This is a genomic window from Neobacillus rhizosphaerae (assembly GCF_050477885.1).
Taxonomy (GTDB): domain Bacteria; phylum Bacillota; class Bacilli; order Bacillales; family Cytobacillaceae; genus Neobacillus; species Neobacillus rhizosphaerae_A.
In genome coordinates this window covers 1-49,506 of the sequence record NZ_JBCNAC010000151.1, presented here as the reverse complement: position 1 = coordinate 49,506, position 49,506 = coordinate 1, and the positions used below count along the sequence as shown (strand labels likewise).

The 49,506-nt window shown below is 39.2% G+C and carries 55 protein-coding genes, 1 pseudogene and 1 riboswitch; of the genes and pseudogenes, 46 read left to right on the top strand and 10 right to left on the bottom strand.

Going from position 1 to position 49,506, the window contains the following annotated elements; translation table 11 throughout:
- The first annotated feature begins 83 nt into the window (after positions 1-83).
- The 3 genes from ABES03_RS20900 to ABES03_RS20890 all read left to right on the top strand — a co-directional run bounded on the left by ABES03_RS20900 (position 84) and on the right by ABES03_RS20890 (position 1,407).
- The gene (locus tag ABES03_RS20900; RefSeq protein WP_430120303.1) at positions 84-524 is read left to right on the top strand and encodes a cell wall hydrolase; all 441 of its coding nucleotides are present in this window, start codon (positions 84-86) and stop codon (positions 522-524) included.
- A gap of 240 nt (positions 525-764) precedes the next feature.
- A complete protein-coding gene (locus tag ABES03_RS20895) occupies positions 765-950 on the top strand; it encodes a DUF4177 domain-containing protein (protein WP_430120301.1) in 186 nt (61 codons plus the stop codon).
- Between the two features lie 25 nt (positions 951-975).
- Positions 976-1,407 carry a hypothetical protein gene (locus ABES03_RS20890; RefSeq protein ID WP_430120299.1) on the top strand — a complete coding sequence of 144 codons (432 nt, stop codon included), beginning with the start codon at positions 976-978 and terminating at the stop codon, positions 1,405-1,407.
- Between the two features lie 33 nt (positions 1,408-1,440).
- Here the strand turns inward: ABES03_RS20890 and ABES03_RS20885 are convergent, their stop codons facing one another.
- Positions 1,441-1,599, bottom strand: coding sequence for a hypothetical protein (locus ABES03_RS20885; protein WP_430120297.1), 159 nt, complete (start codon positions 1,597-1,599; stop codon positions 1,441-1,443).
- A 259-nt stretch (positions 1,600-1,858) separates the two neighbouring features.
- Here ABES03_RS20885 and ABES03_RS20880 point away from each other — a divergent pair, with 259 nt between their 5' ends.
- Together ABES03_RS20880 and spoIIP are read left to right on the top strand one after the other, a co-directional pair.
- Positions 1,859-2,398, top strand: a complete 540-nt coding sequence (locus tag ABES03_RS20880) for an RNA polymerase sigma factor (RefSeq protein ID WP_430120295.1) — start codon at positions 1,859-1,861, stop codon at positions 2,396-2,398.
- Positions 2,388-3,302 carry a stage II sporulation protein P gene (spoIIP, locus tag ABES03_RS20875; protein ID WP_430120293.1) on the top strand — a complete coding sequence of 305 codons (915 nt, stop codon included), beginning with the start codon at positions 2,388-2,390 and terminating at the stop codon, positions 3,300-3,302. Before ABES03_RS20880 ends, spoIIP begins: the two co-directional genes overlap by 11 nt.
- A gap of 554 nt (positions 3,303-3,856) precedes the next feature.
- Here the strand turns inward: spoIIP and ABES03_RS20870 are convergent.
- Complete coding sequence (locus ABES03_RS20870; protein WP_430120291.1) at positions 3,857-4,207, bottom strand: hypothetical protein; 351 nt, start codon at positions 4,205-4,207, stop codon at positions 3,857-3,859.
- 88 nt (positions 4,208-4,295) lie between these two features.
- On the opposite strand from ABES03_RS20870, the pseudogene ABES03_RS20865 reads away from it, so the two are divergent.
- A pseudogene (locus ABES03_RS20865) lies at positions 4,296-4,502 on the top strand (DUF3888 domain-containing protein); the annotation flags it as partial.
- 90 nt (positions 4,503-4,592) lie between these two features.
- Here ABES03_RS20865 and ABES03_RS20860 read toward each other — a convergent pair.
- Positions 4,593-4,988, bottom strand: coding sequence for a cupin domain-containing protein (locus ABES03_RS20860; protein ID WP_430120289.1), 396 nt, complete (start codon positions 4,986-4,988; stop codon positions 4,593-4,595).
- A 261-nt stretch (positions 4,989-5,249) separates the two neighbouring features.
- On the opposite strand from ABES03_RS20860, the gene ABES03_RS20855 reads away from it, so the two are divergent.
- Complete coding sequence (locus tag ABES03_RS20855; RefSeq protein WP_430120287.1) at positions 5,250-5,795, top strand: TetR/AcrR family transcriptional regulator; 546 nt, start codon at positions 5,250-5,252, stop codon at positions 5,793-5,795.
- 60 nt (positions 5,796-5,855) lie between these two features.
- Here the strand turns inward: ABES03_RS20855 and ABES03_RS20850 are convergent, their stop codons facing one another.
- Positions 5,856-6,686 carry an STAS domain-containing protein gene (locus ABES03_RS20850; protein ID WP_430120285.1) on the bottom strand — a complete coding sequence of 277 codons (831 nt, stop codon included), beginning with the start codon at positions 6,684-6,686 and terminating at the stop codon, positions 5,856-5,858.
- 223 nt (positions 6,687-6,909) lie between these two features.
- Between ABES03_RS20850 and ABES03_RS20845 the strand changes: the two genes are divergently transcribed.
- From ABES03_RS20845 to ABES03_RS20835, 3 genes are all read left to right on the top strand, one after another.
- Positions 6,910-8,016, top strand: coding sequence for a glycosyl hydrolase family 18 protein (locus tag ABES03_RS20845; protein WP_430120283.1), 1,107 nt, complete (start codon positions 6,910-6,912; stop codon positions 8,014-8,016).
- Between the two features lie 153 nt (positions 8,017-8,169).
- On the top strand, positions 8,170-8,622 hold the full coding sequence (locus ABES03_RS20840; protein WP_430120281.1) for a MarR family winged helix-turn-helix transcriptional regulator: 453 nt from the start codon (positions 8,170-8,172) through the stop codon (positions 8,620-8,622).
- A 17-nt stretch (positions 8,623-8,639) separates the two neighbouring features.
- Positions 8,640-9,158 (top strand): GNAT family N-acetyltransferase, encoded by a 519-nt coding sequence (locus ABES03_RS20835; RefSeq protein WP_430120279.1) that lies wholly within the window; start codon positions 8,640-8,642, stop codon positions 9,156-9,158.
- A 111-nt stretch (positions 9,159-9,269) separates the two neighbouring features.
- Here ABES03_RS20835 and ABES03_RS20830 read toward each other — a convergent pair whose 3' ends face one another.
- A complete protein-coding gene (locus tag ABES03_RS20830) occupies positions 9,270-9,452 on the bottom strand; it encodes a hypothetical protein (RefSeq protein ID WP_430120277.1) in 183 nt (60 codons plus the stop codon).
- Positions 9,453-9,538: 86 nt separating this feature from the next.
- Between ABES03_RS20830 and ABES03_RS20825 the strand changes: the two genes are divergently transcribed.
- The 5 genes from ABES03_RS20825 to ABES03_RS20805 all read left to right on the top strand — a co-directional run bounded on the left by ABES03_RS20825 (position 9,539) and on the right by ABES03_RS20805 (position 13,659).
- Positions 9,539-9,718: a hypothetical protein gene (locus tag ABES03_RS20825; RefSeq protein WP_430120275.1), complete on the top strand. Its 180-nt coding sequence runs from the start codon at positions 9,539-9,541 to the stop codon at positions 9,716-9,718.
- A gap of 753 nt (positions 9,719-10,471) precedes the next feature.
- Positions 10,472-10,882, top strand: coding sequence for a VOC family protein (locus ABES03_RS20820; protein ID WP_430120273.1), 411 nt, complete (start codon positions 10,472-10,474; stop codon positions 10,880-10,882).
- A gap of 451 nt (positions 10,883-11,333) precedes the next feature.
- Positions 11,334-11,717, top strand: a complete 384-nt coding sequence (locus tag ABES03_RS20815) for a DUF1398 family protein (protein WP_430120271.1) — start codon at positions 11,334-11,336, stop codon at positions 11,715-11,717.
- Positions 11,718-12,002: 285 nt separating this feature from the next.
- Positions 12,003-12,806, top strand: coding sequence for a hypothetical protein (locus ABES03_RS20810; protein WP_430120269.1), 804 nt, complete (start codon positions 12,003-12,005; stop codon positions 12,804-12,806).
- Positions 12,807-13,380: 574 nt separating this feature from the next.
- Positions 13,381-13,659 (top strand): hypothetical protein, encoded by a 279-nt coding sequence (locus ABES03_RS20805; protein ID WP_430120267.1) that lies wholly within the window; start codon positions 13,381-13,383, stop codon positions 13,657-13,659.
- Positions 13,660-14,019: 360 nt separating this feature from the next.
- On the opposite strand, the gene ABES03_RS20800 is transcribed toward ABES03_RS20805, so the two are convergent.
- Positions 14,020-15,462 (bottom strand): flavin monoamine oxidase family protein, encoded by a 1,443-nt coding sequence (locus tag ABES03_RS20800; protein WP_430120265.1) that lies wholly within the window; start codon positions 15,460-15,462, stop codon positions 14,020-14,022.
- Between the two features lie 165 nt (positions 15,463-15,627).
- Between ABES03_RS20800 and ABES03_RS20795 the strand changes: the two genes are divergently transcribed.
- A complete protein-coding gene (locus ABES03_RS20795; RefSeq protein WP_430120263.1) occupies positions 15,628-16,830 on the top strand; it encodes a macrolide family glycosyltransferase in 1,203 nt (400 codons plus the stop codon).
- Positions 16,831-16,918: 88 nt separating this feature from the next.
- Complete coding sequence (locus ABES03_RS20790) at positions 16,919-17,974, top strand: DUF3231 family protein (protein WP_430120261.1); 1,056 nt, start codon at positions 16,919-16,921, stop codon at positions 17,972-17,974.
- A gap of 73 nt (positions 17,975-18,047) precedes the next feature.
- Here ABES03_RS20790 and ABES03_RS20785 read toward each other — a convergent pair whose 3' ends face one another.
- Positions 18,048-18,491, bottom strand: coding sequence for a GNAT family N-acetyltransferase (locus tag ABES03_RS20785; protein ID WP_430120259.1), 444 nt, complete (start codon positions 18,489-18,491; stop codon positions 18,048-18,050).
- Positions 18,492-18,608: 117 nt separating this feature from the next.
- On the opposite strand from ABES03_RS20785, the gene ABES03_RS20780 reads away from it, so the two are divergent.
- Both ABES03_RS20780 and ABES03_RS20775 read left to right on the top strand, forming a co-directional pair.
- The gene (locus ABES03_RS20780) at positions 18,609-20,009 is read left to right on the top strand and encodes a PLP-dependent aminotransferase family protein (protein ID WP_430120257.1); all 1,401 of its coding nucleotides are present in this window, start codon (positions 18,609-18,611) and stop codon (positions 20,007-20,009) included.
- A 71-nt stretch (positions 20,010-20,080) separates the two neighbouring features.
- Positions 20,081-20,647 (top strand): DUF4256 domain-containing protein, encoded by a 567-nt coding sequence (locus ABES03_RS20775; RefSeq protein ID WP_430120255.1) that lies wholly within the window; start codon positions 20,081-20,083, stop codon positions 20,645-20,647.
- 383 nt (positions 20,648-21,030) lie between these two features.
- Here ABES03_RS20775 and ABES03_RS20770 read toward each other — a convergent pair whose 3' ends face one another.
- Positions 21,031-21,369, bottom strand: a complete 339-nt coding sequence (locus ABES03_RS20770; RefSeq protein WP_430120253.1) for a YciI family protein — start codon at positions 21,367-21,369, stop codon at positions 21,031-21,033.
- Positions 21,370-21,608: 239 nt separating this feature from the next.
- On the opposite strand from ABES03_RS20770, the gene ABES03_RS20765 reads away from it, so the two are divergent.
- From ABES03_RS20765 to ABES03_RS20725, 9 genes are all read left to right on the top strand, one after another.
- Positions 21,609-21,854, top strand: a complete 246-nt coding sequence (locus tag ABES03_RS20765; RefSeq protein ID WP_430120251.1) for a hypothetical protein — start codon at positions 21,609-21,611, stop codon at positions 21,852-21,854.
- 45 nt (positions 21,855-21,899) lie between these two features.
- Positions 21,900-22,889: a hypothetical protein gene (locus ABES03_RS20760; protein WP_430120249.1), complete on the top strand. Its 990-nt coding sequence runs from the start codon at positions 21,900-21,902 to the stop codon at positions 22,887-22,889.
- Between the two features lie 89 nt (positions 22,890-22,978).
- On the top strand, positions 22,979-23,383 hold the full coding sequence (locus tag ABES03_RS20755; RefSeq protein ID WP_430120247.1) for a hypothetical protein: 405 nt from the start codon (positions 22,979-22,981) through the stop codon (positions 23,381-23,383).
- Positions 23,384-23,458: 75 nt separating this feature from the next.
- Positions 23,459-23,926 carry a UPF0158 family protein gene (locus ABES03_RS20750; RefSeq protein WP_430120245.1) on the top strand — a complete coding sequence of 156 codons (468 nt, stop codon included), beginning with the start codon at positions 23,459-23,461 and terminating at the stop codon, positions 23,924-23,926.
- Positions 23,927-24,144: 218 nt separating this feature from the next.
- Positions 24,145-24,720 carry a GNAT family N-acetyltransferase gene (locus tag ABES03_RS20745; RefSeq protein WP_430120243.1) on the top strand — a complete coding sequence of 192 codons (576 nt, stop codon included), beginning with the start codon at positions 24,145-24,147 and terminating at the stop codon, positions 24,718-24,720.
- 246 nt (positions 24,721-24,966) lie between these two features.
- Positions 24,967-25,515: an N-acetyltransferase family protein gene (locus tag ABES03_RS20740; RefSeq protein WP_430120241.1), complete on the top strand. Its 549-nt coding sequence runs from the start codon at positions 24,967-24,969 to the stop codon at positions 25,513-25,515.
- A 131-nt stretch (positions 25,516-25,646) separates the two neighbouring features.
- Positions 25,647-26,180 (top strand): RNA polymerase sigma factor, encoded by a 534-nt coding sequence (locus ABES03_RS20735; RefSeq protein ID WP_430120239.1) that lies wholly within the window; start codon positions 25,647-25,649, stop codon positions 26,178-26,180.
- Complete coding sequence (locus ABES03_RS20730; protein WP_430120237.1) at positions 26,158-26,916, top strand: hypothetical protein; 759 nt, start codon at positions 26,158-26,160, stop codon at positions 26,914-26,916. The genes ABES03_RS20735 and ABES03_RS20730 overlap by 23 nt, the downstream gene beginning before the upstream one ends.
- A gap of 22 nt (positions 26,917-26,938) precedes the next feature.
- Positions 26,939-27,574: a pentapeptide repeat-containing protein gene (locus ABES03_RS20725; protein WP_430120235.1), complete on the top strand. Its 636-nt coding sequence runs from the start codon at positions 26,939-26,941 to the stop codon at positions 27,572-27,574.
- 58 nt (positions 27,575-27,632) lie between these two features.
- On the opposite strand, the gene ABES03_RS20720 is transcribed toward ABES03_RS20725, so the two are convergent.
- On the bottom strand, positions 27,633-29,336 hold the full coding sequence (locus tag ABES03_RS20720) for an NAD-dependent malic enzyme (RefSeq protein ID WP_430120233.1): 1,704 nt from the start codon (positions 29,334-29,336) through the stop codon (positions 27,633-27,635).
- Between the two features lie 93 nt (positions 29,337-29,429).
- Positions 29,430-30,680 (bottom strand): dicarboxylate/amino acid:cation symporter, encoded by a 1,251-nt coding sequence (locus ABES03_RS20715; protein ID WP_430120231.1) that lies wholly within the window; start codon positions 30,678-30,680, stop codon positions 29,430-29,432.
- A 207-nt stretch (positions 30,681-30,887) separates the two neighbouring features.
- Here ABES03_RS20715 and dcuS point away from each other — a divergent pair, with 207 nt between their 5' ends.
- The 18 genes from dcuS to ABES03_RS20625 all read left to right on the top strand — a co-directional run bounded on the left by dcuS (position 30,888) and on the right by ABES03_RS20625 (position 49,371).
- The gene (gene dcuS / locus ABES03_RS20710) at positions 30,888-32,495 is read left to right on the top strand and encodes a DcuS/MalK family sensor histidine kinase (RefSeq protein ID WP_430120229.1); all 1,608 of its coding nucleotides are present in this window, start codon (positions 30,888-30,890) and stop codon (positions 32,493-32,495) included.
- Positions 32,492-33,205, top strand: coding sequence for a response regulator (locus ABES03_RS20705; protein ID WP_430120227.1), 714 nt, complete (start codon positions 32,492-32,494; stop codon positions 33,203-33,205). The genes dcuS and ABES03_RS20705 overlap by 4 nt, the downstream gene beginning before the upstream one ends.
- 148 nt (positions 33,206-33,353) lie before the next feature.
- Positions 33,354-33,457: riboswitch (purine riboswitch) on the top strand.
- A 173-nt stretch (positions 33,458-33,630) separates the two neighbouring features.
- Positions 33,631-34,506 carry a 5'-methylthioadenosine/S-adenosylhomocysteine nucleosidase gene (locus ABES03_RS20700; protein ID WP_430120225.1) on the top strand — a complete coding sequence of 292 codons (876 nt, stop codon included), beginning with the start codon at positions 33,631-33,633 and terminating at the stop codon, positions 34,504-34,506.
- A 155-nt stretch (positions 34,507-34,661) separates the two neighbouring features.
- Positions 34,662-35,090, top strand: coding sequence for a GNAT family N-acetyltransferase (locus tag ABES03_RS20695; RefSeq protein WP_430120223.1), 429 nt, complete (start codon positions 34,662-34,664; stop codon positions 35,088-35,090).
- 46 nt (positions 35,091-35,136) lie between these two features.
- Entirely contained in the window at positions 35,137-35,784 is a 648-nt protein-coding gene (locus tag ABES03_RS20690; RefSeq protein WP_430120221.1) for a hypothetical protein, read from the top strand.
- A gap of 31 nt (positions 35,785-35,815) precedes the next feature.
- A complete protein-coding gene (locus ABES03_RS20685; protein WP_430120219.1) occupies positions 35,816-36,283 on the top strand; it encodes a hypothetical protein in 468 nt (155 codons plus the stop codon).
- Between the two features lie 241 nt (positions 36,284-36,524).
- Positions 36,525-37,298, top strand: a complete 774-nt coding sequence (locus tag ABES03_RS20680; protein ID WP_430120217.1) for an IclR family transcriptional regulator — start codon at positions 36,525-36,527, stop codon at positions 37,296-37,298.
- Between the two features lie 16 nt (positions 37,299-37,314).
- Positions 37,315-38,088, top strand: a complete 774-nt coding sequence (locus ABES03_RS20675; protein ID WP_430120215.1) for an SDR family NAD(P)-dependent oxidoreductase — start codon at positions 37,315-37,317, stop codon at positions 38,086-38,088.
- A gap of 21 nt (positions 38,089-38,109) precedes the next feature.
- Positions 38,110-39,060 carry a fumarylacetoacetate hydrolase family protein gene (locus ABES03_RS20670; protein ID WP_430120213.1) on the top strand — a complete coding sequence of 317 codons (951 nt, stop codon included), beginning with the start codon at positions 38,110-38,112 and terminating at the stop codon, positions 39,058-39,060.
- Positions 39,061-39,123: 63 nt separating this feature from the next.
- Positions 39,124-40,137 (top strand): C4-dicarboxylate TRAP transporter substrate-binding protein, encoded by a 1,014-nt coding sequence (locus ABES03_RS20665; protein ID WP_430120211.1) that lies wholly within the window; start codon positions 39,124-39,126, stop codon positions 40,135-40,137.
- Between the two features lie 119 nt (positions 40,138-40,256).
- Positions 40,257-40,787, top strand: a complete 531-nt coding sequence (locus tag ABES03_RS20660) for a TRAP transporter small permease (protein WP_430120209.1) — start codon at positions 40,257-40,259, stop codon at positions 40,785-40,787.
- Complete coding sequence (locus ABES03_RS20655; protein WP_430120207.1) at positions 40,784-42,067, top strand: TRAP transporter large permease; 1,284 nt, start codon at positions 40,784-40,786, stop codon at positions 42,065-42,067. Before ABES03_RS20660 ends, ABES03_RS20655 begins: the two co-directional genes overlap by 4 nt.
- Positions 42,068-42,125: 58 nt before the next feature.
- The gene (locus tag ABES03_RS20650; protein ID WP_430120205.1) at positions 42,126-43,028 is read left to right on the top strand and encodes a fumarylacetoacetate hydrolase family protein; all 903 of its coding nucleotides are present in this window, start codon (positions 42,126-42,128) and stop codon (positions 43,026-43,028) included.
- A 26-nt stretch (positions 43,029-43,054) separates the two neighbouring features.
- Complete coding sequence (locus ABES03_RS20645; protein WP_430120203.1) at positions 43,055-43,360, top strand: UxaA family hydrolase; 306 nt, start codon at positions 43,055-43,057, stop codon at positions 43,358-43,360.
- Positions 43,347-44,519: a UxaA family hydrolase gene (locus ABES03_RS20640; RefSeq protein ID WP_430120201.1), complete on the top strand. Its 1,173-nt coding sequence runs from the start codon at positions 43,347-43,349 to the stop codon at positions 44,517-44,519. Before ABES03_RS20645 ends, ABES03_RS20640 begins: the two co-directional genes overlap by 14 nt.
- Positions 44,520-44,543: 24 nt before the next feature.
- The gene (gucD, locus tag ABES03_RS20635) at positions 44,544-46,010 is read left to right on the top strand and encodes an alpha-ketoglutaric semialdehyde dehydrogenase GucD (RefSeq protein WP_430120305.1); all 1,467 of its coding nucleotides are present in this window, start codon (positions 44,544-44,546) and stop codon (positions 46,008-46,010) included.
- Positions 46,011-46,589: 579 nt separating this feature from the next.
- Positions 46,590-47,600 carry a LysM peptidoglycan-binding domain-containing protein gene (locus tag ABES03_RS20630; protein ID WP_430120199.1) on the top strand — a complete coding sequence of 337 codons (1,011 nt, stop codon included), beginning with the start codon at positions 46,590-46,592 and terminating at the stop codon, positions 47,598-47,600.
- A 70-nt stretch (positions 47,601-47,670) separates the two neighbouring features.
- The gene (locus ABES03_RS20625) at positions 47,671-49,371 is read left to right on the top strand and encodes a pyruvate oxidase (protein ID WP_430120197.1); all 1,701 of its coding nucleotides are present in this window, start codon (positions 47,671-47,673) and stop codon (positions 49,369-49,371) included.
- Positions 49,372-49,506 lie beyond the last annotated feature (135 nt).

Below are 49,506 nucleotides of genomic sequence, written 5' to 3'. Positions count from 1 at the left end.
GCTTTAAAGCGGCGGGGGACTGTCCCCTAAATACAATGTCATGTTTGTAGGCTTTTTTTCATACTATATTTGGGGGTGGAAAAATGCCAAGAGTTAGTTACCGAAGTTCTGACGTCGACTTAATGGCAAGGATGATGAGAGCAGAGGCCGAAGGTGAAGGGAAACAGGGAATGCTATATGTTGGAAATGTCATCGTGAATCGTCTTGTAGCTAATTGTTTAGACTTTAAAGGTTTAAGAACAGTAAACCAAGTTATTTATCAAGTACAAGGTGGAAATTTTTCCTTTGAAGCCGTTCAAAAAGGGAATGTATTTTATCAAAGATCAAGAACTTCTGAAAGAAGATTAGCCAAACAGAATTTGGATTATTGGAGACAACACCCAGGGAAATATGCGCTTTGGTACTTTAATCCACATGCTCCATGCCCTCCAACATGGTACGGTCAACCTCATTCTGGTCAATTTAAAGAACATTGTTTTTATGAACCAAAAGCTGGAACATGTGACACTGTTTATAGCGGTTAAGCTTACTCTTTGAGTAAGCTTTTTTACATAATTAGAATATGTACACAAAAACCTTTTTTACCCAGAATGCAAGATTGTGAAAAATTGGATCTAAGATAGCGGGTGCTTCTGTTAGAGATCTAGCTGCCATTTTTGCGGCTTATTTTTTTATTAAGCTAACGTGCAGTTTAGCATTATAAGAAGTTGAAACATTTCTTAGGATAAAACGTATTAAAGATATGTGACTTGGAGGTGGAGTGTATGTATGAATATAAGTTTGTAGAAACTTCTCTGGGGGGATTTTTTACTTCTCCAAAACATAGAGAAACCATTCATGCCTATGCATCTGAGGGTTGGAAATTAGTACAGGTCTTGCCATTAGAATATAATGGACATGGGAAACCTATGTCCTATGAGATCATATTTGAAAGGCTTATTCGAGACTAGTTTTATCATTATAGGAAGTGAAAAAATGTTCTTTTATTATTTAATGCTCATACTTGGAGTCTTGTTTGTAATAGGCGCAGTATTTGCTTTTTTTGTTATATATAGTGATAGAGACTATTCATTTTTAAATGTAAGTAAAAGCCTTGGAAGCTTATTAGTTGGTGTTTTACTATTAGCGGTTACGCTCCCAAGCCTGAAATATGTTGTGCTAAAGGAATACGATGTCGTCAGTGGGAAATGTGTTATCGAAATGGTTTCATCAGGTCGTTCTGCTGAAGCGGACTTTGAAATGCTCGATACAGATGAAATATTTAGCTTCAGAGATATTCCTGAACTTGATGCGTATGGAAAGGCAATTCCTTATTATTGTAAGATAACAGTTACAAAAGACCATATGGTTGAAATTAGTTATAAAATTTATGATGTCAAAACACGAAAGTTAATAACAAGTAAATAGCAGAAAAATAAAAAACCACTCTGAGTGGTTTTTTTAATCGCGCATGGATCCTGCCTCACGGGAAGTCATTGCTCCTTGTCCTTCGCTGACATCTTTTTGAATGTCTCCTTTAACTTCTTGAGCATCTGTTCCTGCAAAGTTTGGTTTCATAATAGAGCCCAAACCTTCTTTAGGTTGTTGATTCTGTTGCATACAAGCCCTCCTTACGTGATTGTTTTACTACCTTACTATTTACAAAAAACACTCGGGATATCCCATGGCGTCGCTGCAACTATGAGCTGACTAGAAAGAAATTAGAGGTAAAATGACTTAAATTCGAGAACTTGTACTATGGAATCTTTTAGACCGCCTCGTTGACGGTCTATTTATATAGGTGGAAATTCAGAAACTTGTAACCTTTTCTTAGGCTCAAACGATTTATATATGTAAATCGAAATGAGGGGGGAACGATTTGTTTGATGATGAAAAATTGGAGGAAAAGATTGAAAAAATCTATCGTCACCATTATTTAGAAGTGTATAGATTCCTTGTATGTTTTTCAGGTAATCAAAACGACGCTGAGGATTTAACCCAAGAAGTGTTTATTCGAGTATTAAATAGTTTTACTAAAAAAAACAGTATTAGTAACGTAAAGACCTGGATTTTTACGATTGCGAAGCATGTTGCGATTGATCATTATCGTAAAAAGAGATTTTCATCTCTTTTCAAAGATGGATTTTTTAAACAAATAGCATCTACCGAAAAAGAACCCAATGAATTAGTTGAACAAAACGAATTGAAGAGGCTTGTTCACCTAGCCATTTCCAAGTTGAAACCAAACTATAGGGCAGTAGTGATACTAAGAGGTATAAACGAGTTTTCGATAAAAGAGACGTCTGAAATTCTTCAATGTAGTGAATCAAAGGTTAAGGTAGATTACCACAGAGCCTTAAAAGAACTGAAAAAGAGATTACACATGGATGTAGAGGAGGTTATCGGGAATGCAAACTGATAAAGAATTGTTTGACTTAATGAAAGTTGCCTATCCACTCAATCCAAGAGAGGAATTTGTATCAGCTACTTCTAATAAACTTAGACACTCGGCAAGGAAGCTAAATAGAGATAGAAGAATAAAGCAGTTTTCTTTTGCTTCTACCAGTATTGCACTATGTGCCATAGCTATTTCGTGGTTTTTCTTTTATGGCGGAATAGATGTAATTTCCAGCAATCCTAGCACCCTTCAAGAAGGTAACTCCTCAACAACAGTAAACAGCCAAGACCCTTTAGTTTATATTTATCACTCACACGACTCAGAGTCATTTTTCTCAGAGTTAGATACGAAAGTGCCTGCTGACCAAGCATTTCACGATACCAAAAATATTACATTAGTCGGTGAGAGGTTAAGCCAATCATTAAAAAAAGCAGGTATTCCATCCATCCATGATGAGACCCATGTCATGAAAATTTTAAAAGAAAAAAACTTGTCTTTCAGTGAATCGTATAAAGTCTCGAGAGAGCCACTGAAAGATGCGATAGAGAAAAATAGGTCAATTAAGATGGTGTTCGATCTACACAGAGATTCACAGAAAAGAAGTTTTACTACTACTAAAATAGACGGGATCGAGTACGCAAGGATTGCATTTATTGTTTCGGGTTCAAGTAGCAATTACGAAGAAAATGTAAAGTTCGCGACACTCCTTCACAATAAAATTCAAAAAGAGTACCCGTATAGTTTATCAAGAGGAGTTCTCGTTAAAAACAATCCACCAAACCAAAACACCTATAATCAAGATCTTACTAATAACTCAGTTTTGATAGAGATTGGCGGAGTGGAAAACACGTTGGAGGAAGAATATAGAACGGCAGATATCCTCGCAGAAATAATTAGAGAGGTTCTTTCGGATCAAACAAAATAGTCCCGGTTGTCATGTTTAAAAGTGGGTGCTGCGGCACCTGTATTTTTAAAAAAATAGAAATAACTTTTTAAAAATGCAGGAGAAATAGTATAGAAACGCAAAAAAAAAACGCCAATGACTGGGAGGTTGACGAGTTTTTCCTTATTTACACGCAATCACCCAGTATTCTAATGCTTTATTCATCTTGTTATGTAATTAACTATAAAAAAAGAGCTGATACAGCCAATACCTATAAGAAAAGAAATAAACGGCAAATCACGGTCAGATGACTTTTTAAATATAACGACCGCTAAAACAAACGAAAAAACGGTACCAATAAGTAAAACTCTTTTTACCCACATAAGTAAAATACTATCTAACCACTGCAAAAAAATGTCTCCTTTTTTGATTAGGATAAGTTATGGCTTACTAACAACATTATAAAAGACATTTTTAAAGCTCTGATGAATTTTATGTAAACATTTCTTATGGTTTACACCTATTGCAGGAGTTATTTTTAAGCACTTCCAATCTGGTGAAAAGCTATAATGGTTGATTGTTAAAAACGATGAAACTTATATCTCTTTTCCGTTTTCTATATAGATTGTGTTTGGTAATCCAGTTTGGATTACCAGATATTCAATTACATTTTTTGCTACTCTTCTGATCATCAGGCTCAGACTTAAGTTGTCAAACAGGCGTGCATAGCAGCGGATTATCAACGTATTATTTTCTCTTAGCAGATGATAATAGACGGTTTCTTTCTGTATTTTCGAAAAACAGTTGATAAATAGATATTCATCTGTTGGTACTATTCCTTTTATCAAAAATTCCTTTTGAACTATTTGTTTTATTTCCTCTATTTGTTTCTCTGATAAATCTATTCTCATACCAGCTTCACCACCATATTTTGATCGGTATTCCATCCATGTTCATTATACGAAAGTGCCAGTTCGCCTGTCACACAAATAGAATGTTTTTCATTACTCTTTACCATAGACCTCTTTAAATTAGCTTTATTTTACTATTTTACAAATGGAACAAGAGTGGGTTAATGAACCAAGATTATATATTAAAGGGGAAAAAGGATATGTCCTTCTTTGGAAAAAAGATGGTACGAATGTTCTTTACAGAGTGGGGAAACAGACAAGTGGTGCGTTAAAAGGCATGTGGAAAATTGTTGATGTGAAAAGAGAAAAAATTAACAGGATCCCCGTACCGAATTTAAAAAGACTTCTTACGATTGCTCTGCCTATTTTTTCAAATAAAAAAAGCCGACCTCCACACTTGGAAAATCGGCTGCATATCTAATTATAATATAGTATACCATTCGTCCTCGACCGGTTCTAACCAATCCGTTGGCCCTGGAGTATGGGCTAAATGGACAAACCAGCTGTCTTTTGTCGCACCATGCCAGTGTTTCACATTCGGCGGAATATTGACTACGTCTCCTGTCTTCAATAATTGAGCTGGTTTTCCTTCCTCTTGATACCAACCCTCACCGCCAGTCACTAACAAAACTTGACCAGCATGATGGGAGTGCCAGTTATTGCGCGCTCCTGGAGCAAAGGTTACATTCCCAATGGCTGTGTTTAGTGGTGTTGGATCGGTAAACACCATTTGTAAGTAGGCATCACCGATAAAGTATGTGTCTACTTTTTGTCCCAATGGAAAGATTGTGCTATTCTTTAAATTTTCATTCTTCATTTTACACTCCTACTTTCTTTTGTTATTTCATTTGATCTTGAATAGTAGATATAATCAATAACACCCTTCCTTCATATTTTTCCAAGTATAGTAAATCTAATGTCTGAATTCATTTGCATATTGTTGCATTACTGCACATCTGTGTAAAATTATAAACATAAAGAGAATGTCTTCAATGACCAATTGACCACGATTCGTGTATTAGCGCACAAATCGATACAAATTGTGCATTATTTATAAGAAAGTCTGGTGACTCTGACCATGTCTAAGGTAGATAGAAGAATAATCAAATCTCAAGAAGCAATAAAAAAGGCATTTATTGAACTGATGTCTGAAAAAAATTTAGATGAAATGACGATACAGGATATTGCCGACAGGGCAAATGTTGGCCGAAGGACGATTTATCTTCATTACTTGGATAAATATGATTTATTGGATAAGCTCATCAAAGAACATATTAACGAACTCAGGATTCTGTGCAAATCGGCAGCTGATTTGAGTTTTGCTGAGGGAAATCTGATTTGGTTTGAATACTTTGAACGTCATTCTTCCTTCTTTTCAACGATGTTAGCGAGTAAAGGAGGCTCTGCTTTTCGAAGTCACTTCCTTGAATTCGTCATCGAGGAGTTAGAGGGTGATGTAGATGTAACCGAAGGAATAAATCAAGGTTTAAATAAGGAGTTACTTCTTAAATTTTTTGGAGCAGCCATCGTAGAGATCGTAGAAGCGTGGATCACCAATGGACTATCAGAACAGACACAAGTCGTGGCAGAACAAGTTGGGATTTTGTTAGATAGGAATCTTTAAATTTTAGGGACAGTCCCCCGCCGCTTTACAGTAGTGGGGGACTGTCCCCGTTTTTTAGATTTAATCTAGCGAAAGTGCCTTTGAGAGGTTCGATTTGATGGTGACTCTGTTAAAATTGAGTCCAAGTTGTACGGCTGTTTGTGCGATTTCAGGGCGCAATCCTGAGAGTGTTGTTTCGACGCCAATTAGGTTCAAGGCATCAATTAACAAAAAGATTTGATGAGCGACCATGGTATCAATCATGATGACTCCAGATAAATCGATAAATAGGTGGTTCACATTTCTATCTCCGCATTGTTCAAGTGTATGTTCAAGTATTCGTTTCGCTCTAGCTGTATCGATGTCTCCGACTAAAGGAAGTAAGGCAGAGTCTTTTGATAGGGTGATTACCGGTGAACTTAATTCATTGATCAGCTCTTGTTGTGCGAAAAGCTGGGATGAGGAGGCATTGTGTGTTTCTTCTGCAAAACGCAGAATCACGGTATCAAACGTCTTGGTGACCAATCTATTCCACATTTTCACTTCTTGAGGTGTTACTTCTTCTTTGTAAAGTGAAACATATTCTTCTATAAAATCCAGATACTGTTCACGTGTCCTCATAAATTCTCTAATAATAAAATGAATGGGCGTTCTTTGATGTTCGGTATCACGTGCCACTTCCTCTATCCACGTTTGGAAATTGGTGAAAAACTCACATTCCTTAAGAATAAAGATTTCACATGCATGTAAATGAAACTCATAGTTTTGTCTTTTTAAGTTCTCAATCACCTTTGGGTCATTTGAGGAGTAAACACCCTTTGGGTCACTTTTGTCTAATGAGTTATACCAATCATCTGTTAATTCTTGGGCTTTGCCTAATAAAAATGAGTGTAGCTTCTCACTTCTGTGCATACTCTTCACTCCAATAATTCTAGATTCACATTCTATTAAAAGTAACTATTTCTATTTAACAATATTTGCATATAATCTCGCAACTTTGTGGGTTTGGGGACAGTCCCCCGTCGCTTTACAGCAGCGGGGGACTGTCCCCGTTTTTTGAACCCTTTCATTCCATGAATAAGTTACACCCTTTCTTACCAACTTAAGAACTATACATATAAGAAGAAGGTGTACTATGGCGAAAAATGGTTATCGATCTTTCACCATCATTTTTATAAGCATGGCATTATTACTTCTGTCATCCTGTAATCAGGTACAAAGAAAAGTGGAACATCCTAAGAAAAAAACGCCCCGTGAAGTGTTAGGCTTCTACACAGAGCAGGAAGGAACGTATCCAGGGTCACAACCAACAGTGGACTCGCAATCCGCCAATTTGAGCATCATTGCCCCCTTTTGGTATAAGCTTGATGATAAAACACCAGGGAATCTTATCGCTTCCGTTACAGCTGCACATAAGAAACAGGTGATTCAGAGTGCTCATGAAAAACACCTGAAGGTATATATGGTTGTACATAATCTCTTTTATGAAACCGTGGAGAAGGGCAAGCAAGTAGCGAGTACTGTCCTAGATAACGAAACAAACCGCAATGTGTTCATTCAGAACTTACGGAATGAAATAAATCAGTTTAACTATGATGGTATTAATATTGATATGGAAAATTTGAATTTGACTGACCGAGATTCTTTTAGTCTTATGATAAAAGAATTGTCTGATGCACTACATGGTGATGGAAAAGTCGTGACGGTTTCTGTACCGGCCAACACAGGTGATTCCCGTGCGAATCCGTGGTCCCCGTGGTTTGATTACGAAAAGCTTGGGCAATATTCAGATGGGTTAATGATCATGACCTACGATGAGCACAATCCAAGAACGAAGCCGGGGTCATCCGCATCCGTCGATTGGACAGAAGCAACGATTCGTTATGCGGTGAAACAGGGAGTGCCATCATCAAAAATTTTACTCGGTATCGCTGGTTATGGATGGGACTGGGATACAACCACAAACAAAGCTCTGTATAGCTCCTATCCACAGTTAATGGATCAGAAAACAAAATATAAAGCGAAAGTTAGTTGGGACTCCCAATCGCAAACACCTCATTTCAGTTATGTTGATGAAAAAAATCATAGCCACGAGGCCTGGTTTGAGAATAGCCATAGTCTACGGTTTAAATTAGACCTGGTAGAAAAATATAACTTAAGGGGAATCGGGATTTGGCGGCTCGGGTTAGAAGACCCCAAGTACTGGACGACTATACCCAAGAAAATAAAAGTTATAAAGTGATAAGAATACAAGCTGTAAAACAAATTAAATCCATCCCAGGGGTGTCCCCAGGATGGATTATTTTTTGTTGCAAATGCAACAAAGTTAGGTTAAATTTAATATGTTCCATTTTTATTGCATATGCAACAAAAAACATGTACAAGGGAGTTATTTATGAAAGAAATTCTTCGCGAAATCGGAATGATCGCAAGGGCATTAGATTCTATAAGTAATATAGAATTTAAAGAATTTGACCTTACAAAAGGGCAGTATTTGTACCTTGTGCGAATATGTGAAAACCCAGGAATCATTCAAGAAAAGTTAGCTGAGATGATTAAAGTAGACCGAACAACAGCAGCTCGTGCTATAAAAAAACTTGAAATGAATGGATTTATTGAAAAGAAAGATGATCAACATAACAAAAAAATTAAAAAACTTTTTCCAACAGAGAAAGGGAAAAATGTTTATCCTTTTATAAAAAGAGAAAATGATTATTCCAATACCGTTGCATTAGAGGGATTTTCCGAGGGAGAAGTCGAAATCATTTTCAATCTTCTTCAAAGAGTAAGAAAAAATGTAGAAAAAGACTGGGAATATGTAAAAAAAGGAAACAAGAGAGATTATTGAAGGAGCGGCATATAAAAATGACTATCATTATAAAAAAGTGCACTATTGAAGATTTACACACACTACAAGAAATTAGTTATGAAACATTTAATGACACATTTAAGCATCAGAATTCACCCGAAAATATGAATGCCTATTTGGAAAAGGCATTTAACTTAAAACAAGTAGAAAAAGAATTATCCATTATTTCATCGGAATTCTTTTTTGTTTATTTTAACAATGAAATCGCTGGATATTTAAAGGTCAATACCAATGATGCTCAGTCTGAAGAAATGGGTGATGAATCACTTGAAATCGAGAGGATTTATATAAAGACTCAATTTCAAAAACATGGGCTTGGTAAATATCTGCTAAATAAAGCTGTGGAAATGGCGATGGAACGTAATAAAAAGAAGATCTGGCTAGGCGTATGGGAAAAGAATGAAAATGCGATTGCTTTTTATAAGAAAATGGGATTTGTTCAAACTGGAGCCCACTCTTTTTATATGGGTGATGAAGAACAAACGGACTTTATCATGACTAAAATACTCAGATAACTTTTGCCTCTTACGGCGATTTTTTTGTTAAAGACTATGTGAACCGAACTCCAGTTGAAAGTAGGCTGGAGTTCTTTCTTTTTTTTAGTTTTTCTCCTATGCTTTGCGGTACTATCGCTTATCGTTGTCTGTTAAATTGTCAACTGCGTTTGCAGTTGCATCAACAGCATTCATTGCAGCATTCTCCGTGGCTTCTAGTCCTTTATGAATCGAATGAAACACGGCTCCAGCTCCATTTTTTATGTTGTCTGAAACATTATGGTTATTTTTTGCTTGATTAGACAATTTGTTCACCTCCTAAACGTCCTTATGTTATGTAAAACACAATAAGATATTCTGAGGATCGCCGTTTACCCCGTCCTTTTAATGGAGGTGGAGGAATGAAATTTAACAAAATAAACGTATTAGGTTGGGTAAGTATTCTCATGTTGAGTATTAGTGGGTTGTTTTTTAAAGAAGAACTGTCAATTATTATGACCGGGTTTGGTGGACTTATTTGTCTCCTTATTGGTTTAACGTTAACATTCTATAAAGGCAAAAAGGGGTCAGAGAAGCATTAGAAATACAGTAAATGCGGCATATCCGACAGTAATGGATAGCCATGTGACAGTAAAACGGCTTATCCGGCAGTAATGGAGAGAGATTTAACGTTATATGGAAATTAAAGTGCCTAATTTTCATTTTTAAAGCTTGAAATCGGCCTTCTATATTATAAAGGTCGTTTTTTATTAGCCGGTTTCGTGGAATTTTATATTTTTAAGTTTGGTTAGTAGATCATTCTAAATATTGATAGATGAATTCTACAAAAAAGAAGAGGAATTCTACAAAAAAGAAGAGGAATTCTACAAAAAAGAAGAGGAATTCTACAAAATTTTAATTAATTCTACAAAATCGGGTATTTATTCTACAAAAGTTGGAAGTTAAATTCCAATTACACCTCAAAAAGATAGATTGCCGGAGTTATTCTACAAAGTTAAGGACTTATTCTACAAAGTTTCAAGTTATTCTACAAATTCGAGAGGGAATTCTACAAAAACTGGAAAATAACTTCCAGCCAAACGAAGAGCTCTCTACCATGATATGTAAAAGGAATTTCAATAGAATGAACGAATAGATTATCGGAACCTACGATAAGGGGTTTCTAATTACATAACCGGGCACAAGCTGCCAGCTCTTTTAAAGTATTCTTCAACTAACGAAGCAGGATCGTGAATAAGGAATTTATTTACAAACAGGAAGGGAAGATTATAACAAGTATTGAATTTATTTAGGGGTGAGTAATCACTGCATCTTTATTTCAGGAGGTTGTTAGTATGTCGAGAGAATTATGGTTGAACCTGCCAGTGCGGGAACCAGAACGGGCAAAGGCGTTTTATACGCAGCTCGGTTTTCGGTTGAATGAGCGGTACCCGAGTCAAGACGGCTCTTCCTGCTTTATAGTCGGCGAAAATCAGGTTGTTTTGATGCTCTTCCCGGAATCCGCTTTTCGCGGTTTTGCTGGTAATACGGTTGCGGATTCGTGGCAAGGTACTGAAGTGTTATTCTCTCTGGGGGCGAACTCCATGGAAGAAGTTGATGAGCTCGCCATGAAAGCTGAACTTGCCGGCGGCACTGTATTCAGCAAGCCTGGCGAAAAGGGTGGCTGGATGTACGGCTACGGTTTTACGGATCCAGACGGTCATCGGTGGAACGCTTTGTATATGGATATGAGCAAAATGCCATAAGGCTAAAAATCTGATTCGCCATTTTGTGACGAGTGTTTAAAAAGATAGTAAAAGGTAGGTGAGAATATTTGTCAAAGTATATTAGTGTATTCTTCTTATCTATAATTGTAAGTATCATTCTTTTTTTCATATTTAGTTCCGTATTTTTTGGTGGGGGCAATCCAGCGGAGGAAGCAGTTTACACAATAGGAACAATAATTATTATTCTACTTTCGTTTTTAATTTCACAAATTTACTATGTAATAAATTTGATTAAGAAGAAAGTGTGATAGCTATTTTGACAAACGGGATGCGTTTCTGTAATAGATGGGAACGCTCTTTCTTTTTGAACTAAAGGAGCAGGATAGTTAAACGCTTAATGTCCCATTTTTACAAGAATAAGAAATATCTCCGAGGTTAGAATTATGAAGAAGTGATATTTAAGAATTTATTTTAGTTTGGAGGTAAATGTATGAAGGACAAAATAACAGAAAGTGAGTTTCAAGAGCTTATCCGCAGAAGAAGTAACGGCGATATAAGCTTTCCTCAATTTTTAGAAGAATTGTCCCAAAGAGGCATAAATGAATACGAAATAGAAGTTGCGACTGGTCAAGCCACATATAAAGGAGTCCATTCGGAGTTTAAAACAGATTCCCAAGTAAGTCTGGTTATCTCAGATAAATTTAATGAAAATAAGGTACTCAAGGCAATTGCTAACATCTCTCTACCCTTTATAGAATTCTTAAAAGAGATTGCTGAGGCTGGAATTGTAACCTATCGTGTGTACATACCTGAGAAAAATGTTAAATATATTGGTATTCGAAAAGAAATAATTGAAGAACAGCTTAAAGTTTAAAATAATTTCAAAACAGGCAGGCAAATAAATACACTCAATAAAAAGTTATGTTAAACAGTTGTGTTGCTGAGTCAACTCTTTATATTTATTAGCAAGCCTCCATTTTGATTATTTTTCCCACTTTTCAATTATACATTGTGTTTGTGATACATACTTAAACCTCAAAAACTGAACCGCTGGAGTGATCCTTTTTTTGTTCATTTAATGGGGCAGGGAAGCTTGAGCATAAGGAAATATCATGAGGAAAGAATAGGTATACATTGGAAAAATTGAAGGGTGAATTCATTGAAAGAATTTCTAATTAGTTTGCTTCTTTTGTTCGTTGTAATTTTTTTAGGGAAGATAGATGCTTGTGCAAAAGAATTAAGACTTAATCAACAGAATTCTTTTTGGGAACAATTCATGACCCACTCATTAAAGCATTATGAGGTTCAAGACATTAAAGTTGAAAATGATTCTGGACTTCAGCGTGTATTTAGTATCAACGATGGTTATCAAGAACGAGTCCTCAGGAAAGTGGTGCACTGGCTTAATAACGCTAGCCGAGTAAATGGAACAACCGAGATCCTTTTAGATAAACCCACCCACAAAATGACATTAAAAATGGCAAATGATGAAGTGATCACCATTGAACCCGCTTATATGTGTGTACTTGCCCATAACCTGAAGACTTGCACGGCTAAAGATGGAGAATTAATCGTTTCGGGGAAAAGTCAGAAAGTGAGATTGCAGTCACAATCATTGTTTGATTGGCTCGCAGTAGGCTGGAAAAAGGAATTGGATGGTCCTACTAAAGAAGAGTTGCTTGAAGAAGCATTGTTTACACGTTATTTATATATTTTGGGTCCATCTTATTCGGATTTTTTTATGTGTCCAAAAATTAACATTGAACCTATTGATGGGGATCCCAGGAGACATATCGTTTTCGCCAGTGCTTTAAACTATTCAGGTCACCACGGTGGAGACTATGATAAACTTACTTTTTCTGTAAGGGATTCAAACCTAGAGGGGTTGCAAGTGACCCATGTAAAAATAAAGAAACATATTTCTCAAGAAGAAAGCGAAATACAATGTCGAACGTTCGATTAAATATAGTTTTATACTGAAGGAGCGCTTCTTAAACGACGGGAACGCTTCTTTTTTATGTACAACTTCATGTCTTAAAATTGTTTATTTAATTGGTGAGATATGTTAATAGTTAGAGGATTACACCATATGTTTAAAAGGAATACACGTTTCGTGAAGGGAGTTATACAGTCGTGCAGCGGATAAAATTCTTTCTTAAACAATTCCTATTTGAGCCTTTGTGGTTTAAAATACTTATTCCTACAACCTTGCTTATTTCAGTCATTTTTAGCAGTTCATTCTTTACGAATACGGCTTATTATCAAAGCGGGTCCAAATTAGCAGCCGCTATCTTCTTTTGTGCTTACGGAATTAAATTTAGGAGAAACTTCAAAATAGCATTTCTCTTTTTTGCGTGCTCAGTTTTATGCATTTACCTATCCATAATGTCAATATTTTAGTTGGAGTCATATTTAGGGACAGTCCCCCGCTGCTTTAAAGCACCGGGGGACTGTCCCTAAATAAGGATATTAGTCGATATTTGATAGATATTGGAGGAAATGAGTAGTATAATCATATGAAAAGGAGGTGTGAACGAATGGAGCAGAAGCAACTTGATCGTATGGAAGACATGCTAACAAATCTCATCAAAATTGTAGGTACCTTGAGCAATGATTTTCAGATGATGAAAGAAGAAATGCGAGAGATGAAGGATGAATTGCAAGACGTAAAAAAAGATATAGAAGAAGTAAAAAAAGTACAGGAAGTAACAAATCGTATCCTTACCGATATGCGAGCTGACCAGGATCATATCTGGGAAAAGGCAGCTAAAAATGAGAGAGAGTTAGCTAAACTTAAAAGACATTTACAACTTTAAAGAAATCATTTACTACTTTGTTAATCCGCATAATTTACCTCTTCATACTAATGCCGAACAGTTGTCCAAATTCGCTGAATAGGCATACCAACATATAAAAATCTCTCTTTTTAAAGACAATTCTTCGACATTTTTCTGCTGCTTAGACGGCAAGTAATCTTTATTTACTCTAGTCTGGCCCGATACTAATTAAACGTTTGATTAGTATCGAATAATAGGAAATGCTAACGAAAAAAGTCATTTCCCAAGAAATTTCACTAATTTTGGAGAATTTTCAACTTCATCTTGCAGATATTGCTAAGGCAAGTTTTATAAATAGAAGAGAAATGATGACTATAGATGAGGAATTTAAAGATCATATTATCTTGGAAAGTCATTAACTTCATAGGCCACTCGTATTCCAGATTCAATGGCTCCTTGGATCCAACCATGGGTCAGAGACGTATGTTCCCCTGCAAAGTGCACTCTTCCCTCAGGTGTAGAAATATAAGGATATAGCTCTAAATCCTGCCCAGGTTCAAAAGATGTAAAAGCACCACATGAATAAGGATTCTTACTCCAGCTAAAAGAAGTTCCTGATACAAACTCTGAATAAACCTGAGGTCCATAAATTTCTGATAAGTTCATTAAAGCATATTGGATCTGCTCCTTTTCCGGCAGGCTTTCTAATGTTAATGCCTCATCTGCCCATATGTAGCTAGCTATAATTACTGCGGGACCAGGTGTACCAATGCCATGACTCGGGTAATATGTAAAGCGAATGGGCAGATCCGTTATCGATTTCCCACCCTTTTGACCTTCTTTTTCCCAAAATCTACTTTTAAACTCGATTCCTATTTTTGTTGATGCCATATAATTAAGTTCGCGTATCGCTGCCCTTTTATAATAAGAAATCGAATCGTATGGCTCAAATTTTACAAATCGTAAGGTTGAAAAAGGTATGGTCACGATTGCAAGATCAGCAGTTATCCTTAAATTCTCGGCAGTTAGTTGATGTTTACTATGAATGGTTACACTATTTTGATATTGAGATATTTTTATCATCTTTTGGTTGAATACAATATTCTCTGTTAATTGCGGTAAAAAGGCTAGAGGCAACCGGTCCATGCCACCTGTTATTTCATAGAAAGCCTTAGCAGAGGTTAGGATGATGAACTCTCGTAATACTTCAACAAAGGTCATCCCCATAAATGCTTGCAAATCAAGAAGGATACCAATCATATCAATAGCACCGATTGAAAAATATGAACTTAAGAAAGCACCGAACGAGAGACTTCTATATTGTTTTTCTATTAGCGGCCAATTCTTTTCCGGATCTTGATTAATAAAATTTATAATTGGTTGTATGACTGAAAGTAAAAGTTCTTCAGACGATTTTCCTCTTTCATGGGGAGCAACTGGGAATTTTAATACGCTTGGATTACTTTCAAAAACATTCAGACGAGTTTTGATGCCGTTTGCGTAGAGGAGGTCAGCTGGAGTCCGGTTAATAAATAGATTGGTAGGTAAATTGAATTTTTTAATATATTCAAAGGTTAAATAATGCATATCAGGTATTCGCATTGCTCCGGCATTGAAAAATAAGTTTTTACTAAAGGGAGCACGCAAAGTGTAAACACGCCCTCCAATTCGATTATTCGCTTCTAGAATGGTGACTTTATGTCCGGTTTTCTTTAATAAAGATGCAGCAACGAGTCCAGCCATGCCTGCACCGATAATAATTATATTTTTAGGATATTGGGATGTTTTAAGACCATTTCTAATGATTGTGAGCATTTGTGTATTCGTTAATTTAGAATTCATGGTATAAGGCATCCTCCCTTACTTTTCCATAATAATGCTTATTGCATTATATACAGTTAAAAGGATGCATATGAGATAATTTCCTGTAATGTCGAGAGTGGGTTCCTGTCTTCGGGTCGGCTGCAGTAACGTACAAAATTTAGAATTACTTAAGGAGTGGAAAAAATGGCCCGTGTTTTATTTATAAATGCCGGATCAGAAGGACATATCAATCCAACTATTGGAGTCGTGCAAGAGCTTATTTCGCGCGGCGAAGAGGTAGTGTACTTTACAATAGAAGCTTTCCGAGAGCGAATAGAAAAGACGGGAGCTACTGTACGAACCTTGGACGGTCAAAAAATTATAAAGGCCTTTATTTCTGGTGGAAGAACTTATTTACTTGAAAGAATTAACGGTCTATTACTTACGGCAGATATTGTCATACCTAGCGTGCTTGAACAGATTGAGGGAGAACATTTTGATTACATTATCCATGATTCTATGTTTGGTTGTGGACGTTTACTTGCCCAAATCCTTAAGCTTCCGGCCATCAATTCTTGTACTTCCTTTGCACAGACAAAGGAATCGTTCGATAACATGTTAGAACAGCTTTCTAATAACATACCTACCGAAGTGGGTAAACAAATAAACGATGAATATCAAAGCCTGACCGCAATGGTGAGGGAAAAATATAATGTCGATATCCATTCACCTTACGAAGTTTTTTGTAATCCTGCACCTCTTACCATCGTTTATACAACGAGGGAGTTTCAACCACTTGGTGAAACATTCGACCAAACTTACAAATTTATTGGTCCATCCGTCTCTACACGAGTAATTCAAGATAACTTTGACCTTGCAGCCATCAAGGGAAAAAGCCTCATTTACATTTCACTGGGTACTGTCTTTAACCAAGCCATTGATTTTTATAAGCTTTGTTTTGATGCATTTAGAAATAGCCATCACACGGTGGTCATGTCGATCGGAAACCAGACCCCACTAAATGATTTAGGAGAGATTCCCCAAAACTTTATCGTAGAAAAATATGTTCCACAAACGGAGGTACTAAAATACACTGAATTATTTATCACACATGGTGGAATGAACAGTACCAATGAAGGTCTCTACTATGGGGTTCCGCTCATTGTCATCCCACAAAGTGCGGATCAGCCGATTATTGCTGGGCAAGTTGCCAACATCGGAGCTGGTATGAAATTAAATATGCAAGGTTTGACTGCAAATCAACTACGTGAAGCTGTAGGTCATTTGTTAAACGACCCATCTTTCCATAAAGCAGTTTTAAATATAAGGGAATCTATGCAAAAATCGGGTGGGTATCAGCGAGCTGTTGATGAGATTTTTGAATTTAAAAGTCAGTTTGATATATAAATATTAACCGCCATTATATGGCGGCGTTTGAATTAAATCTTTTTACATTGGTTATCCTAAGCGAAAGTGCGGGAAAAGGAGAATAGGTATGACCACCGATAAAAATTTAAATCCAATGAATGTGATGAAACCACTAAACATAAATCCAAAAATATTAGATGAGACCCAACCTTTAACCGCGTTTGAAATGGGTAAACTTTGGGCTACCTATATGGGAAATAGTATGTCTATACAACTGTTAAGTTATTTTCTTCAGCATTGCGAGGATGAAAATATTAAGATGTTAGTGGAAAATGGTTTAGCATTATCAAAGGATTTCATCCAGAGGATAGAAGAATTTTTTAATAATGAAAATTTTCCTATCCCAATTGGATTTACTAAAGAGGATGTCAATCTTGGTGCCCCCCGTTTATACGAGGATGAATTTTACGTTCACTACTTAAAATATGCTGCTAAAGCAGGAATGAGTCTTTACGCAGTAGCAGTTCCATTGGTCATGCGGGAGGATATAAGGGAGTTTTTTATTTACTGTAATCAATGTACTATGGTCTTTTTAGGACAAATTAATAATGTTTTAATGGAAAAAAAGTATATTGCAGACCCTCCAATCATTCCAACACCAGATGGAAATGAAAAAATTGATAAACAAAGTTTCTTAAATGGTTTTTTTGGAGATGTCCGACCATTACAGGCATTAGAACTCTTACATCTTTGGGATAACATTGAGAATAACGTAACAAGTATGGCATTATTATTGGGATTTCATCAGACAGTTCAAGATCAAAAGATAAAGGCTTTGTTTAGACGAGGTTTAGAAATGACTGATAAAGCGGTTAAGCAGTATAAAGAAAAACTGCATATTGAACACATTCAATCACCGGCTTTCCTAGACCATTTGGTAACAACATCTACATACTCACCTTTTTCCGATAAAATAATGCTGTTTCATAAAGTGGACATGTTCGCAATGAAGATAAGGTCATTCGGAAACTCACTGGCGGTAACGGCAAGAAGAGATATAAATTTCTTGTATGGAAGAACGCTTAAGAACATTGGCTTATTTGTTGACGACGGCATGAATATCTTAATTGATAAAGCTTGGGTGGAATCACCACCAATAGCGTTTGACCAGAGTTTAAGATAAAAGTATATTTGAAGTAACTTGGCAGGAAAATAGATTGAAAAAAAGACCCTCTTTGGGTCTTTTTCCTGATGATTTAAAGTCTTTTTAAAAAAACATAGCTAACTTTGTCATATTCCATCTTATTTTCATAAAAGCGATGAGCTTCAACTCGTTGCAAACCTGATGAGAGCGAGACAATATCATAGCCATTTTCCTTTGACCACTTATGTACATAGTCTAGGAGGGCTTCGCCATATCCTTTTGAACGACAATTTGAATCTGTAACTAAATCACAAACCCAAATGAACCTTCCGTTGTACAAGGTGATCATAGGCATAAAACCGGTCACTGCTACCAATTTTTCATTATCATATAAAGCAGCCATTTTATAATCGTTCTTTTGTTTAGCTTCTTGGACCAATTGAAGGAATTGCTCTTCATCTAAATGGGTCCTTAATTGTTTCATCACTGGATAGGCTTCTTTCCATTCCTTCTCGTTTTTCAAATCCTTTATTAAAATTCCTGTTTGATTTAGCATTTATGTTCATCTCCTTATAAGGTTCTTACACAATTATTAAATCAAAATCTGGTATAATCTAAAGTACCAGATAGAAGAATTTTAATGGTTCCAGTTTCGTTGTAGGAGAGAAGAAATATGATTGAAATAACACCTGTTTTGGATAGTAAAAACGGTGAACCATTGTATTTACAACTAGCCAATTTTATTAAACAAGAAATTTTATCCGGAAGGATCAAACCAAAAGAAAAGTTGCCTTCGAAACGAAATTTATCGAATTACCTAGCACTAAGCTTAAATACTATTCAGTCTGCATACGACCAGTTATGTGCGGAGGGGTATGTAGAAAGTCAACCTCGAAAGGGTCTATTTGTTGCAACCTTTGATAACTACATAATCTTTAATCAAAAAAATCTTGAAAAAATGGATTCAAAAAGCAAGCAGGTAGAAGTCAATGCCAAGGTTGATTTCAATTCGGGTAAGGTTGATTTAGAACACTTTCCATACTCTACTTGGAGAAAATTAACCATTCAATCATTGTACGAGGATCAAGGAGAATTATTTAATATTGGAAATCCTCAAGGTGAACTGCTTCTGCGTGAAGAAATTGCAGCTCATCTATATGCTTCTAGAGGTGTTAGATGCTCTGCCGAACAAATCATAATTGGTGCGGGTACCCAGGTACTTATTGGATTATTGTGTATGTTAATCGGTAAAGAGCATATCTTTGCTCTTGAGAATCCTGGCTACCATAGAACGAGAACAACTTTACAAGATCTAGGAGTAAATACGGTTCCTATACCTCTCGACAAAGATGGGATAAGAATAAACGAGTTAAAAAATACGAATGCCAATGTTGTTTATGTGACACCGTCTCATCAATTTCCTTATGGGATGATCATGCCTATTTCAAGAAGAATGGATTTGTTAAAATGGGCAGAAGAAAGGAACGGATATATTATTGAAGATGACTATGACGGTGAATATCGATATAAAGGTAAGCCAATTCCGTCCTTACAAGGGCTGAGTACAAAAGAAAGTGTCGTGTATTTAGGAACATTTTCGAAGTCATTGATTCCATCAATCCGTATTAGCTATATGGTGTTACCTTCATCGATGCTGATAAAGTATCAGGAACACTTCGCGATTTATAAGCAGACCGTTTCGCGACTTCACCAGGATACTCTATTTCGTTTTATGAAGGAAGGATTTTGGCAAAGTCATTTAAATAAAATGAAAACGCTTTATCGTAAAAAGCAAAGTACCTTAATGTTAGCCATTAACAATTATCTTGGACAAAAAGTAAACATAATCGGTGAAAAATCAGGACTTCATATTGTTTTGGAAGTAAAAAACAATATGGTGGAAGAAGAGTTAATTAACACTGCTATGAATGTTGGTGTAAAGGTATATCCATTATCAATATATTACAGTGGAACAACTAGCGTAGGTTCTAGAATCTTACTAGGATTTGGGGGACTAACGGAAACTGAAATCATTACAGGAATTAAGTTATTAAAAGAAGCTTGGAAAGTTTAGGTGATAACACTTGTTCTTTCAACAAGTTTAGACCTTATACAATTATGAGTAAAAACAAGGGGGAAATAAATATGACAAAGAGAAAAATGGAGTTGTCACTAGAACAACGTGAAGAACTACTCAGAACATTGAAAGCTCGTTTTGAGAAAAACATGAACCGACATGAAGGTCTGGAATGGGCTAATGTACAAGCTAAGCTCGAAGCTAATTCTGAAAAACTGTGGTCGCTCCATGAAATGGAAGGGACAGGCGGTGAACCAGATGTAGTTGGCCATGACAAAGAAAATGGCGAATACATTTTTTATGATTGCTCAGCGGAAAGTCCTAAAGGTCGCAGAAGTGTTTGTTACGACCGTAAAGCTCTAGAGTCAAGAAAACAGCACAAACCAGAAAATGACGCTATGGAAATGGCAACTGCCATGGGCATTGAGCTTTTAACGGAAGAACAATACCGTGAACTGCAGAAACTTGGAAACTTTGATTTGAAAACGTCAAGCTGGGTGCAAACACCTGCTACTATTAGAAAACTTGGCGGGGCACTCTTTTGTGATCGTCGCTACGACACTGTCTTTGTGTACCACAATGGAGCAGAATCCTACTATGCTGCAAGGGGCTTCCGTGGCTCGCTACGGGTCTAAAGTTAGCAGGTCTGTTTCATATAAAAATCAAATAGTTGTACTGAAAAAGAAAATGGCCGACTCCAATGCTAAAGGGTTCCGTTTATTAAAAGACACAAGAATTGACGTATGAATTGGCATACGTCTTTTTCTTTATTTATCAAGGTTTCTACGGTCAAGAGGGTACGCAATTATCGATTGGGGGATCAGGTTAAGCACCCGAGCTGATAAATAGACGGAGAAATTCCGCTTATTTAGAAATTTTTATAAAAAAAGGCTTAAATAGACATAGAAATTCCGCCTATTGATTCAAAAAATGCGAAAATAGGAGATTTTTTTTTGCATAAGCGGAAAATCTCCGCTTATTTTACTTTTGATGGTTCCACTCTCCAGGCCAAGACATCTTATTTAAAAGGTTGTTGCGGTAGCATTGCTTTCATCGGGTAAAATTCAGTTGTCATGATCCCAGCAATGACGGCGGGGTCTTCTTCTATCAGTGTTGGAACTTGAGCTTCATTTTCGACTTCGATTATGGCAAGTCCGTGCGGAGCTGCAGGATTTAAAACAGGGCCGAAGACCAGTGCAATTCCCTGGTTTTGCTTGTCTGTCCAATAGGTAATATGTTTTAACATAATATCCCGTTCTTCTGCTGTCATATCCTGATGAAAAGTTGTTCTAGGTGGAGTAGACTTTAGCATAAAGTGCATTTTAGTTGAAGCTTTACTTGCGGTACTTTCTGACATCCTAATTGACCTCCATCAATGTAAATTTCTTTTACTTCGTTACGACATCCAGCATCAATTATTCCATATATCTTTTTCGAATACAAAGAACCACCTTTTAGGGTAAGCGGGATCGTAATAACTGCGGTCTCTTTTTCTTATTGTAGTAAAGAATAAGGTAAATTAGAGAAGAAAAGGTTAGAGAAGTTAAAGGTAGAATTATTAAAAGTAGAGAAATAAATAAATAGGAGAAAATCTCAATGAGATACAAAATGCTAATCATTATATGGGTTGTGTTAATTTTTGGAGTGCTTGTAATGATTGGTGTTCCAATTGAAAAATGTTTTCTTTGGATGACCTATATTAGTCTTGCCTTTCTAGTTTGTAACTTGCTGTGGCAACTATTCGCCTTTGTTTGGATACTCATCCTTCAAAAAAAATCTTATGATCGCTTTTTATTTTGGATAAAGCCAAAGTCAAAAAGAAAACTCAAGAAAAAAGGTTAATGCAAATAGAATAATGCAAGATGATGATTATGAGGTGTGATTTTAATGAAGATAACTGATTTGTGTGAAGCCTGTAAATTAAATGAAGTAAATGTGGTAGAAACGTCTGATGATCCCAATCAGCCTTATAGATTATGCATTCAATGTCACGAAATGCTATTAAACTATTCACTAAGGCCTATCGAATGGTACAACCTAGCTGTTATCCATTCCGCTAATAAATTTTTATTACATGATGATTTTTACGAAGAAGATGGGGAGGCTAGTCAACCAGAAGAGGACGTAATTGTCACTAAAAAAGATAAAGCACCAACCTTAAAGCAAGTTGGAAGTGATTTGGAGAGTTTATTGGATTTTTCTGTAACGAGGTGGTTTCTTGAGGATGATGTCATTAAATCCTTAAATAAACACGATAAACAATCAACTTTGAACTATGTAAAATCAAGGTTTTACGGAACAGAGAATGTCGAAATAAAATCCCGTATGTTGGAAATTGCTGCTGATGTTTTAGGTACATCAGCTTCAGAATGGATAAGAGAACTTTGGAAGAATGTTGATGAAGAATTGTTTTACCCAATATCATGGGCAACAGCCAGTAGTCTACCAATCGAAGAGGGATTAAATATTGTTTTTGAAAAATTGAAATGGATGAGTGAAAAAGAATTGCCGAGAGCGGCTTTTACCAGCCTCTACCGTTTCCGTTCTACCGTTATTCTTGATTGGATTGAGTCAACTTGCACCGTTTTTAATGATCATTGGGGAAGGCTGACAGCTGTATGTTTTCCTACTTGGGAAAGAATGAAATCTTGGTTGAACGCAGGAAGACCTTTAAGTTTAATAGCACTCGATACAATGGCGAGCTGTGTTAAAGGATATGGAGACTACTATATTGAGCGACTTTCTCCTAAGATACTTGGGACCGACAAAAATGAGGTTGAGCAAGTATTAAATGATTATTATCAAAAAGATGGTGTTCCTCGTGTCAAAATGAAAGTGGCTAGAATAATGGAGAATAAAGAAGATATATTTGAATAACATCGTACAGAGAAATGACTACTGGGAATGGTATTCGAATGAGGTGCAATTTTATTATTATCCAAAATTAAAAACTAGCGGGGCGGGCTATGCAAATAAATTTAAATAACTTTAGAATCGTCGAAGTATCTAAAGATAAAATTGGAAGCTACATTAAACTGGACGTTCAGCTTCCAAATGGAAATTGTATCATTCGATGGGATTTAGATGAGATGACTTATAATAATATTCAGGAAGTTGTATCTAAAAAACATTTTGATTCACTTGCCATAGACAACCGATATGAGATTCTCCCCTATGTTTCTACTTACCAGGAAAGACCAAACAGTCAACCATATTTCAATGGAGTAATTAGATGTATCCAAGGAAATCGAGTAGCCAGAGTTGAATTCCCCTGTTCGGAAAGATTTGCTGGAAATATGGACTGGTTCAAAAAAGAAGTAAAAAAGGTGGAAGATATTAAGCATTTACTTTGGGAGAATTTTCTTAAATGACTATCACTTCAATAGTTGAAAACTGGCTAGATCTTTCTTTTACAAAATACGTTGTAGGAAAAAGGTGGTTTTTTTATGAAAATACAAGTCAAACTAAATGCTATCCTTGAGGAAATGGAATTAGCGTTTGAAGAGTCATGTTCATTATTAAATACTAAAACAGGTGAAATCGTCTTGCTTACGTTGGATGACTTGCGTGCTGCTGAAAACGAAGAACCTTTTGATGACTTACCTGATTGGCAACAAGAGAATAGAATGATTGCCATGGATGTGGTGGAGAACTTTGAAGATTACATAGAGTTACCCACGAAATACGATGTGAATGAATATGACATAATGGAAAACTTCTGTTTTACAGTTCGGGATCAACGAAAGCAGGATCGCTTACTTAGGACAATTAAGGGAAAAGGTGCCTTTAGAAGATTTAAGGACAACATAATTGATTTGGGCATAGAAGATCAATGGTATTCCTATCGTACTGAGTGTTTCAAGGAAATAGCGATAGAATGGTGCCGGGAAAATAACATAGAATGTATTGATTAATTAAAGTTAATTTTAATGAACCAGGCGATTCTTCATGAAGGGTCGACCTTTCTCTTCCTTGAGTAAAACCAGCTTTCGACAATTTTCTGTGTGTTTTAGGTGCAAATATCCTTTGTTGATATAGGTTTTGATCTTTACTAATCAAACGTTTGTTTAGTATCGGATGGTGGAAAGGATTGTCGAAAAAAGAAATTTAATAGTAAAAGGAGAATACTTCAATGATCACCACGTTGCATTTTCCCAAAGAGGAGTGTCCTCTCCCAATAAAAAAACAAGTGTTGGCTTTGATGAAAAAGGAATGGCCCCAAGCATTTGTGGGAAGAGATGAACAGTCCGTCTGGAACGAAACTCCTGAAATAAATTCCACCTCCTTGGTTCTTCTCAGCGATGACCTCGTGATCAGCCATGTTTCTGTTCCATGGAAACATGTACTGCATGAAGGAAAGACATATAAAGTATTTGGACTTAGTGAGGTCCTTACCCATCCATCTTATCGAAATCAAGGGTATGGGTTATCACTTGTGAAAGAAGCTACTACTTTTATTGAGAAGAATCATGCAGATATTGGAATGTTTACATGTGACCCTAAATTGGTCCATTTTTATCGTCAGTGTGGATGGGCGCATTTAGAGAAGGCTTGTTTAGTAGGCGGTTCAAGAGAGGTTCCATTAAGAAGTGATTCCTTTGAGTTGTCTGTCATGATGAAGTTCTTCTCTATAAAAGCCCAAGAGAATCAACGAGATTATGTAGAGGCTGATGTGTTCCTTGAGTTAGGGGAAGGAAAACTATGGTAAAAAATGGGGACAGTCCCCCGTTGCTTTAAAGCAGCGGGGGACTGTCCCTGATTAGTATGTCAGGGGGAAAAGATGAGGGATGAGATCGCTGCGGTTTCATCCTTTTAATATGAAATATCTCTACTAAAAAACAAATAAATCAAAATATGTAATTATTTTCTTTTTTATTTTCGTGATTAGAAGTATAATAGTTTTTCTCATCAAGTGAATTGTGGCTGAAAACGTTAAAGGACTGGAGTGATTTTCATGATTATTAATCAACGAAATTTCAATGTTAAAGCATTAGACTACGTGATTAGATCTGCTGTGGAAAGAGACGCAAGAGATTTGTCAGAATTAAGAGTAGAGATTGATGGTGAAACCGAAAATATGGACAGAGAAAAGGGAGAGGCGTTCATAGACCAGGCCGGTTTTGAAAAGATTATTGAAACGGATACTAACCATCTCAGACGCTTATTTTTAGTTGCAGAAGTGGAAGGGCGAATCGTAGGTTATTCAAGGTGTGAAGGTTCTGATTTAAAAAGATTTTTACATAAAGTGGAATTTGGGTTAGGTGTATTGAAAGATTACTGGGGATATGGGATTGGAAAGAATCTAATGAAAGAGACCATTTCGTGGGCTGACGCCAACGGCATTAAAAAAATAGTGTTAGCTGGTGTTGTTGAAACGAATGAAAAAGCCATTGAAATGTATAAAAGACTGGGCTTTGAAATCGAAGGTCTAATGAAAAACGATCGAATCCTCTCAGACGGAAAATACTATAACACTTATATGATGGGAAGATGTAAGGAATAGTTTTGTTTTGGGGACAGTCCCCCGGCGCTTTAACGCAGCGGGGGACTGTCCCCCTTTTTTTTTAATCCCGTAAAACTTTTCTAAAGGATAAACGTCTAAACAACAAAGCTCTTAAAAAAGGGGGGATGAAGGTGTCGGATCATAGAGATAGAGAAATTTTAGTATGGTATGAGGAGTTTAACGAACCTATTTTTAAGTATATTTTTATGATGATACAAGATTATCAGCAGGCAGAAGATTTGAGGCACGAGGTCTTTTTAAAGGCGTATGTTCATTATGATTCCTTCCGGCGTCAATCCAACCCAAAAACATGGCTTTATAGTATTGCGCATAATATAACCATTGATTTTATCCGAAAACGGAAACCGATATTGTTTTTAAAAGAAGCCCTTTTGTTTAAGAAGGATCCAAATCCGTTACCTGAAGAAAAGATTGAAATGAAGGAGAGCGCATATGAACTTTATAAAGCATTAGGGGCCATAAAAGATTCCTATAGGGAAGTCATTATCTTGAGGAAAATTAAGGAGTTTTCGATTGAAGAAACAGCGGAGGTTCTAGGTTGGTCTGAAAGTAAGGTGAAATCTACTCTTTATCGAGCGATTCCTGTATTGGAGAAGCAATTAGTAAAGGAGGGGTATCTGCTTGAAGAAACCATACAAGGGTAGTATATTGGATAGCGAGTTAGCTCCATTCGAGGCAGATATCGTATGGAAAAATGCACAAAATGATGAGATGAAAGAGAGATTAATAAGGGATTTACATAGGCTTTCCTTAAAAACTAGGCGAAATAAGGCTTTTGCATTTCCTGTAAGGATATGTGCAGCGGCTGCCGTGCTAGTGATATTCTTTGTTCTAGTAAAACAGGAGGATTTCAATGACAGCCATTCATCACGCAGCTCGTATAATGAAGGAATAAGTACTTTCGAACAACCCATTCAAAATAAAGATGTATCCGTTTCGTTTTCACGGGAAGAACAAGATTTGATCGAAAAAGTTAACAGCGATCAGGAACGCTTTTTAACAGAAGAAGCTGTTATTCCGTCTACGGTCATCCTTCCTTCGATTGCAGGAAAACCAGAGATCGCTGCAAGGAAGGATCAGGGGCGGGTTCTAGCGAGTGTCACTTACCCTGTTAAAGGTGGAAAATACTTATCAATTGAAACGTCTATTAATCAACGAGGTTCTGCGAAGCGGGCTTATGATTCGTTGGTAAAAAGGTATTCCGGTTTTAGCTCCTTGTTAACCATTGGAAATCACGAAGCCCTCCTTATCAATCCTTTTGAAGCGGATGGGGTTTATCGGTTAATTGTGGTCAGTGATGGATATATCTATTCTATCTCGGGCGGAACAAGTAGAGCCGATGTGATTAAAATGGCTGAATCCATCCATTTTATTAAATAATTTTAAAGAGAGAGGCACTTGTATGAAAATTGATTCACCTAGAATTTCACCGGATTTATCGACTAAGAAGTTCCATGATATCTTTTATGAAGAAGATTCCATGCTAGAAATGTGCACCATTGTAGATTCTGTGTTTGAAAATGAAGTGGTCGATCGCGTGCGGTTATCGAATGCGGTGGTGAAGAATTGCAGGTTCAACCAAACGGATTTTGGTAGTGGCGATTTTACGGATGTGTGTTTTGAGAACTGTGATTTTTCAAATGTCAACTTGAGTAAGGCTTCTATTCATCGCGTAGAGTTTAAAAATTGTAAGCTGGTAGGTGTGAATTTTACTGAGTCGAGCTTTGGAAACGTTGAATTTACGGATTCGGTGTTAAATTTGGCGACCTTCGGAAATTCGAAGCTAGAGAAGGTTGTTTTTCAGGATGTTTCTTTAAGAAATACCGATTTTTATGATTGTAAGCTTAAGAAAGTGGACTATCAATCATGCCAGCTAGATGGAGCAAACTTTGACCAAACATCCCTAAAAGGAATCGATATTAGTTCCTCTTCCTTTGATACCATCACGGTTTCCATGGAAAAACTAGTGGGCTGCAAGGTATCCTCTCACCAGGCGATTCAGTTTGCGGCATTGATGGGATTGGTTGTAAAGGAATAACATTTTGGGGACAGTCCCCCGGCGCTGTAACGCAGCGGGGGACTGTCCCCAATCTTTTTTATACCGCTAAGATCTTGACTTCTTTGTATTCTGGTTTCCACATGGCGCTGGAGACTGCTTTTTCTATGTCGACCATGTTAATGTTGGCTTTGGCGATTCCTTCTGCGATGGCTGCCTTGGCTACTTCGATGGCTACGTATTCTGATACCTCTTGCAATTTAGTGATGGACGGCAGCAGGGGTGCGCCTGGCATATTGCTATTAGACATTTTTGCAACAGCGTTTGCGGCAGCAGCGAACATGCCTTTTGAGATGATTTCTGCTTTTGCCACAATAGCACCGAGCCCTAATCCTGGGAAAACAAAGGCATTATTGGATTGGCCGATTTCATAGCTGACCCCGTTGTATACAACATTCTCAAACGGACTGCCGGTTGCCATTAACACCTTGCCATCTGTCCATTGAAGCAAATCTGCAGGTATGGCTTCCGCCAATGCCGTTGGATTGGACATCGGCATAATAATCGGGCGCTCGACGTGTTTGGCCATCTCCTTGACAATTTCCTCCGTGAAGGCACCCGCTTGTCCAGAAGTACCAATCAAAATCGTCGGCTTCACTCTTTTTACCACTTCCATCAATGGGATGATGCCGTCTTCATTTCGCTCCCACTCTTGGACTTCTTCAGCCCGACGTGCGTATGGCTGTTGGAATTTGAGGACATCTGGAATGTCATCCGTCAATAATCCGCGGAAGTCTACCGCCCAGAAGCGCGCATACGCCTCCTCATTGGATAAGCCATCCAAGATCATCGCCTCTGCCATCTGATCGGCGTTTCCAATTCCGGCCGCTCCTGGTCCAAAGACAACAATCCGCTGCTCCTTCAAAGGTACCCTTGTCACCTTTAGAGCAGACATCACGGCTGCAAGGGTAACCGCGCCTGTTCCCTGGATATCATCGTTAAAAGTAAGGATTTCATCTCCGTATTTTTCTATGATGTTCCGTGCGTTGACGTTGCCAAGATCCTCCCAGTGAAGCAGCACCTCAGGGAAGAATTTTCTTGCCGTTGAAACGAATAAATCGATGAACTCATCATAACGTTCCCCGCGGACACGCGGGAATTTGTTTCCGATATAAAAAGGATACTCCAGTAAAGACTGGTTGTTCGTCCCTACATCGAGTACGACCGGCAGCACCCGGCTAGGATCAATACCCGCCGCAGCAGTATAAACGGCTAATTTTCCGATGGCGATATTAATGCCCCCGACACCCTGGTCACCGATTCCGAGGATGCTTTCTGAATCCGTCACCACGATTAAGTCAATTCCATTTTTGGGCTGTCCAAGGTTCCTAAACGCTGCCTGCATTCCCTCTTGATCTTCAATTGATAAATACATTCCGCCTGGACGGCGATAGACGTGGGAGTATTGTTCAATGGCTTCTCCTACGGTTGGCGTGTATATAATTGGAAGCATTTCGCTTAGATGATCTTTTAATAATCGGTAAAAAAGAACCACATTTCGGTTATATAAATCGTATAGGAGTCCATTTTTAAACAAATTGGTGGTCCGGGCAGAATATTGCTCATAGGCCCTTTTCGCCTGTTCCTCCAAGCTCAGAACATGGGGAGGTAATAATCCTTCTAGTCCCAACTCTTCCCGTTCCTTTTTAGAAAAAGCGACCCCTTTGTTTAAAAATGGATTCGATAGAATCTCTTTTCCCTTTAACGTGGTCTTTATTATTTTTGTAGTCATTGATGCTGTCATGATCGTTCCTACTTTCTTTTCATCTATTAAACTTATTAAAAGCAGGCACCGCTAGTGGCTGCCTGCTCATATGGTTGTTGACAATTGCTATAGTTAAGCAGAGATTTTTCCTGCAACAGTCTCCTGTGAAGGGTTAAATTCTCCTTCTGTCTTAGAAATGACAACTGTTGCAACCCCATTCCCAATCAGGTTGGTAATCGCGCGCGCTTCGGACATGAAGCGGTCTACACCAAGGATGAGGGCCATTCCTTCTACCGGGATGGAAGGGAATACCGCAAGTGTAGCGGCAAGAGTGACAAAGCCTGAACCTGTTACGCCAGCGGCTCCTTTTGAAGTTAGCATCAATACAGCAAGAAGGGTAATCTGCTGCCAGATGCTAAGGTCCACACCATAGGCCTGAGCGATAAATAAAGCGGCCATGGAGAGATAGATTGATGTTCCGTCAAGGTTAAAGGAGTATCCTGTCGGAAGCACAAGTCCTACTACTGGCTTAGAGCAGCCGTATTTCTCTAGCTTTTCCATCATCTTAGGTAGAGCCGCTTCAGAAGAGGATGTACCAATAACAAGTAGGATTTCTTCTTTAATATAAGCGATAAACTTGAAGATGCTGAAACCGTATAATTTTGCGATTCCGCCAAGTACGAGGAAAATGAACAGGGCCATCGTAATATAAACAGAACCCATTAGTTTTCCAAGATAAAACAGTGAACCGATTCCAAATTCGCCAATCGTGTATGCCATGGCACCGAATGCGGCAAATGGAGAAAGCTTCATAATGATATTAACTATTCCGAAGAACACTTCTGTTACTTTTTCAAAAAACTCGATGACCGGTTTTCCTTTCTTGCCTAAGCGGGCAAGAGACATCCCAAACAATACGGCTAGTAGAAGAACTGGCAGGAGCTGTCCGCCCGTGAACGCGCCCATGAAGCTATCAGGTATGATGGATAGGAAGAAGTCCATGAAGCCGTGGCTTGTTTCGGCTGCCGCCTTTGTATATTGGGAAACATCCCCTTTTCCACCGTGTGCATCAATACCTTTACCGGCTTTCATGATGTTGGCAACCAGGATTCCAATGGCTAATGCAATGGTAGAGACAATTTCAAAGTAGAGCAGCGCCTTACCGCCAATCTTTCCAACCTTCTTTAAATCGCCCATTCCCGCAATTCCAATCACAATCGTTAGAAAAATAATTGGGGCGATGACCATTTTTACTAGTTTAATAAATATGTCTGCAAGGACCTTCAGCTGTGAACCAAAATCAGGAAATACAAACCCGACTAGAATACCGAGAATAATACCAAGGATGACTTGCGTGGTGAGACTTTTCAATTTAATCTTCATACTTTGCCTCCCGTTAAGATAGATTTGAAAACGATTTCATTTTCTTAGATTAATAACATGTTACAATTTTGTGAAAACTAAAAATAGTTATTTAAACTTTATAAATCTTTTTGTAATTAAAGTAAGTGAATGATCATGACTTCCTTTTAAAACGGTTACAGTTTATAGTGATTAATAATAGTTTCAGCACATAATGGAGGCTTTGTTGTGCAAAATCATAGATTCCGGTTTAGATTAAGTACGATCATTATTTTTTACGTGTGTATAGTGGTCCTTTTGTCCCTTATGATTACAGACTTATTAATTAGCCATTCGGTAAGTGAGAATATCAGAAAAAATCAGGAGGAGAAGGCGCAGATTGTTGCGAGAACTGTAGCCAAATCTCACATCGTCATCAATGGGCTGCAGGACGGGGCAAACTTGGCTGATCTTCAGCAATATACAACTGAAATCCAAACGGCTACTAACGTGCTATTTGTGGTTGTCATGGATATGAACGGAATCCGTAAGACACATCCGAATGCGGAGCTGATTGGCAAACAGTTTGTAGGCGGCGATGAAAAAGCCGCTCTTCAAGGGAGAGAGTACGTGTCCACTTCGAAGGGCACCTTGGGTAGATCCGTTCGAGCCTTTACGCCTATTTATAATGGAAAAAAGGAACAAATTGGGGCAGTTGCCGTGGGAATCTCACTTAAGAGCGTGAATTTAGCGCTTGGCCGCAGCTCTAAAAATATACTGATTGTCACCGCTTTAGGGATCATCATTGGCGTTATTGGTGCCGTTTTGCTAGCAAGGTATATTAAGAGGATTTTGCTTGGCCTAGAGCCTTTTGCGATAGCCAAGATTCTTGAGGAAAGGAGCACCATGCTTCAATCGGTTCATGAAGGAATCATCGCGGTTGATCACTCGTCCACGATTACGTTGGTTAATAAGTCGGCGTTACAAATTTTTCAAAAGGCCGGGCTCTCGGAGGACCCTATTGGGATGAAAATTGATGAGTATATGCCGTCCACCCGATTGGATCATGTGTTGGAGACAGGGCAGCAGGAACTTGATGAGGAACAAACGATTAACGGTGTATCGATTCTTGTTAACAGGGTGCCGTTGGTCGTTAATGGCCAAGTTGTCGGCGCCATTTCCACCTTTCGGGACAAGACCGAGGTGAACCAATTAGCGGAACAGCTGACGGGAGTAAGAACGTATGCGGAAGCCCTTCGTGCGCAGTCCCACGAATTTATGAACCGGCTTCATGTCATTCTTGGAATGGTCCAAATGAAGGCTTATGAGGAGCTGTCGGGGTTCATTCGGACGTTAGTTAATTATCGGAACCAGGAGTTTGGAAGCATTACTCAGCATATCAAGGATCCCGCGCTGGCCGGGTTTATTATGGGGAAATTGAGTTATGCCCGGGAGGAGAATGTCGACCTTTCCATTGAGAGCGACACGGTTATCCCGGAGCCGGCAGCGAGTAAGACAACTCATGAGCTGATAACGATTATCGGCAATTTGATTGATAATGCGATTGAGGCCATGGTGGATTCTGTAGAAAAAACATTTGAAGTCAATTTTACCTATGAAGATCACTTGTTAACGATCGAGGTCTTTGATTCGGGGCCGGGAATTCCCGATGACGTGCAAAAGAGAATTTTTGAAAAAGGGTTCTCGACCAAAGGGGAAAACCGTGGTTATGGGTTGTATTTAGTGGCAAAAAGCGTTCAAGAACTAGGTGGAGAATTGACAATTGATTCGAAGCTGCGGCTAGGGACGAATGTTCTAATACGTATACCTTATGAAGCGAGAGAGGTGAGAGAATGATTAAGGTCCTTATTGTGGAGGATGACCCGATGGTGGCAGCCTTTAATAAGCGCTACCTTCAGGAGGTGAAGGGCTTCCGCTTGGCCGGGATGGTTCATACGGTGAAGTCGGCGATGGAGTTTCTACAAGATGAGCAGGTTGATCTTATCTTGTTGGATGTCTATATGCCGGGGGCGAACGGATTGGAGTTGCTGCGATTTATAAGGGAGAAAAATATGGCGGCCGATGTTATTCTTATCACGGCTGCCGCGGACAAGGAAAAAATTCAGTCCGCCTTAAGGTTTGGTGCGGTTGATTATTTAATCAAGCCTTTTGAGTTTGAGCGCTTCCAACAAGCATTGGTTCAATATAAGGAGAAGTATCACTTTTTTGCTAATCATCAAGTCATTGGACAGGACGAGCTGGATGAACGGATTTTGAGTGCGGATCCCAAGCAAGCGGGGGAATCTCTTGATGAGCTGCCGAAAGGATTAACGAGCAGTACTCTACAGGCAATCATGCATGTGATTAAATCAAAAGGTAGGGACCTATTCTCAACCGATGAGATTTCCGAAATCACCCTCATATCAAGGGTCTCCGTCCGAAAGTACCTAAAATTCCTAGCCCATATCGGCGTCCTCAAAGAATCACAAACCTACGGAATTGGCCGTCCGGTCAACTTGTATAGACTAAAAGAAGAAAATGTAGGGCAACTGAATAGATATATGTAAAAAAGTGGGGACAGTCCCCCGGCGCTTTAACGCAGCGAGGGACTGTCCCCCTTTTATTGAGTAAATACGAACATTAAATAGGTATTATGTATTATTATTCGTATTTAGGGTTGATAGATTGTGGTGGTTTTGCTATATTAACAGGGTAATCATCTAATGAATCATTACTCGTATATACTCGGAAATATGGTCTGAGCGTTTCTACCTGGTTCCCATTGAAAGAACCAGACTACGAGTTGAAGTATTTGGCAGTTGTTCGGTTTTTAACCGCTTCTGCCTATAATAGGCATCATTCTTTATGTATGCTTCATTATGTATACTTTGACTTTGTAGGTCTAGAAGGTAGAAAACATTCTGCCTTTCTAGGCCTTTTTGTTTGGACATAACGGGTATATTAAACAACAAGAGAAAAGGGGAGATTATGTATGAAAAACAAAATGGTAAAGCTTTATGCTTCCTTGGCTAGTATTTGTGTCCTGTTATTATTGACGGTTGCAGGTACCCACTACAGTTTTGTAAAGGAAACGAAAGTAGAAGCTACACAGAGACCCATCCTTATTGAAGGACCAATGCCTATAGAAGCTGAAAAATTTGCTCAGAGATTAGAAAAGGTCAAAATGGAAAAATCAGGAACATTTGTTTTTTATAAAGGAAAGATAGATAATTACCCTGTCATTGTGGCAAAAACAGGAAAGGGAATGGAAAATACAGCAGCCGCTACGGCCATTGCGATTGAAAAGTTTCACCCGATCGCCATTATCAACCAAGGTACTTCTGGCGGACATGATCCGAAGTTAAACGTATTTGATATTGTGTTAGGAAAAAGAACGACTAACATCGGTTCCTTAAAAACAGAAAGTAAGAATGAAAACGAGGGAATGGATCCTTCTCAATGGGTTCCAATGGACCTGATGGCATCTGAAGGAAGTGGATCGGACCCAAATGCTGAAAAAGTACGTTACTACGAGGGCGATAAGGATTTACTCGCAGCTGCGAATGCAGTGAAAGATTTATATACGAAGGGGAAAGTGGTCGAGGGGACAATCGGATCAGCGGATGTTTGGAATAATGAAGTGGATCGAATCAAATGGTTCCATACGAACTATGGTACCTCTGTAGAAGAAATGGAAGGTGCAGCCGCTGCACAGATTGCTGATGCTTATGATGTAGCCTTTTTGGGAATTCGAATTCTGTCTAATAATAAAACAAATGGCGGAGCCTACAACCCGAATACAGCAGCCGCCAACCAAGAATATGTCTATGAAGTCGTGAAACAATATATATCTACTATTAAAAAGTAAATAACATAGTTCTATTTTGGGGACAGTCCCCCGGCGCTTTAACGCAACGGGGGACTGTCCCCCTTTTTTTTCAATAAAGGAAAAACTCTATCCCATGTTGAATTTGTTTAATGATGGAATTAGGTGGAAATTATTAGAGAGATAGGGTGTAGAGAATGGGTTCAATTGTGAAGTTTATGCAAACAGATGAAGAAATAATGTCGACGTTCAGGACGATTAAACAGCTGAGGCCGCACTTAATGGAGGATGATTTTTTAGAAAAGATCAAACGTATGCAAGCAACAAATGGATATCACTTAGTTGCGGTCATTGATGATAATGAAGTGAAAGCGGCAGCGGGATATCGGATGACGGAATCGCTCGCGTGGGGAAAGTATTTTTATGTGGATGATTTGATTACTGATGAGGGAAGCAGGCGCAAAGGGTACGCGAAAATCTTGTGGGATTGGCTAATTGAACAAGCCAAAATCAATAAATGTGAGCAATTTCATCTCGATTCAGGTGTACATAGATATGATGCGCACCGTTTTTACCTTAAGGGCGGTTTAGATATTACTTGTCATCATTTTCAGATGAAGATTTAGTTTTTTGAAGCGTGTGGAATCATTTTGATAGACGGGTGTGGGCCATATGATTAAAAATAAGAAATTTCTCTATTTTGCGCTGATCCCTTTTATTCTGTCAATGGCGGTTAATTTTCCATTTCCAGATGTAGTCCCAGATGATCACCTATTTGTTACCGTATTTAACATTCCGCTTCGAACCAAAAGTGGAATCAATTATATAGGCATATTCACTTTATTATTATTGATTTTCAGTCTTTATTTATTAGTTAAATCATTAAAGAAGTTCCATGTTCGCTTTGTGATCCTTGCGATTTTAGTATTTGTGTTAACTCCGCCATTTTTGGCCACATCATTTCAAAAAACTATCGCTACAGGTATTTACGCGGTTTCGTATAATGTAGATAAAAGTAAATGTCATTTTGAAAAAATAAATGAGACAACCTTGCACATGGTTTGTGAGCTTCCACTTGAAAATCACAATGACGAGGGTGTCGAGTTCACTGTTGAATTTAACGCTTTTGATTCCTTTCCGAATAAAGAGCTGATGAATAGCCATGCTCCCTATATGGTCAGGTTAAAAGGAAAGGAACGGAAGGTCGTAAAAGTTGAGACGAATATTGATATTTCCAAGCAAGGCACCCGTATGGATGGCGGGGAAATTTACGGGTTTAATATCATCATTCGGTCTGATGGGGAACGTAGGCAACTGTAATGAGATGAGATAGGACACGGAGGAGCAGGGCATGAAGAAATTTAAGATCCTGATAGTGGTAGTGGCTTTGGTTCTGATAGGGACTGCTGTGAGGGTTATTTTTCATAAGGACGTTTGGGATCGAAACGAAGATTTGTTGAAAGAGAAAGTGCTAGCGGTTGATCCTTCCGTTGACAGTGTCGATTTAAGTGATGTCACGCCATTTGACTGGGACATCGTCTATTCCTTCCCACCGTATACGAGGAAGGAATCAATCTATAAAACGGTAGGGTATAAATGGGATCGAATCAGTGAGACTGTCAATGAGGGAATGGATCAGATAGTGTTTATGAAGGACGGAAAAGTAGTTTGCTATATTTATGGGTATCCGGAGAATAAGGGATATGGTCTGTCCATTCGATCGGATCAATATAAGGATGCGGCTAGCATGCTTCGGGCGGAGGATGATTTGACTTTCCATGTAGAACGAAGCGATGGAGTTGTATATTTGAGTAACTAAGTTTTGGGGACAGTCCCCCAGCGCTTTAGCGCAGCGGGGGACTGTCCCCTTATTTTATAATTCAGAAAATTTACAATATACCTATTGCCTAGTGAAAATCCCCATGATATATTAAGTGTAGGTTGTACAGTATAAAAAACTTGGTTTACTATAAAAAACCAAGTTAATTTTTTAATCATTATAATAAACTCGGTTTATTATAATAAACCATATCCATTCAATGTTGAAAGGTCTTGATGACATGGAAAAAAAATATTGGGTGCCTGCAATAGAGCGTGTCGATAAAATCTTAGAGATTATCGCCCATCATCCAGAGAAATATCGGTTAATTGATTTTTCAAATGAACTTAACATCAATAAAAGCTCGATGTTTTCCCTATTAAACACGTTAGAGGCCCTCAATTGGGTTAAGAGAGAGAAGGATGGTACCTATTCACTTGGCATAAAACTAGGGATCCTTACGCCTTATTACTTTAAACAATTTGATCTTATACCTACCTTTAATTTGGAAGCGCATACAACCAATAAACGATTGGATGAAACGCTTCAGCTCTCGATACTCGATGGAACCGAAATTGTCTATCTGGCAAAAAAAGAAGGCACATCCGCTGTGAGAGTGTCTACAGACCCGGGAATGAAATATCCAGCCCATGCAACGGCCATGGGGAAGGTTCAACTCTCTCAATATACAAAGGAAGAATTGAAAGCGCTATATCGCGAGGAAAGCTTAAAGCCTAAGACCCCGTATACCATTACAAAAGTTGATGAGCTATGGGAACAAATCGAAAGTATTAAAGAAAATGGAGTAATCACTGAGTGCCAAGAGGCAGTGGAAGATTTCTATTGTGTGGCAGCCCCCATCTTTAATCACGAAAACCGAATCGTTGCTTCTGTTAGTGCAACCATTCTCCTTTCAAAATGGGAGGAAAAGAAAAAAATTGCCGAAGCAGAGATTATCGATCTAGCTAGAAGGATTTCTTTGAAAGCGGGCTTTGTGACTCCAATTAAATCTTAAAGGAGGTGGATACATAATGAGGCTAACAAATAAGGTGGTTTTAATTACTGGAGGAGGCTCTGGGATAGGAAAGTCTACCTCTATCCTATTTGCTAAAGAGGGTGCCCATGTCATCGTCAATGATTTATCACGTGATGCTGGAAATGAGACAGTACAAGAGATTATCGAAGCAGGTGATCAAGCGACTTTCATACAAGCGGACGTTACAGATGCAAAAGAAGTAGAACAAATGGTTAATCAAGTGATTCAAAAAGTAGGAAGGATCGATGTTCTTTTTAATAATGCAGGTGTTTCTGGTGTTGGAGCTGTTCATGAAACAAGTGAAGAGTTATGGGACCAGGTCGTCAATGTCAACATGAAAGGTGTCTTTCTTCCCTGTAAATATGTGTTACCGCATATGATGCAGCAGCATGGCGGAACCATCATAAATATGTCTTCCTGTATTGCAGAAATGGGACTGGCTCGCAGGGCATCCTATTCGGCAACAAAAGGAGCCATACTTTCATTAACCAAATCCATGCAAGTCGATTATGCTCCATACAACATTAGAGTCAATGCTCTTTTACCAGGTACCATTCTCACTCCATTTGTAGAAAAATATTTGCAATCATCCTACGAGGATTATGAAGAAGGATTAAACAGTATTAAGAAAAGACAATTAAGTGGTGATTTAGGACGTCCTGATGATGTGGCAAAAGCCGCCCTTTTCCTAGCTTCTGAAGATTCTAGTTTTATGATGGGGTCGCCTTTGTATATCGATGGCGGGGTAACCTTTGGAAAGATGGCTTAAAACATGTAGGAGGTAAAAAATTTGAAACTAGTAAATTTTAAAGTACACACAAGTGACAAGCTTAGATTTGGTGTAAAAACAGATGCCGGCATTTTAGATATTGAAAAGGCTTGGGAAGCAGCGAAAGAAAAAGAACCTCATGATATCCCACTTACTTTAGAACAATGGCTACAATCAGACGAAGACTCCAAGGAATTTTTCCAACAATTTGTTCACTCGTACAAGAATCAAGGTGAACTTACCTACCAAGAGCACAGCTTAGAAATTACCCCATGTGTACCGAAGTCAGCAAAAATTATTTGTGTTGGTTTGAATTATCGCAAACATGCAAAAGAATCCAATATGGATGTCCCTAAAACACCTATTTTATTTAACAAATTTAGCAATTCTCTTGCTGGTCACAATGAAAAGGTGGAGCTTCCAGCAGATTCAAAGCAGGTTGATTTCGAAGCAGAGCTTGGAATCGTTATTGGTAAAAAGGCAAAAGGTGTTTCAAGAGAACAAGCCTTGGATTACGTAGCCGGCTATTGCAATGCCAATGATCTTTCTGCCAGAGACCTTCAATTTCGCACCAATCAGTGGCTCTTAGGAAAAAGCTGTGATGGATTTTGTCCTGTTGGACCATACTTAGTCACTGCAGATGAAGTAGGTGACCCGAATCAATTAAAAATTGAAACGATTGTAAACGGTGAAGTAAGACAATCCTCTAATACCTCTGACATGATTTTTTATTGTGATGAGCTAGTAAGCTATATTTCTACCTATATGACGTTAGAGCCAGGTGACCTCATTATCACTGGGACACCTGAAGGAGTCATTCTTGGTCTTCCGCAAGAAGAGCAGGATTGGTTAACAGATGGGGATGAGGTAACAATTAAGATTGAAAAACTAGGTGTGTTAACCAATCAGCTTATCTTTCCGCGTTCAGCCTTTGAAGAGCGAGGAAAACCAGTAACTAGCCAACGGGTTTAATGTTTAATAGTTAAAGATGTAAGTGATTACAATTCATTTAATTTTTCCATTGGGGGGAGAAAGATGTTAAAAAGGGGTTCAGCATTTCTATTGGTGTTATGTTTTTGTATTTCGATGGTGTTAGCTGGGTGTGGAAAAGAAAAGGCAAACAGTGATTCAAAGGAACAGAAAGTGTATACCGTTAAAATCGGTTATGAAAATCAACCAGGAGAGCCGATTGATTTAGCCGCAAAGGAATGGAAGAGGCTTGCGGAGGAAAAAAGTAAAGGGAAAATTAAAATTGAACTGTATCCTAGTTCACAGCTTGGTTCAAAGCAGGACGTAATTGAACAGATGAAAACGGGTGCCAATATTGTGCATATTGCGGATGCGAGCTTTTTAATGGACTATGTTCCTGATATTGGAATTCTCTCTGCACCCTATTTAACTGACAGCTATGAGGACCTATTTAAAGTAACAGATAGCGAGTGGTTTAAAGGGCTAGAAAAAGACTTACAAGGAAAAGGAATCCATATTGTCACCACAAAATGGATTTATGGTGACCGTCACCTAATCACGACGAAACCAGTGAAGGAACCAAAGGATTTAAAAGGGATGAAAGTGCGTGTTCCAAGTAATCCATTATCTATTAAAATCATGGAGAAAATGGGGGCTACGGCTACTCCACTTCCACTTGGAGAAGTATATCCTTCTATTGCTCAAGGTGTGATCGATGGTATGGAAAATCCGCTCCCTGTTATTTATGGTTCTAAGGTCTACGAGAAGGCGAAATATGTTTCTTTAACTGGCCATACCAATATGATTATTCAATGGCTCGCCGGCCAGTCCTATATTGAAACACTACCCGATGACGTAGTGAAGGTTCTAAAGGAAACTGGTGATGAAGCAGGGAAGTTCATGGGTGAGAAAGTTAAAGAATCAGAGAATACTGTATTGAAAGATTTAAAGGGTGCAGGGGTAAAAGTAATTGAGCCAGACAAGGCAGCCTTCAAAGAAGCCACTAAAGAAGTATATAAAGAAATGACAGACTGGAGCCCTGGATTATACGATAAGATTCAAAAAATCATAAAAGAATAATACGAGGGTCCTAATTTTTACATGAACAGGTGGGAGGGAAACGAAGTTCCCTTCCTACCACCAAGAAAATTTTTTCATGATTCTGCTATACATAGTCTGACAAAGGGGTGACTGTACAGATGTTAAAACGATTGGGGCGTTGGGTGATTCATTTAGACAGCGTTTTCGCTTCCATATCCCTTATTTTAATCATTAGCGTGGCCGTTGTTGGGGTTTTTATGAGGTTTGTATTAGGTGAGCCCTTAAAATGGACAGAAGAGATGATCTTAGCCTTATTTGTTTGGTTTACATTCCTCGGTTCCAGTGTGGTTGAAAGGGAAAATGGACATGTGGGAATTGAGTATTTTGTGGAAAAACTTAGACCTTCTTTGAAAAAAGCCGTCCTTTTGTTTAGGGACATTCTACTTACTTTCATCAATTTATTTGTTTTTATTTACTTAGGTAGCCAACTAGCAGCTCAAGCTTCAACTAGATTAACTCCCGTTTTACGAATCAGTTATATCTACATTGATGTTGCAGTGGTATTAAGCGGGGTTTTCTCTGCTATCCATATCATTTCCCGAATTAGCAAGTGGAAGAATGAATTAAAATCCACTGCGAATCGAATCAACGAATTTCAGACTACATCACAGGAGGAGGCGAATCTATGACAGTCGCTATCACTTCCATCTCCTTACTTACTTTGTTTTTGATAGGTATTCCCGTTGCTTATGCTATTATCGGAAGCTGTTTACTCTATTTTTTACTTTCACAGCAAGTAGAACCTATGCTTCTTGCTCAACGAATGATAGCAGGAATTGAATCTGTTCCACTTCTAGCTATCCCGTTTTTTGTCGTTGCAGGTGTGTTAATGAACTATACAGGCATTACACGTAGAATAGCTGATTTTGCTGAAACCATCACCGGGCATCTTCCTGGAGGATTGGCTCAGGTAAGTATTGTGCTAAGTACGATTATGGGAGGGTTATCCGGATCAGGTTTAGCCGATGCTGCCATGCAAGCGAAAATGATGCACCCACAAATGCTTAAGAAGGGATATGCTCCAGGATTCTCTGCATCTGTCATTGGTGCTTCATCTCTTATTACTCCTTTAATTCCTCCTGGTATTGGGATGATTTTATATGGTTATATCGGCAATGTTTCAATTGGGAAGCTTTTCATGGCAGGTGTTTTGCCTGGATTGATGACTTGTCTTCTTATGATGGTTGCTGTCCATATCGTATCCAAAAGAAGAGGGTACCTTCCAGTGAGAGAAAAGATGGCACGTCCTAAAGAGGTTGCCATTGCTTCAAAGAATGCGATTCTCGCACTATTGCTGCCAGTGATCATCATCGGTGGGATTCGTATCGGTGTATTTACTCCAACAGAAGCTGGAGCGGTAGCGATTGTATATGCGTTATTCATTGGTTTTGTTTTTTATAGAGAAATGAAACTTCCTCATTTAAAAGACGCTCTGAAAGAATCGGTATTCACATCTGCCTCCATTTTAATCATTATTGCAGCAGGTTCTGCCTTTGGTTGGATTCTTACATGGGAAAGGATTCCGCAAATAGCAACTGAGTACGTAACTGACATGGTGAGCACACCAATTGCTTTTCTCCTTATCTTAAATATCTTCCTCTTAATCTTAGGGATGTTTATTGAAGGAAACGTGGCAATTGTTATTTTAACCCCATTAATTATACCGATGGGTCAGGCTTATGGAATTGATCCTGTTCATTTAGGAATGATTTTCTTATTTAATATTGGGATCGGGACCATCACCCCACCATTAGGGACGGCTATTTTTACCGTTTGTTCGACAGCTAATGTAAAAATAGAGGAGTTTCTAAAAGAAGTTATCCCATTTTACGTGGTCCTAATCATCGCGTTATTACTTATCACATTTGTACCAATCATATCCATGTGGTTACCAGGATTATTAATGTAACGGATCGCAGTCTTGTATCTATGATCCAAAGAATTTAGATAAAAAAGGAGAATGAGCTATGCGGGTTATTCGATACGAAAATGAAAAAGGCCTCCCAGTTTTGGCTGCTTTAACGGAACAATCTGAGGTTTATAATCTTTCATATAAAGGCTTTATGGAGTTAGTTGAATATGCTCAAAATACGAATCAAACCCCTTTGTCTCTTCTTCAAGAAGTGATAAAAGATGAACAGCCAGAAAAGCTGAAAGTAGAGGAACTCACTTTACTGGCGCCGATCGAGGCTCCTGAAGTTTGGGCTGCAGGTGTCACCTATGAAAGAAGTAAAGATGCTCGTAATTATGAGGCAACAGCTGGAAAAATGGATGCTAGTACTTTTTATGACAAGGTGTATGACGCAGAACGCCCAGAACTTTTTATGAAATCTACTGCTGCTAGATTAGTAGGACCTAATACCGAAGTGTATATACGTAGTGATTCGACTTGGCAAATTCCTGAACCAGAGCTAGGACTGGTGATTAATAAAACAGGGGACATCCTAGCTTATACGATTGGAAATGATATGAGCTCCCGGGATATCGAAGGTGAAAACCCACTATATCTTCCTCAGGCAAAAATCTGGAAGCATTCTTGCTCTATTGGACCAGCGCTTCTTTTAGCAGACGCGGTTGAAAATCCATACCAGCTTGATATCCATTGTAGAATTTTTCGAAACGGTCAAAAGGTGGTAGAAGGTTTCGCCAATACGAATCAATTAAAAAGAAAATACGATGAATTAGTCTCTTATCTTTTAAGAGATAATGAGATCTTTGATGGAACTGTGCTATTAACAGGGACTTGTATCGTTCCGCCAAACGAATTTACGTTACTGGATGGCGATTTAATAGAAATAGAGATTCCTGGCATAGGCGTGCTGAGTAACCCTGTGAAAGCGCCGGTAAATAAACAGGCTGCTCTTTATTAATCTTTTGAAGAAGGAGCGATTACAAGATGGATAGTACCTATAAAGCTGTGATGATTAAACCACAAGATAATGTGGCAACCGCACTGGAATTTATTCCGGCAAATGTGAATGTTACCCTCACTTGTCAGGATAAGCAGGTTACGGTAAAAGTACTCAAAGATATTGAGTTCGGTCATAAGTATGCTGTTACGCTCATTCCAAAAGGGACGAATATCGTAAAATATGGCGAAGTGATTGGAAGATCCATAGAGGACATTCAAGCGGGAGATCATGTTCATATTCATAATATTGAAGGTATACGCGGAAGGGGTGACCAAGTTGGAATTAACTAATAATAAATTTTGGGGATACCGAAGACCGGATGGAAGAGTGGGGGTCCGTAACCATGTGTTAATTTTACCTACTATTACCTGTGCTACTCAAGCAGCCAAACAGATTACGGAATTGGTTCAGGGAACGGTATCGTTTATCCATCAGCATGGGTGTGCGCAAGTTGGAGTTGATTATGAGCAAACGTTTCGTACATATGTGGGAATGGGTGCCAATCCGAATGTATACGGAGTGGTGGTCTTAGGTCTTGGCTGCGAAACTCATCAAGCGAGAAGTGTGGCAGGGGAACTAGCAAAAACCAATAAACCTGTAAAAGTGGTATCTATTCAAGACCATGGCGGGACGTTATCGGCGATTGCTGAGGGAGCCAAGATTGCAGCGCAAATGGTACAAGATGCTTCGGCGCAAATGAAAGAGCTATGTGATATTAGTGAACTGATTATTGGAACAGAGTGTGGTGGCTCCGATGCGTGTTCGGGTTTATCTGCCAATCCTGCGGTTGGGTTTGTCAGTGATATGATTATTGACCGCGGCGGTACAGCTATTTTAGCAGAAACGACCGAGTTAATTGGGGCGGAGCATTTATTAGCCGAACGGGCAGTCGATGATAAAATTGCCAAAAAAGCGTATCAGATTATCCATGCGATGGAAAATCGCTCTTTGCAAATGGGTGTGGATATTCGTACGGGGAATCCTAGCCCAGGAAACAAAAGGGGCGGTCTGAGCACACTTGAGGAAAAATCGTTAGGTGCAGCTACAAAAGCTGGAAGCAAACCTTTACAAGAGATTATTGACTATGCAGAGCCTCCTACTAAAAAAGGGTTGGTTTGGATGGATACCCCAGGGCACGATATTGAGCAGATGACAGGAATGGTAGCTGGCGGCGCTCAAGTGGTTCTTTTTACGACAGGCAGGGGGACACCAACTGGCTCTCCTATTGCTCCTGTTATTAAAATATCAACCAATACGGGGATTTTTGAACGAATGTCAGAGAATATTGATATGAATGCGGGAACGATTATTGAAGGAAAAGAATCGATTGATTCAGTCGGCCAGCGGATTTTTGATGAAATTATTCACGTATCTTCAGGCAAATTAACCAAGGCTGAAATTTTGAAACAACACGATTTTGGGATTTGGAGAATTGGACCAACTTTTTAATAAACAGGAGAGGGGAGAGTAATGATGCAAACCATTTTTAAAGCAGAAATTCATAAAAACCTTATTAATAATGAGTGGGTGGAGTCACAATCAAAAGAAACGATTGAAAGCATTAATCCTGCCAACAAGGAGGAGGTCGTGGGCTTCGTTCAAAATTCTACCAAGGAAGATTTGAACCGCGCGGTGGAAGCTGCGAATCAAGCAAAGAAAATGTGGCGTAAGCTTGGTCAAGCGGCACGAGGACAGTTGTTATTTAAAGCAGCTAATATCCTTGAAGAGAATCTTGATGATGTCGCTGAGACGATGACAAGGGAAATGGGAAAAACACTTCCTGAGGCGAAAGGGGAAACTGCCAGGGGAGTGGCGATTCTTCGCTATTATGCAAGTGAAGGCATGCGTAAAGAGGGTGACGTCATTCCTTCTTCTGATAAAGATGCGTTAATGTTTACCAAACGGGTTCCCCTTGGGGTGGTAGGTGTCATTACTCCATGGAATTTTCCAGTAGCCATTCCGATTTGGAAAATAGCGCCGGCTCTTGTATACGGAAATACGATCATATTAAAACCAGCAACAGAGGCTGCAGTTACTGCTGCTAAGGTAGTGGAATGTTTTGTAAAAGCGGGGTTTCCTGAAGGGGTTCTTAACTTTATTACTGGATCAGGGTCTGTCATTGGTCAGGGGTTAATTGAACATCCTTTATTAAATGCAATTACCTTTACGGGCTCGGAAGGCGTAGGTAAAAATGTAGCGAAAGTGGCAGCTGATCGAGGCATTAAATTTCAGTTAGAAATGGGCGGGAAAAACCCAGTTATCGTAAGTAAGGATGCCAATCTTGATATGGCGGTCGAAGCTGTCCTTAGTGGTGGGTTCCGTTCGACTGGACAAAAGTGTACGGCATCTAGCCGGGTAATTGTGGAAGAGGCTGTTTATGATGAATTTAAAGAGAAGCTGATACATGAAGCCAAAAAAATAACGGTGGGTAATGGGTTACAAGCCGGGATTTGGATGGGGCCTTGTGCAAGTGAGAGCCAATTTAAGACTGTACAATACTATATAGAAAAAGGAAAAGAGGAAGGCGCTTCTTTGGTATTAGGTGGAGAAGTGCTAAAAGGGGACGAATATGACAACGGGTTCTATGTTTCTCCAGCTATATTTGAGAATGTAAAATCACATATGGCGATTGCCCAAGAAGAAATCTTCGGTCCTGTCATTGCTTTAATCAAAGCGGCTTCGTTTGAAGAAGCGATTGAGATTGCAAATGATACGAAATATGGATTGAGTGCCTCTATCTTTACATCCAACATCCAATCTTTGCTCCGATTCGTAGATGATATCGAAGCGGGCTTGGTAAGAATCAACGCTGAAAGTGCCGGTGTAGAACTGCAAGCACCATTTGGTGGCATGAAAGCATCCAGCACAGGCTCCCGCGAACAAGGAGAAGCGGCAAAAGAATTCTTTACTGCTATTAAGACTGTGTTTATAAAAGGATAGTATGAGTTTGGGGACAGTCCCCCGGCGCTTTAGCGCAGCGGGGGACTGTCCCTCTTTTTGTGAATTTTCAAAAATCATTTTCTTGTCCAAGTGGAAAATGATAGAATGGAGGAGCAACTGAATATTGTTAGGGTGGGTGGTTGTCAGTCTTCTTTCCTTCTTATGGTTTCTTTATTAGGAAAGGGGGTGATAATCATAGAGATCTTTCTTGAATTTATTCTTGAGGTTCTGAAGGGGATTGTGCGGGAAGTCATCGCTTATATCTTTCGTAGGAACATACTTGAACACAAGAAAACCACCCTACGCCGTCGGAAGGTAGAGGGTGGTTCTCAAAGAAAATAACTTTGTAGGACAACCATCCCCTTGACGGGTCGGTTGCAAGGGAGAAGTGTTGGAGCACTTCTCCTTTTTTAGTATATATCTATTATACACAAAATATTTCTGTTATAAAAGGGGACAGTCCCGCGGCGCTTTAGCGCAGGGGGGGACTGTCCCCATTTTTATTATCTTTTGCATAATTTTTCATTCTGTTTTTCAGACTATTAAATAGCAATAAATGAATAATGAAAGGATTATGAGATGCGAAAATTTTGGGTGTCTTTATTTTGTTCCATTCTTTTACTAGCGATGAATGAATCTCCTGCCTCTGTTTCTGCTGCGGGTGGTGACTTTCGCAATATTTATGATGTGAAAGCAGGAGATACGTTATGGGGAGTATCCGTCAAGTATGGTACGACGGTGGAAGAACTAAAAGCGAGCAATGGCTTGGTATCGGATTTATTGTTAGTTGGTCAGAGATTGTGGGTCCCACCGATGTATGAAGTCGTAGCGGGGGATACATTGTGGAAGATTGCTGCTGCTTATAATTCGACTGTCCCGCTAATTGTCACAACCAATGGCCTTTCGTCCGATTTAATTTTGGTGGGACAAAAATTGAAGATTCCACAAAAGCGATTGGCGATGCAGGGGCAGTATATTTTGATGACTAGAGATGAGTTTAAGGATTGGTTGTTTCACAATCGATTCACCAGAAAGATAGGAAAGATTCAGGAGCATCATACCTATCAGCCTTCTTACAAGAGCTTTAATGGCTCCAATCATTTCGGCTTGTTGAAGGGCATGGAGGAGTACCATGTCCAGGAGATGAAATGGAAGACGATTAGTCAAAACTTAACGACCTTTCCAGATGGAAAGGTAGCAGTTTGCCGTCCGATTAACATGGCTCCTGAAGGCTCGTTTGCGTTCCAAAATCCAGCCGTGCGAGAAGCGATAGAATCGGACTCGCTGACCATTGAAAATGTGGGGAACTTTGATCAAGGGGGCGATGGGATGACGGATGCACAAAGGGAAACGATTGTGACTGTCGCGGCCGTGCTGAGTATGAAGTTCGGTTTAACCCCTTCGGTTGACACGATTACCTATCATCACTGGTGGGATATGAACACAGGAGAACGAGTGTTAGATAACAGTGCTGGACACTCGGTGAAAACATGCCCCGGGACAGGTTTCTTCGGAGGGAACTCCACTGAGAGTGCCAGAACAAACTTCTATCCTCTTGTGTTAAAGAAAATGCAAGAGCTTCGTCAATAAGGTGAAGGGACAGTCCCCCGCTGCTTTAACGTAGTGGGGGACTGTCCCCAAATTAAAGGGGGTTTCAAACATGTTTAAGCCAACTGCTGGGGAGAAGTTGATTGAGTTATTGATTGAGTGGGGTGTGGATCATATTTATGGGATGCCAGGTGATTCAATCAACTCGATTATTGAACCGCTTCGGAAAGCGCAGGACAAGATAAAGTTTATTCAGGTTCGGCATGAAGAAGCAGGGGCGCTTGCTGCTGCGGCTTATGCAAAGTTGACCGGGAAGATTGGGGTTTGTACCGCGATTGCCGGTCCTGGTGCGATTCATCTTTTAAACGGATTATATGATGCGAAGCTTGATAAAGTACCCGTGCTAGCACTGACTGGACAAGTGGAATCCGATTTGTTAGGGACGGATTCCTTCCAAGAGGTAAACCTGGAGCGGATGTTTGATGATGTGGCGGTCTACAATCAGCGGATTATGTCGGCTGAACAGCTTCCGGCCGTCGTAAATCAAGCGATCCGTACAGCCTATGCCCGCAAAGGGGTGGCAGTCCTGACCATTCCGGATGATATACCGCGGTTTGAGGTAGGAAAGGAAGCGCGTGTGACCTCTAGTTTTACAGCCCAGCAGGAAATTCTTCCGTTGAAGGAAGATTTACAGAGAGCGAAGGAATTACTTCATGCTGCTGGGAGGCCTGTGATTCTTGCTGGAAGAGGAACACATGGCATTCGGGAGACGTTGCTCGGGTTTGCGGAAAAGATGGCGGCACCGATTGTGTTGACCTTGCCGGGTAAGGGGGCCATTCCGGATAAACACCCATACTGTTTAGGCGGACTGGGCTTGATTGGGACAAAGGCTGCCTATGAAGCGATGCAGGAAACGGATTTGCTTTTAATGATTGGAACTTCCTTTCCGTTTACGGGCTTTTTGCCAGATCATGCAAAGACGATTCAAATTGATATCGATCCCTACCAAATTGGGAAGCGGTATCCTGTGGATGTGGGATTGGCTGGTGACGCAGGCTTGACGATTGATTGGTTGATAGAAAATGTCCGTGCGAATGAGAATCGCGAATTTTTAGAAGCATGCCAGGAGACGATGAAAAATTGGTGGAGCCGATTGGAAAAACAGGAAGAGGTCGACACTATTCCAATCAAGCCGCAGCGTGTGATTCGTGCCTTGCAGGAGGCTGCAGAAGAGGATGCGGTGTTGTCGGTGGATGTAGGAAATGTGACGGTATGGATGGCTCGTCATTTTCATATGACCCATCAAAAAATGATTATCTCCAGCTGGCTCGCGACACTGGGTTGCGGACTTCCGGGGGCGCTTGCCGGGCAGATAGCGTATCCAGATAAACAAGTATTTGCGATCTGCGGTGATGGTGGATTTGGAATGACGATGAATGATTTCGTCACGGCTGTGAAGTATCAACTTCCAATTGTCGTTGTGGTGTTAAACAACCATAAGATTGCGATGATTAAGTTTGAACAAGAGGTCATGGGGAATATTGAATTTGGAACGGATCTGCAGAATCCGAACTTTGCTAAGTATGCTGAGGCGTGTGGCGGGGTTGGTTACCGTGTGGAGCGTCCAGAGGACTTAGGACCAGCCTTCCATGAAGCGGTGAAACAGCGTAAGCCTTGTATCATTGATGTGGTTGTTGATGCAGATGAGGCGCCAATGCCAGCCAATATCACCTTCGCTCAAGCGGCAGGCTACACGAAACACATGCTTAAAGTGTTGTTCGAAGAAGGAAAAATTGATCTGCCACCATTGTGATTTTTGGGGACAGTCCCCCGTTGCGCTAAAGCGCCGGGGGACTGTCCCTCGTACGTATTTCGTGATTATCGCGGTCCTCTATACCCATATTTTGTCCAGTCCCATTTTTCTCTCGCTGGATATACTTTCATCGGG

Coding starts and splice junctions, on each gene's coding strand:
- ABES03_RS20900 (WP_430120303.1), top strand. CDS start 84: ATGCCAAGAGTTAGTTACCGAAGTTCTGACGTCGACTTAATGGCAAGG.
- ABES03_RS20895 (WP_430120301.1), top strand. CDS start 765: ATGTATGAATATAAGTTTGTAGAAACTTCTCTGGGGGGATTTTTTACT.
- ABES03_RS20890 (WP_430120299.1), top strand. CDS start 976: ATGTTCTTTTATTATTTAATGCTCATACTTGGAGTCTTGTTTGTAATA.
- ABES03_RS20885 (WP_430120297.1), bottom strand. CDS start 1,599: ATGCAACAGAATCAACAACCTAAAGAAGGTTTGGGCTCTATTATGAAA.
- spoIIP (WP_430120293.1), top strand. CDS start 2,388: ATGCAAACTGATAAAGAATTGTTTGACTTAATGAAAGTTGCCTATCCA.
- ABES03_RS20870 (WP_430120291.1), bottom strand. CDS start 4,207: ATGGAATACCGATCAAAATATGGTGGTGAAGCTGGTATGAGAATAGAT.
- ABES03_RS20860 (WP_430120289.1), bottom strand. CDS start 4,988: ATGAAGAATGAAAATTTAAAGAATAGCACAATCTTTCCATTGGGACAA.
- ABES03_RS20855 (WP_430120287.1), top strand. CDS start 5,250: ATGTCTAAGGTAGATAGAAGAATAATCAAATCTCAAGAAGCAATAAAA.
- ABES03_RS20850 (WP_430120285.1), bottom strand. CDS start 6,686: ATGCACAGAAGTGAGAAGCTACACTCATTTTTATTAGGCAAAGCCCAA.
- ABES03_RS20845 (WP_430120283.1), top strand. CDS start 6,910: ATGGCGAAAAATGGTTATCGATCTTTCACCATCATTTTTATAAGCATG.
- ABES03_RS20840 (WP_430120281.1), top strand. CDS start 8,170: ATGAAAGAAATTCTTCGCGAAATCGGAATGATCGCAAGGGCATTAGAT.
- ABES03_RS20835 (WP_430120279.1), top strand. CDS start 8,640: ATGACTATCATTATAAAAAAGTGCACTATTGAAGATTTACACACACTA.
- ABES03_RS20825 (WP_430120275.1), top strand. CDS start 9,539: ATGAAATTTAACAAAATAAACGTATTAGGTTGGGTAAGTATTCTCATG.
- ABES03_RS20820 (WP_430120273.1), top strand. CDS start 10,472: ATGTCGAGAGAATTATGGTTGAACCTGCCAGTGCGGGAACCAGAACGG.
- ABES03_RS20815 (WP_430120271.1), top strand. CDS start 11,334: ATGAAGGACAAAATAACAGAAAGTGAGTTTCAAGAGCTTATCCGCAGA.
- ABES03_RS20805 (WP_430120267.1), top strand. CDS start 13,381: ATGGAGCAGAAGCAACTTGATCGTATGGAAGACATGCTAACAAATCTC.
- ABES03_RS20800 (WP_430120265.1), bottom strand. CDS start 15,462: ATGAATTCTAAATTAACGAATACACAAATGCTCACAATCATTAGAAAT.
- ABES03_RS20795 (WP_430120263.1), top strand. CDS start 15,628: ATGGCCCGTGTTTTATTTATAAATGCCGGATCAGAAGGACATATCAAT.
- ABES03_RS20790 (WP_430120261.1), top strand. CDS start 16,919: ATGACCACCGATAAAAATTTAAATCCAATGAATGTGATGAAACCACTA.
- ABES03_RS20785 (WP_430120259.1), bottom strand. CDS start 18,491: ATGCTAAATCAAACAGGAATTTTAATAAAGGATTTGAAAAACGAGAAG.
- ABES03_RS20780 (WP_430120257.1), top strand. CDS start 18,609: ATGATTGAAATAACACCTGTTTTGGATAGTAAAAACGGTGAACCATTG.
- ABES03_RS20775 (WP_430120255.1), top strand. CDS start 20,081: ATGACAAAGAGAAAAATGGAGTTGTCACTAGAACAACGTGAAGAACTA.
- ABES03_RS20770 (WP_430120253.1), bottom strand. CDS start 21,369: ATGTCAGAAAGTACCGCAAGTAAAGCTTCAACTAAAATGCACTTTATG.
- ABES03_RS20765 (WP_430120251.1), top strand. CDS start 21,609: ATGAGATACAAAATGCTAATCATTATATGGGTTGTGTTAATTTTTGGA.
- ABES03_RS20760 (WP_430120249.1), top strand. CDS start 21,900: ATGAAGATAACTGATTTGTGTGAAGCCTGTAAATTAAATGAAGTAAAT.
- ABES03_RS20755 (WP_430120247.1), top strand. CDS start 22,979: ATGCAAATAAATTTAAATAACTTTAGAATCGTCGAAGTATCTAAAGAT.
- ABES03_RS20750 (WP_430120245.1), top strand. CDS start 23,459: ATGAAAATACAAGTCAAACTAAATGCTATCCTTGAGGAAATGGAATTA.
- ABES03_RS20745 (WP_430120243.1), top strand. CDS start 24,145: ATGATCACCACGTTGCATTTTCCCAAAGAGGAGTGTCCTCTCCCAATA.
- ABES03_RS20740 (WP_430120241.1), top strand. CDS start 24,967: ATGATTATTAATCAACGAAATTTCAATGTTAAAGCATTAGACTACGTG.
- ABES03_RS20725 (WP_430120235.1), top strand. CDS start 26,939: ATGAAAATTGATTCACCTAGAATTTCACCGGATTTATCGACTAAGAAG.
- ABES03_RS20720 (WP_430120233.1), bottom strand. CDS start 29,336: ATGACAGCATCAATGACTACAAAAATAATAAAGACCACGTTAAAGGGA.
- ABES03_RS20715 (WP_430120231.1), bottom strand. CDS start 30,680: ATGAAGATTAAATTGAAAAGTCTCACCACGCAAGTCATCCTTGGTATT.
- ABES03_RS20705 (WP_430120227.1), top strand. CDS start 32,492: ATGATTAAGGTCCTTATTGTGGAGGATGACCCGATGGTGGCAGCCTTT.
- ABES03_RS20700 (WP_430120225.1), top strand. CDS start 33,631: ATGAAAAACAAAATGGTAAAGCTTTATGCTTCCTTGGCTAGTATTTGT.
- ABES03_RS20695 (WP_430120223.1), top strand. CDS start 34,662: ATGGGTTCAATTGTGAAGTTTATGCAAACAGATGAAGAAATAATGTCG.
- ABES03_RS20690 (WP_430120221.1), top strand. CDS start 35,137: ATGATTAAAAATAAGAAATTTCTCTATTTTGCGCTGATCCCTTTTATT.
- ABES03_RS20685 (WP_430120219.1), top strand. CDS start 35,816: ATGAAGAAATTTAAGATCCTGATAGTGGTAGTGGCTTTGGTTCTGATA.
- ABES03_RS20680 (WP_430120217.1), top strand. CDS start 36,525: ATGGAAAAAAAATATTGGGTGCCTGCAATAGAGCGTGTCGATAAAATC.
- ABES03_RS20675 (WP_430120215.1), top strand. CDS start 37,315: ATGAGGCTAACAAATAAGGTGGTTTTAATTACTGGAGGAGGCTCTGGG.
- ABES03_RS20665 (WP_430120211.1), top strand. CDS start 39,124: ATGTTAAAAAGGGGTTCAGCATTTCTATTGGTGTTATGTTTTTGTATT.
- ABES03_RS20660 (WP_430120209.1), top strand. CDS start 40,257: ATGTTAAAACGATTGGGGCGTTGGGTGATTCATTTAGACAGCGTTTTC.
- ABES03_RS20655 (WP_430120207.1), top strand. CDS start 40,784: ATGACAGTCGCTATCACTTCCATCTCCTTACTTACTTTGTTTTTGATA.
- ABES03_RS20650 (WP_430120205.1), top strand. CDS start 42,126: ATGCGGGTTATTCGATACGAAAATGAAAAAGGCCTCCCAGTTTTGGCT.
- ABES03_RS20645 (WP_430120203.1), top strand. CDS start 43,055: ATGGATAGTACCTATAAAGCTGTGATGATTAAACCACAAGATAATGTG.
- gucD (WP_430120305.1), top strand. CDS start 44,544: ATGCAAACCATTTTTAAAGCAGAAATTCATAAAAACCTTATTAATAAT.
- ABES03_RS20630 (WP_430120199.1), top strand. CDS start 46,590: ATGCGAAAATTTTGGGTGTCTTTATTTTGTTCCATTCTTTTACTAGCG.
- ABES03_RS20625 (WP_430120197.1), top strand. CDS start 47,671: ATGTTTAAGCCAACTGCTGGGGAGAAGTTGATTGAGTTATTGATTGAG.